This is a genomic window from Bacillus sp. FJAT-27231 (assembly GCF_001183975.1).
In the GTDB taxonomy this organism is placed as follows: domain Bacteria; phylum Bacillota; class Bacilli; order Bacillales; family Domibacillaceae; genus Pseudobacillus; species Pseudobacillus wudalianchiensis.
In genome coordinates, this window is the sequence record NZ_LFZU01000001.1 from 1,854,542 (window position 1) to 1,912,212 (window position 57,671).

Genomic DNA, 57,671 nt, shown 5'->3' on the forward strand with positions numbered 1-57,671 from the left:
CGTCTTTATACAGGAAGAGCAGGCTTATACTTGTTATCCTTCGTGCGGGCTTCAAATTCCATTTTTGCTTGTTCGATCTTTTTGTCATCGCTATATAGGTCATATAAACCCCCGGCGATTGTTTTTGCAGCAAAAATCATCCCCTTTAAGCCGATTCCTGAACCAGAGGCAGCCGTTGATTGCCATGTGTGTGGAGCAGTGCCTACTGGCCAGCAGCTTATTAAACATTGGGCAAGCGGAGTAATCCAGCTAACATCCCCAACATCGGTGGAACCTGGAGCAATTTTCCCCTGATCAAACGTGGCTTCAACTGAGTCATGAAGGACCATGTGACTGATATAGTCTGGTGCATGATAGGTTTGCATCACACTGCGTTTTTGGCTTTGCGTATATGATGCAGAAATTTCTTCGGCAAATTGGTAATCCTTTTCTGTGAAGCGGGGAGATTGGATCTCTGTCATATTATGATATAAAACATCTTCTAACACACGATTTGATAATGTGTCATAACAGCCGGCGAGAAGTTGCGATTCCACCTCTGTTTCGGTCATCATCGCGGCACCAGAAGCAATCTTTTCTAGTCTTCCTGTTATTTCTTCTACTTCTTCTCTATGAGGAGCACGAATATAATACCAGACCTCTGCCTCCGGATGGACGATATTTGGCTCATGTCCGCCGTTTGTGATAGAGTAATGAATCCGCGCCGCATCCACAATATGCTCTCTTAGATAATTCGCGCCAATGTTCATTAATTCCACACCGTCTAAAGCACTTCTGCCCATATGTGGTGCTGCAGCGGCATGGGAAGCAATACCGGTAAACTTAAACTTGATAGAGTTCATCGCTAATGTTGAGGAACCCCACACGGTTGTAACAGGGGCTGGATGCCAAGTGAAGCAAGCGTCTAAATCATTAAATACGCCTTCTTTTGCCAAGAGGACCTTTCCGGTTAATGTTTCTTCCGCTGGGCAGCCGTAATAACGAATGGTGCCAGAAATTTCTCCTTTTTCGAGAGCTTCTTTAATGGCTAAAGAGGCTCCAAGACCAGCTGTTCCTAATAAATTATGACCGCATCCGTGACCGGGGGCTCCTTGTTCAATAGGGCGGCGAGTGGCTGTAAGCTCTTGGGATAAACCTGGTAACGCATCAAATTCACCTAATACTCCCAAAATCGGCTTTCCGTTTCCATACTCAGCAATAAAAGCCGTTTGCATGCCTGCAATATTTCGTTTTACATGAAATCCAGCCTCTTCTAATATAGAAGCTTGCAGATTAGAGGCATATTCTTCCTTCATTGCTACTTCTGGTTTATGCCAAATATTGAGGGCAATATCGTTCAATTTTTGTTCATATTGATCGATCCATTCCCATAAATTGTGCTTCGTCATGGATAAAACTTCCTCCTTCTAGTTGTGAGTAGTAAGGTTTTGAGATTGAAAATAGTAGAATAAGGTGAGAAGAAGATCTCTATCTTAATGAAAATTTCACACCTTCAAAATCTGCAAGATAAAACGTTTTATTGTCCCGCCGCTTTTGAACTTTCAATGTTTAATTTCTTCTCATTATTGACAATAGTGAAAGCGGCAATGACCGATACGATCGCTCCTGCAATTAAAAACCAAAAAGCTGCGTTATATGTGCCGAATCCACTGATTAAAAAGCCCATCACGAGCGGTGCTAAAAATCCTGCGGCTTGCCCTCCCATATTGATAAAGCCCATGGCTGAGCCAATAATCTCTTTAGACAGCAATTTATGTGGCAATGAGTAGGTGGTGATAATGGCAGTCGATACAAACGTCATACTTAATATATAGAATGTGATAACGCCTGCTACAGAGGATGACGCAAAAATAAAGTATAAACAGATTGAAGTTAAGATCATGCCGACTCCTGTAAAGTATTTCTCCCGGCCGCTAAAAAACTTTTCAAGGAGTACACCGCCGAACATCACAGTAAGTCCTGAGGCAATAGCTGGCAAGGAGGCAAGAACACCAGTTGAAAGAATGCCCATTCCCCGCTCCTTAATTAAATAAGAAGGCATCCAGCCGGCCAATCCCCAAACAACAATATCTGCGCCGAACCACATAATCATAATCTTCCAGAGAGAAGATGACTTTAAAAGCGTTTTCATTGGAACTTTATTTTTGTTTGCGCCTTCATTGTCGTCCCATTCCGCTTTTTGGGGAGGATGAAGATGCTTCCAAAAAAGAACTCCCATAACAAGCCCTGCAGCGCCAATGGCAACAAACATCCAACGCCATCCCAGCCAAACCAACATCGGTGCTGCGATTAATGGAGCGAGGGCAATTCCAAAGCTATTAGAGGACATCATGAAGGAAGAGGCTTTGGCCCGTTCTTTTTTAGAGTAAAACTCAGCAATTGCTTTTTGGCTCGCGGAAGGGTAGCCACCTTCACCGAGACCAAACAAGAAACGAATGACAAGCAGTGAAGTGAGTGACCAAGCTAATCCGCTTAAAACAGTGAATATAGACCAGGCGATGATAGAGAATATGACGATTCTTCTAGAACCGTATTTATCACTTAACCATCCTCCTGGAATTTGCATCAGGGCATAGCCGGCAAAAAAGCTGCTTAGGACAACACCGATAGCGGCAGGATCCAATTGAAAGTCTTGACTGATGGCAACTACTGCAACTCCCATTACCATTCGATCAAGATAGCTGAGAAGCCAACCGGCAAACAGCAGACCAAGAATAAAATGTTTTTTGTTTTTCTGTTGTAAAAATGTTCCCATCCATATCCCTCCTAATAAATGGTTCTTGAAAAATCTTTTGTGGTTGAGCATTTCTTTGTCCCAAGCATGTCAGACATTAAAGCGCTTTCAATATCTTTCTAAAATTATAAAATTTTCTAAATATTAATTGCAATGTTCATTTGCAACCAATATAGTTAATTTGAGTGTGGGAATCCACACCATAGAAAGGAGTGTGAATATGAAATCTTATCCTTCTATTTCATCATTGATTCGGGAGCAGCTTGACTCCTTAACGGTTAAGGTTTGGATACGGAATAACCGAAATCATCAATTTCGACTTATATATGAAAACGGGAGGGAGGTACCCTCTTTCCTTCTTCCAGAAGCGGTAACGAAAAAAATAGAGAGGTATATAATCTATCAAAACAACGGAGAGCGGTTTGTCTCATTTTTTTATCCGGATGACTGCGAAGTGCTCATGTGGACTTCACAAGACGCTTATTCAACTATTAAAGAGAGACTCGAACAACTGTATACGTTTTTCTATTTGGTTTACCAGCAAGAGATCATTCGGACGAAAGATACTGAATTAGAGCATTTAATTGAAGGGATTAGTGCGATTTCTTCGCTTGATGAAAAGAATTGCTTAGAGGCGATCATCAGCAGCGCCATTAACGTTATCCCTAGTGCCGATGCTGGCTTTTTGCAGTTGTTTGATTACGACTCAGAGTGTTTGGCTGTAAAGGCTTCTATTGGTTTTAATCATTCAATAAAGGAATTTAAAATACGGGTTAAAGAGGCGATTACCGGGATTGTGTTTCACGACGGGAAGTCAAGGCTATTTCAGACAAAGGAAGAGATCTTTGATGAAATGGATAATTACCATATTAGTAAAGCAAATTTTGATATCCTTATGTCTGCCTCAGACGGGTATGCGATTAAAGCCATGTTGTGTACACCCGTGACAATCGGACAAAAACGAATTGGTGTACTAGCGGTCCATCAGTTTTACCAGAATGGAAAACTGACTGGCCGCGATCTCGAACTTCTTAAAGTGTTTGCAGATCAAGCGGCCATTGCCATTCAAAATGCACAGCTTTACGATGAATTAAAAATTCAATTAAATGAAGTTACTATGTTAAGCCAACAATTAAAAGAAAAAAATAAATTTCTTTTAGAACGTGATAACGTGCATAGATCACTAACGAGTCTTTCTTTGCAAAATAAAGGGCCTGATTCAATCATTTCAGCTTTAAGACGGATGCTTGAAACGTCTGTTTTTTATATCAACTTGATAAAAGATGAGTATATACCGAACGTAAAAAGCAGCTCGCGTCCGTTTAGTGTAGAAGAAATTTCCCTAATTTTTTCTGAAAGAAGGGCCCCTGTTTTAATCGATGTTTCTGATATTTATCAAGAGCGCTACTATTTATATCCGATTACGGATGGCACGGTTTTTCTTGGCTGTTTAATTGTAAAGGTGGAAGGGGAGCTTTCAAGAATCGCCCAAACAACGGTTGAGCAAGGAGGAACGATTCTTTCACTGGAGGCAGTTAAGGAGCAAACACTGACGGATGTCTATTATAAAAAAATACATGAATACTTTAATAAGTTGCTGCAACATGAAGACCCTGAATGGCTTCTGTCAAAAGGAAAAGAATTTGGATTGAACGTATCCTCTTATTTTTGTGTCGCATTAGCAGAAATCCCGGCTTGTTCAGATTTAAGAATGCTAGAGGCCATCGTCCATCAGTTTATTTCAACCATAAAAAAGAATATAAAGAATAAAGATTTATTAATATTTGGATTGAATAACAAGGTAACTATTTTGGCTTCATTTGAACGTCCAGCAGAATTAAAAGCTTTTACAGAAGAAATAAGCTCTATTATCAAGGAACGGAGACATCAAGATGTTATGGGAGTTAGCATAGGAATTGGAAATCCTTATACAGGCATAGAATTCATTAAAAAAAGCTATCATGAAGCAGTAAAAGCACTTTCCTATTTAACAACACGTAATGAGGCAGGTGTCATTCAATATAAGCAAATTGGAATCAATCGCTTGTTTCTCCACCAATCACCTGAAGAGGTCAAAGACTTTTCGGATGAAATATTGGGTGCATTAATGGACGAGGAAGAGACGAATAGTGAGTTAGAAAAGACACTGCTTAGCTATATCATCATGAACCGCTCGGCATCTAAAACAGCTAAAAAGCTTCATATACACCCCAACACTCTTTACAAGCGCCTAAAAAAAATCGAAGATATTCTGGATCTTGAATTAGACAATTACGAAGATTTTTTAAAAATTCAACTAGCTTTTCATTTGCGGGGGAGTTTTTGAGGGCCTTTAACATCCAAATGGCTATATCGTAATGAGGCATACAATAATGCATCAATGTGTCATCCTCATATATAATGATCAGCAATAGGTAAATAAAGCAAAAAATAGCATCATCAAAGAAGAGATTTTAAAGCTATGAGCCATTTTGTTTTTTTATGGTAGTTGGCTGAGACGGGTTTGCCATATAGTCTAAATAAGTGTTTTTGAAAGCAACTAACGGAAATACCCAATCGAAACAGGAAGGGATTATAAAAAGCAATGATCTATTTATTCCTATTAGTAGTTATATTATTTACTTTCGTCTTCTTGTTTATAAAGATACATCCAGTGTTCGGCGGGAACTCAAGCAAAGAGCAGAAAGAGGAATATAGCCGGTTCGATAATTATGTTAATGGTAAATTCATTAATCAAATCCCAACAAAGATGAACATGAGTATATCTGATTATTTATCTATGTTGAGGGATAATATGGCAGGTCGTATTGAACGAAATCCGGCGGGCCCAATTCCTGTCTCAGAGATTGATTGGAAAAAAGTGAATAGTGAAGAAAATAGTCTAACATGGTTTGGGCATTCTGCTTTTTTACTTAGTATCGACCAAAAGAAGATACTCGTAGACCCGATGCTAGGACCTATTGCTTCGCCTGTTTCTTTTGCAGGAAGCAAGCGTTATAGCCGAAATATATTGGATATTCTCGATGAATTACCCTCTATTGATGCAGTGTTTATTACACACGATCATTATGATCACTTAGATTATCCATCTATCGTAAAGCTAAAGAGCAAGGTTAAGCATTTCTTCGTCCCTCTCGGCGTCCACACTCACTTAATTCGATGGGGAGTAGAAGAAAAGAAGATTACAGAACTAAATTGGTGGGATGAAATCGAATTCCAGGGGTTAACCATTGTATTCACTCCCTCCAAGCATTTTTCAGGGAGAGGTCTTTCTAATCGAGATACGACCCTATGGGGCGGATGGGTCATTCTTGGAAAACAAACTCGTTTCTTTACGAGCGGAGATGGCGGCTATGATGCCCATTTTAAAGAAATAGGCGAAAAATACGGACCTTTTGATATCGCATTAATGGAAGGTGGCCAGTATGATAGACGCTGGTCCTGGGTTCATATGACACCGGAACAATCTGTACAAGCCAGCATAGATGTAAAAGCAAAGCAGATGATGTTAATTCATTGGGGAGCATTTACCCTTGCTTATCACAGCTGGACGGAACCTATAGAACGAGCCTTAGCAGAAACGAAAAAGGCAGGAGTTTACATCGTTACCCCTAAAATTGGTGAAACGATTCCTTTAAATAGAGGAGAGGCTATTCCTTATTCAGCCTGGTGGAAAGATATATTGTAAAAGGGCGGCTATAAATGAAGATGGCAATAGCATGAGAGCATAAATATTTTTAATAAAGCTATTTAATGTTTACAAGAGTATTGATAGTTTAATTTATTTTTAGTATTTGCAAAATATTGGCTTGGAATTCATGAGAAATTTAAAGGAGAAAGCTGCCAAAGGAGAGGACTCCGCGGGTTAGACTTTAAAGTAAAAGGACAGTCAAGGCTAGTTTACCCTTAACTGTTCTTTTTTGCGTATAAAAATACAATGATGAAAAACTGAAAAGTATAAAAAAATAGAAAGAAAACAATCGCATAAATATTAAAAAAAATGTCGAGTTGAGTCATTTGTTTTTTTCAGTTACACTAATTCAGAAAATTAGTGAAGGAGACTAAAGTATGACAAAAGAGATTTCGATCATCGGTGTTCCCATGGATTTAGGCCAAACGAGAAGAGGGGTAGACATGGGGCCAAGCGCTATACGATATGCTGGGTTAAGCGAAAGGCTGGAAAAGCTTGGTTATACTGTCTATGACGAAGGGGATATACGTGTCGAGCTTCGGGAAAGAGCAACCGCCGATACGGAGACTAATTTAAAAAATTTAAGTGCTGTGGCAGAAGGCAATGATAAACTAAGCCAAAAAATAAATGAGATTACGAGTTTAGGAAGGTTCCCATTAGTGCTGGGAGGAGATCATAGCATTGCCATCGGAACACTAGCCGGTGTTGCGAAGCACGCTGAGAATTTAGGAGTCATTTGGTATGACGCCCATGGAGATTTAAATACAGCCGAAACTTCACCATCAGGAAATATACATGGAATGCCTTTGGCGGTGAGTTTAGGAATGGGACACCCTGTCCTCACTAATATTGGGGGATATACTCCAAAAATAAAACCTGAAAACATTGTCATCATTGGAGCTCGTTCCTTGGATGATGGAGAAAGAGAATTAATCAAGGAAAAAGGTATTAAAGTATATACCATGCATGAAATCGACCGAATGGGCATGACAGCAGTAATGGAAGAGGCGATCACTTATTTGAAAGAACGCACGGATGGTGTGCACTTGTCTCTTGATTTGGATGGCCTTGACCCAGAAGATGCACCAGGAGTAGGCACACCGGTAGCCGGAGGAATTAGCTATCGAGAAAGCCACCTAGCGATGGAAATGTTATCAGAGGCCAATATCGTGACATCTGCGGAATTTGTAGAAATTAATCCTATTTTGGATGAACACAATAAGACAGCTAGAGTGGCTGTTGCACTAATAAGTTCGTTGTTAGGCGATACATTGCTTTAAACGCTATCAAGTACGTCTGGTTAGGGCGATGGGATTTAATTGCATCAAATTGATTTTGGACTTTCGATAATTTATATAGATTTTTAAATAAAAATGAAAGCGTTCTATACAAGGAGAAAGGCTGTCTTCCTAAGAGTTCTGTATCCTAAAGAGTTAAAAGAAGTCTATAGTAAGACTTAAAATAAATTCCTGTATAGATATTTAAAAATTCTAAAAATAATTACAGCTTCAATTTTTCTGTTAAAAGTGGTTTTTAAAATAAAGAAACTGCTTTTAAAGTAAAGAAGTTAAAGGAGAGTTTTAATGACATCAGGAAACAATCAAACACATGAATTAAAAAGAAGTATGAAGGCTAGACACTTATTTATGATTTCGTTAGGGGGATGTATTGGAACAGGATTTTTCCTTGGTTCGGGCTACACGATCCATGAAGCTGGTCCAACGGGTGCCATTCTTTCTTACTTAGTCGGCGGTTTCATCATGTATTTAACTATGCTTTGTCTTGGTGAGCTGTCCGTAGCCATGCCTGTTTCAGGTTCTTTTCAAACCTACACGACGAAATTTATCGGCCCTGCAACCGGTTTCTCTGTTGGCTGGCTTTATTGGCTTGGATGGGCTGTAACGGTTGCCTTAGAATTTTTAGCAGCAGGCCAGCTTATGCTAAGGTGGTTTCCAGATTCACCAGTTTGGATGTGGTGTGCTATCTTTGCTTTCCTTCTCTTTGTGTTAAACGCTTTATCAACAAGGGCATTTGCGGAAGCAGAATTTTTATTCTCAAGTATTAAAGTAGTAGCTATTATTATGTTTCTTATCGTTGGCGGAGCTGCCATGTTTGGCTTGATTGATATGAAGGGTGGACAAGAGGCGCCATTCTTTTCCCAGTTTTACGCGCAAGGGCTTTTCCCGAATGGCGTATCAGCCCTGCTTATTACGATGATTACAGTTAATTTTTCATTCCAGGGCACAGAGTTAATCGGTATTGCGGCAGGAGAGAGTGAAAATCCTGAAAAAACGATTCCAAAATCCATTCGACAAACGGTATGGAGAACGCTTTTCTTCTTCGTACTATCAGTCTTTGTTCTAGCCGCGATGATACCTATGGAGAAGGCGGGGGTAGTAGAGAGCCCGTTCGTCGTCGTATTAGACAGCATTGGGATTCCTTATGCTGCGGATATCATGAACTTTGTCATTCTTACGGCTCTTTTATCTGTTGCCAATTCCGGGCTATACGCCGCAACACGTATGCTCTACTCTCTTTCAGTGGAAAAAATGGCCAGTCCAATGGTAGGAAGAGTCAACAAAAGAGGCGTACCGATGAATGCATTGCTGATTACCCTTGCGATAGCTGGTTTGTCTCTGCTTTCAAGTGTAGTAGCGGCAAAGACCGTCTTTGTTTGGCTGCTTTCTCTTGCAGGGCTAGGTGCACAAATTGGCTGGATTGCTATTACCGCTTCCCAGCTTGCATTTAGAAAAAAATATATTCAGCAAGGTGGAAAAGTGGAGGATTTAAAATTTAAAATTCCTCTTTATCCGATATTGCCGATTATAGCCTTGATAGCAAACTGTATCGTTATGATTAGTTTAGCGTTTGATCCTGCTCAACGTATGGCCCTTTATTGCGGGGGGACTTTCTTTATTGGCTGTTACATTGTTTATCATTTGAAAATGAAAAAACATCAAATTCTAAATGCAACACAACAAGAAGTCCAGTTGAATCTGGATAAAAAAATAATCCTTAAATAATGAAAAAAGCAGAATCTGCTGTATCAGGGATTCTGCTTTTTTATTTTAAAAAAGACGCAATAAAGAATAATTAATACATATTGTGAAAAATTCAAATATATAATGAAAATAATCTTAATTAAAGAGAAATGCTTGATAGCAAACAAAGCAGACTTTGTTGGTATCCTTCCAAGTGGTCTTTTGCTTCTTTGGTGATGAGTTTCTTCCTTATTATATAAAATACAGCGCTTTTATTTTTCAAGCCATATTCAAGTAAATCTTTTGTGCTTTTATGGTCACTGAATAACACTTTTTTATTTTTGAAGATGTGATCTTTGTCACTTAAATTAAAATAATCTTATGATAGTCTTATACATTAATTATTGTAGTTATAAAATGATTGTTTTCAGAAACGATATTGTTATGCAAGGTTTATCACCGCCTAAAGAGAAAGGCTTGTATAGAGAGGTTCAAATCGAATGCGATATGATGAATATGTAGATGATTTTGGAAGGACAAAAGGGAAAAGCAGCCATACATTTGTTTTTACTATACATAATATATTTAACAGATAAAGAACAAACTAAGACAAGAAATGAATAATAAGAAAAGTTTTTTGGTGGTATTAATAGTTTAAAAATGAGAAATACTGTACACCTTATAAAAAAATGTTCCAATCTATTTATGGAGTATGGACGATGTTTTTCTGTTGGTTTGTCCCTTTAATGAGAAGTTTGATTTCCTTGCCAGCTGGCATGATGCGTATGAATTTTCGGGTGTTTTTAGTATTTACCACTTTAGGAACGCTAATTTGGAATGCAGTCCTCGTAAATGTAGGGACTGCCGTTGGGGGGTCGTGGGACAAGATTGTAGGGTATATGGATATATACTCAAATGTCATGTAAGGAGTGTTCGGTTTATTATTTATGGCGCTTGTTGTTTTGTTCATCAGAAAAAGAATGATTGTGAAATAAATAAGTCTCTCTTAGATAACTTTGTTAGACCCTCGTCCTAAATCTAGGAGGAGGGTATCTAGGTTGCAAGCACAAAGAGGGACAAAACAGAAAAAATAAATGCATAAAGCGTAAAGTCGGAAGGAGAGACTTTACGCTTTATTGTATAAGATATATTCCAGGCGGTTCCAACCGAGGAAGCCGCATAGAAAGAGTAGGGGAGGAAACGAAAATAATGGATCCTCAGGGAGTGATGTATCCCAAACTTACTGTTGTAATGATTGTTTCTTAGCAAACTGCATCATTACTAAGAATTTAAATCATATATTTGGCCTTTGATCAGGTAAGCAGCACTTTCAGCGATATTCGTAATATGATCGGCTGTACGTTCAAGGTAGCGGTTTATGAACAAGAGCTGCACTAACTGAGTTGTATCTTCTAAATTTTGTTTCAACTCTTCGGTGATCCGCTTATAGTTCTCAGCATAATGGTTGTCGACTTGATCATCCAGATCAGCAACCTCTCTAACAAGAGAGATGTTTCCATCTATAAACGAAGTCACTGCCATATGAAGCATGTTCATAGATATTTCTTTCATTTGCTCAAGATTCGTTAGGCTTATCAAAGAGTGAGCTGTTCCGATTTTAATAGTTGCTTTCGCGATATTCGATGCAAAATCGGCGATTCGCTCGATGTCCGATGTGATTTTTAAAGAAGCGATGATTCTTCTTAAGTCTGTTGCAAACGGCTGCTCTTTCGCTATGAGCCACACTGCGAATTGATTTATTTCAATATCAAGATTATCGATAACTGTATCGTCCTCGATTACCTTTAAAGCCAACTCCATGTTTTGAGTCTGAAACGCAGTAAAAGCTTTCTCAAATGCAGAAATGGCAAGTTCATTCATTTCTATCATCTTATTCTGCAACTCTTGTAAACTGTTATCAAAATTCTTACGTGCATTCATGGAAATCATCCCTTCATTAACCGAAACGTCCGGTTACGTAATCTTCTGTTCTTTGGTCTTTTGGATTAGAAAAGATTTTCTTCGTGACATCATATTCAATGATTTCACCATTCAAAAAGAAGGCGGTTTTGTCAGATACACGTGCTGCCTGCTGCATATTGTGGGTAACAATGACAATCGTGTAATCTTTTTTCAATTGAGCGATTAATTCCTCCACTTTGAGCGTGGAGATAGGATCTAATGCAGAAGTGGGCTCATCCATTAAGATGACCTCCGGCTTCATCGCGATGGCACGCGCGATACAAACACGCTGCTGCTGACCGCCTGATAGCCCGAGTGCCGATGTTTTTAAACGGCCTTTCACTTCATCCCAAATTGCCGCTCCACGCAAACTTTCCTCGACAATTCGATTTAATTCTCTTTTACTTTTTATACCCTGCATTCGAGGGCCATATGCTACATTGTCATAAATACTCATCGGAAAAAGATTTGGCTTTTGGAAGACCATCCCAACCTTTGTCCGAAGCTGAATGACATCGTGAGATTGGTAAATGTTTTCGTGATCAATAGTAATATCACCAGAAATCTTTACCCCATCAATTAGATCATTCATCCGGTTTAAGGTTCGTAAAAAAGTCGACTTACCGCAGCCGGAAGGACCGATTAAAGCTGTCACTTGCTTTTCCTGAATATCAATTGAGATATTATAGAGTGCTTGTTTATCACCATAAAATAAGTTCAGATCATTTACGCTAATCTTAGTTGCTTTCTCTATTTGCTGATTCATAGGCGATAATTCTTCCTCCTTGCTTTCTTTGTTCCGCTCCAGTAATGCTGTACTCATGTATCGCACCTCATTCAATTAATAGTCAGCCTTATTTAATTTCTTTGATATAAACGTCGCTAAGAGGTTCAAAACTAAAATAATGACAATTAACACGATTCCAATGGCAGCTGCAAGCTCAATGTCTCCAGCCTCCTGAGTCACCAAGTAGGAGTGAACAGTTAAAGTTCTTGCAGATGAGAAGATACTTTCAGGCATCGCTGCTACCGTTCCAGCTGTTAAAAAGATCGCGGCAGATTCACCAACAATTCTCCCGATTGAGAGGATGATTCCCGATAGAATGCCGGGCATAGCGCTTGGCAAAATCACTTTATATAAAGTTTGCAGCTTTGTTGCACCAAGGGCGAGGGATCCCTCCCTGTACTGGTGTGGTACTGTCTTTAAGGCTTCTTCTGTTGTTCGGATGATCACGGGCAATACGATAATAGTTAGAGTCAGAGAAGCTGCTATGATAGACATCCCTAATTTCAGCGTAGCGACAAAAAATACTGCCCCAAATAATCCATAAATGATAGAAGGGATTCCTGTTAAACTTTCTGTTGCAAATCGGATCATTTTTACTAATCGGCCTTGTTTAGCGTACTCTTGAAGGTACACAGCCGCCAAAATTCCGATTGGTGTCGCAATCAATAACGAAATGACGATTGTATAGATCGTTGTGATAATCATCGGCCAAATACCACCGCCACCTGTTGGTGAGTAATCGCCAAAGATGAAATCCAAGCTGATTAATCGGAACCCTTTGAAGAAGATGTACCCTACAATGACGACAAGAATGGCAACAGTCAGAAGGGCGGAGAACCAGAGAAGTCCGCGCAGCAAATTATCTTTAAACCTTCGCATTAATTACCACCCCTTGAACTGATTTTTGCTAATACGAAATTTAACAATAAAATAAAGGAGAATAAAACGATTCCAGTAGCAAACAGCATTTCTTGATGAGTACCGAATGCATAGCCCATTTCTAAAGCGATGTTGGTCGTCAGCGGACGCATACTGTCTGTCAGGCTTGTAGGAATGATGAGACTGTTTCCTGCAACTAGAATGACCGCCATTGTTTCTCCAATTGCTCTTCCTAAACCCAGTACAATAGCTGCCATAATGCCTGATTTGGCTGCTGGTACGACCACTTTAAAGATGGTTCCAATTTCAGAAGCACCAAGTGCCAAGGATCCTTCTCGATATGTTTTTGGAACGGCACGAATAGCTGTTTCAGCGACAGTCACAATCGTTGGAAGCATCATGATCGCTAAGACAAAGATGACCGCCAACAAGCTTTGTCCTTTCGCTAAACCTAAGTTGTTTTGCAAGAAAGGAACGATAATAGCAAGTCCAAATACACCATATAACACGGACGGGATACCCGCCAGCAGTTGTACCGCTGGTGAGATAATTTTGGCCATGCTTTTTGGGGCAAGCTCCGATAGAAAAATGGCGGTAAACAGTCCGACAGGTACTCCAATGATCAGAGCGCCAATAGTCGCGTAAACTGATGCGACAATCATCGGGAATATTCCAAATTGATCCTCACTTGGCACCCAATCCGTTCCGAAAATAAAATCTATAAAGCTATAGCCTTCTGCGATGAATGGATGTGAGCCCTTATAAAAGACGAATCCAATGATGAGCAGTAAACTAAATACCGATAAAAGGGCACAAAACAAGAAAACTTTTGATGAGACATTCTCCAGAAAATACTTCTTTTTATTAGATTTTCTGTTATTCGTAGTTTGCTTTTCAATAGGCAGGCTTGCCATGCTGCATTCCCCCAAGATTTCTTTTGCTTTCCAACAATCTATGAATTGTAATTAATGTAAGGATATAGCTCCTGTTTCAGAAACGATCGCTTGTCCCTCTGGGCTTAAGATGTAATCAATAAACTGTTGCCCGGCATCCGTTAAATGATCTTTCTTGTAGACGAATAAAAAGGGACGTGACAGACTATATTTTTGCCGTAGAACGTTTTCCGCCGTAGCTTCCACTCCATTGATTTTTACAGTAGAAATGGATTCATCAATGTATTCGAAAGAAATAAAGCCAATGGCATGCTCATTTGTCGCAACCGTTGTTTTAATATTGCCGTTGCCGCTTGCGATAATAGAGCTTTTCACTAATTCGCCTGACGTGTAACCGACAATTTCTTGAAAGGCATCACGTGAACCAGAGCCGTCCTCACGAGAAACGACTACTATTTCCTTGTCGTCTCCACCGAGTTGCTTCCAGTTTGTAATCTTGCCAGTAAAAATTTGTTTTACTTGCTCTGTCGTAAGGTTATCAACTTTGTTGCTTGGATGAACAACCACTACAATTCCATCATAAGCGATGACTGTCTCATCCAATCCACTTTCCTTTTCTTCTGGCTTTAAATCACGTGAAGACATGCCAATCTCTGATACGCCGCTTATGGCATTTGTTATACCGGCGGAAGAGCCGATTTGATTAATCTCTATATTAACATCCTGATTTTCTTCATAATTGAACGCTAATTTTTCGGCTAAGGGTCCTACGGATGTAGAACCAGAAATAGAGATGGTATTTTTTCCTTCATTTAACGAACTCGCTTCATTCTCGTTATTTCCTCCACATGCTGTTAAAACAGCAACTAGGGATAATAACCATAATCCATTCGCTGCTTTTTTTATAAGCCTCATGTCTTTACCTCCAGATGGTCTATTGGCAACTGAAATTGTTGAATTTTATCACAATGTTAAGAATAAAGGCTCTTTGTAAAGTGTCTATGTCTGTTTTGTAAAAGTTTTGTAAATGCGTCAAAATGATAGGTTTTGCCAAAATGGGTGGTTAAGCCTGATGAAGCTTCTTTATATAATTTTTATCTTTTAGTTTTGATAAAGAGGAAGAAAACTAAGTTTTGTTACAAAAGAGAGCAGATGCAGACCCGGAAAATCAGTAGAATATAACTGCACACTGCCCGCCAAAGCTCCAAATAATTAATAAGAATGTATTTCTTAGAAGCTTTTTCTCCGGCACTAATCATCGAATGTTAAAAGCTAATTTTACAAATTATATGGCAAAGTAAAAAAATCGATGGTACTGTGGCATTACAGTAGTTAGCCGAGTTGCTTGGAGTTCTCTTGAACAAGACAGACAGAAAATTAGGAGATTAAACAATCAATTTCGACAGTGGATTGCAAGTGTCCCCGATGATATCAAGGATTATTTGCCAATTTCACCTCGAAAAGTGGAGGTTATTAAGAATAGGGGTGGAAAGATGGATTTACTGGATATTCAGCCTGCGGTTCAACAGATTGCTGATGCAATTGCAGCTGTTTTGAAGATTGAAGTGGAGATTGCAAATCATAATTTTATAAGAGTGGCGGGTACGGGAGCACACAAAGAAAGCGTTTTGCGTAAAATGGAAGGAGATTTCGTTTACCAATCGGCTGTTAGGACTGGGCAACCCGTGGTAATTGAAAAGCCAGGTTATGTACAAGTTTGTGAAAGATGTAGATTTTATGGAAATTGTTCAGAGACCGGAGAGATTTGTGCCCCCATTACCTATGAAGGCCAGTCTATAGGGGTGATCGGCTTATTGGCATTTAACGAAGAGCAACGGAAGATACTCTTTGATAATACAGAAGGAATCCTAACGTTTTTAAGTAAAATAGCTGATCTTTTAGCTAGCAAATTACACGAACATGATATGATTCAACAGCTAACCATAAACACAGAGAAGATGGCTAAAATCATGAACCTCGTCAATCAAGGAATTATTGTGTTAGATGAGAAAGGCACCATTGAAGAAATGAATGTAAAAGCGGAAATGTTATTAGGTATCGAAAATAATCGTTCGCTTCCAATTGATGTAAAGAATTTTTTAAGTGAAATGATTCATCATACGGATGAAAAGAGTCAAACGATAAGCACGTTAATCAACAAAGAAGGAAAATCATTTTTTATAAACAAGCAAAAGCTATCCGCTTCAGAGCGTTATTCTGAGTATTTACTCACTCTTCAAGATGCAAATGAAATCCGGCATCTGGCAGAAAAAACTGCAGAGGAGCAAAAGAAACCGTTTGATCAAATCATAGGGGTTAGTCCTCAAATAAAAGAGGTTAAAGATTATGCTTATAAAGTATCTCAATCTCATTCCACTATTTTAATTCAAGGTGAGAGCGGGACTGGCAAAGAAGAGTTTGCTAGAGCCATACATAATGCTAGTATGCGTAAAGAAGGCCCTTTTATTACGGTTAATTGTGGCGCGATTCCAGAACATTTATTAGAAAGTGAATTGTTTGGGTATGAAAAAGGCGCGTTCACCGGAGCGAATCGTAACGGAAAACCTGGTAAGTTTGAATTGGCTCATAACGGCTCTATTTTTCTGGATGAAATTGGAGAAATGCCTTCTTTCCTGCAAGTTAAATTATTACGTGTTTTGCAGGAGAGAGAAATCGAGCATCTTGGGGGAACGGCACCTATCCCGGTTGATGTGCGTGTAATAGCGGCGACAAATAAAGATTTGCAGGAAATGGTGAGAATGGGTACTTTCAGAGAAGATCTGTATTTTCGGTTAAATGTTATTCCCATCATCATTCCGCCGCTAAGAAGCCGCAAGGAAGACATTTTGGCTTTAAGTGAGCATTTCACATCTATGTTTAATGAACTTTTTCATGCAAATGTTTTGGGGGTTGGAAATGATGTTAAGCAGTTGATGTTACATTATCCGTGGAAGGGAAACGTCAGGGAATTAAAGAACTTCATTGAATACTTGTTCAATTTCATTAAGAGCGGATGGATCACTATGGACGAGGCCGAAGAGCTAATTCATCGTAAATTAAAGGTTAAAAAGGAAAATATCGCAATCAAACCTACTTTTTCGCTCATTGAAATGGAAAAAGAAATGATAAAAAAAGCGATTGAGTATGTCCGTCATCAACATTTAAATATCGAGGAGGCAAGTGAATTGCTCGGAATTGGAAGAGCGACTTTATTTAGAAAAATAAAAAAGTATCAAATTGATACGTAATATCAAAGTGATACCTCTTGTCCTTATCATTATATATCATCGTTCTTAGATAGCCAGGCAGCCGTTCGGTATCATTTTGATACTGAACGGCTGTTTTTTTATCTCAAATTCTTCTAAAACAAGGGTTTATTGAGTTGGCATAATAATTGCAATGGTTATAGAGAAAAGATTAAAAGGAGGAAGTACATATGATTCAGCCCATTCAATTAAAAAAGCACCCGCAGCCGTTGGTTCATATTCACAAGCCGTTACAGCGGAGAAAGTGTCGGCCAAACCGTTGCTGAACAATCAGAACAAATCATGAAGAATATAATCGGTCTTTTATCAGAGTTAGGTCTTGGTTTGGAGGCCGTTGTAAAAACAACGATATTTCTAAATTCAATTGATTTCTTTCAAAGTGTAAATGAAGTATGGGGATCTTACTTTTCCACATATAAGCCGGCAAGAAGCTGTGTAGAAGTTTCAGCGATCCCAAAAGGAGCATTAGCTGAAATAGAAGTCATCGCAAAGCTGAAATAAGGGGGTTACGAAATGAAAATGTCGAAAAGTGAAATCCAATTTAAGAGTTTTAATCTGTCAATTAACGCGGAACGGTTGTTTAGCAGACTTACTAAACTCGGTCAGATTGGACGTGACGGAGACGGAAAGCTGACTAGATTAGCAGCCTCTGACACAGACAAAGCGGGGCGTGATGCGGTGGTATCCTGGATGAAGGAGGCTGGACTAGAGGTCGTAATCGACCGCATCGGCAATGTTTTCGGTATTTGGCGTAGTCCTGATGCCGAAAATCAAGCGCCAGTCCTAATGGGGTCACACATAGACACAGTGATCAATGCGGGTATTTATGACGGGTGCTATGGCGTACTTGCTGGCATTGAAGTCATCAAAACTTTACGGGAGGCTGAAGTTGTTCCTTCTCGCCCGATTGCGGTTGCAGCGTTCACCAATGAGGAAGGGGTACGCTATGCTCCTGACATGATGGGCTCTCTTGTATACGCAGGAGGTCTCTCTGTTGACAAGGCGCTTGCGACGGTTGGCACCGACGGGACATTGCTAGGTGAAGAGCTTGAGAGAATTGGTTATGCGGGGACAGAAGATCCAGGATTCTTACAACCGCATGCCTATGTAGAACTTCACATAGAGCAAGGTCCGGTACTTGAGCGTATGGGAATCCCGATTGGCGCAGTGGAAAATCTTCAGGGAATCTCATGGCAGCGCATTACAATAGAAGGAGTTGCGAATCATGCTGGGACTACGCCCATGGCTATGCGACGTGACGCAGGACATGCGGCCGCAAGAGTCGTGACATTCTTGCATGACCGTGCCATCAGCTCACCTACACCGACTGTGGCGACAGTTGGCTGCCTTGATTTCGAGCCAAGTGCTATCAATGTCATCCCTTCGCGTGCCACGTTTACCGTCGATTTACGCGACCCTGATGAACAGCGATTAAAGGACGAAGAAGCTGCACTAGCAGATTACCTCAAAAAATTGGCCGCTGCCGAGGAGGTTTCAATCACTGTAGAGCGACTGGCGCGCTTTGAACCGGTTATGTTCGCTGACAATATTGTTGAGCTAGTAGAACATACGGCCGATCGCCGTGGCCTATCGTCCATGCGAATGACGTCCGGTGCAGGACACGATGCACAGATGATCGCCCGTATTTGCCCAACGGCTATGATTTTCGTTCCGAGCGTCGGTGGGATTAGTCATAATCCTCGTGAGTACACTCCAGAATCGGACTTGGTTGCCGGAGCGAATGTATTACTCGATGTAGTCAGCCGTCTTGCAGGCGTACTATAAATTACGAGTGCAAGGCGATATAAAGTTAAATTTTTTTGACCTGAAAAGTAGTTTTGTGACAATCATAAATAGCAAAAAGCTGTGTTTTTGCTATATCAAAGGGAGCTTTAGTTGAGTTAGAAGTCACAGCAAGACCAAAATAGGAGGGGCTTTTCATGCAGAAAATCATACAAACCGATATAAAATGGGCTGAGAATAATTTCTGTTCACCTGAGTATAACGAAGAGGAGTTATCAATTTTTGAGGAAAGGCAGATTAAAAGCGTACACGAGTTTCAAAAAACGCATCGTTTGTACACCGAAACTCCTTTGCATCATTTAAAACATTTAGCTGAGCATTTAGATGTTGCAGATATTAGAGTCAAAGATGAATCGCACCGCTTTGGTCTGAATGCCTTCAAAGTAATGGGAGGCATATACGCCATCGCCAAGTACTTGGCAGATCTTTTGGGAGAAAATATTGAAACTCTCTCTTTTGCAGAGTTACAGTCTCCATCAGTGAAAGAAAAGCTTGGTGAATTGACTTTCATTACAGCAACAGATGGGAATCATGGAAGAGGGGTTGCTTGGGCAGCAAGGGAGCTTGGGCATAAATCAGTAGTCTACATGCCGAAAGGGTCAACACAGCAACGATTGCAAGCCATCCGCGATGAAGGCGCCGAGGCAGAAATCACCACCATTAATTACGATGATACGGTCAGAATGTGCGCCCATCTTGCAAATGAAAAGGGGTGGGTAATGGTTCAGGATACAGCATGGGAAGGCTATGATGACATCCCGCTGTGGATTATGCAGGGATATGCCTCCATCGCAAAAGAAATTGTGGAACAGTTAGATATAGATCGTGGGCAACAACCAACACATATTTTTCTTCAGGCCGGTGTAGGATCATTCGCAGCAGCCATTGCAGGATACATGCTTCAGCATTACCGTCATAATCCTCCAATTATTGCGGTAGTTGAACCCGAACAAGCAGATTGTTATTATCGCTCTTTTTTAAGTAAAGAAGGCATGAGGGAAATAGTTGATGGAGAGATGAACACAATCATGGCAGGATTGGCTTGTGGAGAACCGAATACTAGAGCATTTCGTATACTTCGTCAATATGCCAAGGGAACATTCTCCTGTAACGATAATATCGCCGCACTCGGTATGCGTGTGTATGGCAATCCGCTGAAAGATGATCCGCGTGTCATTTCAGGTGAATCAGGCGCCGTTACACTGGGTTTGTTATACCATTTGCGAAGTCTTGCCGATGACTCTGTAATGAGCAGTAAGCTCTCACTTGATTCCCATTCTCGAATTTTGCTCATCAGTACTGAAGGAGACACCGATCCATCCACTTATCAAAAGGTTGTATGGGAGGGACTTTGTCCAAATTAACGAAGTCTTATTTTAGGTGAACAGTTCTTATGTTGACATTGATCCGGATCATTATCGAAAAGTATTATGGGATGGGGCATATCCATCTATACAATAAATTTTTTGGAAAAATAGTTCATAATGGAGAGAATTTAATAGGACATGGTTTGTTATTCTGATTAGTCATATTCGATTCAGAAAAGTAAAAGGAGCTGAAATAGATAATCATCCATTCAAAATGCCTTTTGCACCTGTTACAAACTATTTGACGATTGCCTTCTTAATTATGGTATTAACCGGTATGTGGTTAAATGATGACACACGTATCTCGTTTATTGCAGGGGTCATTGTTCTGGGTATCGTTGTCTTTAGTTTTTATGCTTTTGGATTAGGCAAACGTACTCGAGTAGATACTCAAATAGAAGATGAAGATGAAGTAATAAATCAATAATTTAATTCGTTTAATTTAACGATAGGATAAGCAACATCAGTAAAAAACGATATAAGAAAAAAACTTGTGTCCCATCATCGTCGATATTTCTGTCCCTAATGACAGCCAAATCTGTTGATAAACCGCAAAAATACATTGAATAATGCTATTTGTTTTTATTAGACTACCCCGAGAAAGACAGTCAATAGATTAAATGGTGCAAAACCTACAGCTAGGGAAAGAATTTCTGCCATTTCATATTTATTTCTTGAAATAGATATGAGATGGCTTCATTAAGTAATCACTGCAGCAACGGGGATAGATGCATTAACACATGCGATTGAATCGTATACATCAGATAATGCTAGTCCTGTTAGTCAAGGATTGGCTATACAGGCAGTAAAAATGATAGTTGAAAATTTAACTAAAACTTATTTTGTTGAAACGGATATAGAAAGCAGAGGGAAAATGCTACTCGATGATAGCTCGAGTAGCATTTTCCCATTCTCTATTGGGGAATGAAGCAATCGATGAAGATCCCTCTAAATAAAGAGATTGGGATGGATCGTGAAGGTGGACATCAAGGACTGGGCAAATATTTAGAGGAAAAATATATTTCCATGGGTATTAAAACAAATAATTAAAAGAGCAACTGTTCATCGTAAAAAACAATGTGACATATAAACATAACTCTTAACATGTTTTTTTACGTTTTCTGCTGAAGCTGCCCAATATAGACTGAATCATAAGCACCCTTATGGTGAATGGATCCCTGTCAAGTAGTCAATAAAAAAAGCATAATTATGCAGCCTGGGCTCTATATTGATATAGACTCAGGTTGTTTAATTTTAGTATTGGGGATTGCCTTGCTTATTTATTTCACCGATGATGTTTGCTAATACATCAACAAGCTTTTTGATTGTCCACCCGATCATTTGTATTCCGTATGTTATTCCTTAGTACTAACAGGGTTAAGCGGAGGCAATGAAATCCACCGTCCCCGAGATCAAGATGCCGAAAAAGAAAGAGAATACAAAGTATTGCCTTCCATTGGGAAGAAGACTTATATGGTTGGATTTTTTGTTGGCTGTATTATGGATACGATGTTCTTAAAAACCAATGATGACAGTGTGAAACTGCTGCAGCTAACAGGCTGTGAAGCTCTTTTGCATCATAGTGGGAAAAAAGAAAGGCTATTTCACTAGCTCAAAAGAATATTGGATTATTTGAAAAATATGATTTTATTTTATTGGCAATAGTATCGGTGGCTGTAGTGCGATGTTAGTGGAGTATCCTGAATCGTTTGACGAACATTCAAAATGGCATGCTCATGCAGAAAAGTCTGCCGCGCGGTGTAAAGATATTAGCGTTTTATTAGCCGAGAGTTCATTGCCATTTACTAAAGAGATTCGAAAAGTTGTCGCATACCAACCTTCGTGTCATTTCCGGCATGTTCAAAAAGTCAGTAATAAGCCTGAGCCATTAATAAAGAAGATACGAGAGATTGATTATCGCTTTTTTGAAAAACAGGACATGTACTGCGGATTAGCAAGAATCTACAATGTTGTCCACTACAATGAAGCGATGGGAGTGTTGGGTCAAAAGATGAATCATATTCAAAAAGTGGAGTCAGATATCATCGTCACAAGTAATTCGGGCTGCCATTTACAGATGAAATTAGGTGCCAGGCGCGTAGGGAAGGCAGAAAAAATCAAAGTTGTTCATATTGTTGAACTCCTAGCTGAAGCCTGTGGGATACCCTAATTCTTAATCAACAAATAAATTCAGGTCAAATTTTCTGTTAATTATAAATTAACAAATAAAGTGAAGGTAGATTAATTTGAATTTATATACACCGTTTGCGTAATGGTTACGCTATAACGGTAAAAGGAGTGAGGAGTGGTGAGACAATTACAACTTCCGGCATTTAAATTTACGGAAGAACAAAAAGAGTTTCGGAAAGAAGTACGTTCTTTCTTACAAGCTGAGAAACAAAAAGGAACATTTGACACACATGCTGATTCTTGGCTGAGCGCTTATAGTAAGGAATTTTCGAAAAAGATTGGGGCACAAGGCTGGATTGGGATTACATTCCCGAAAAAATACGGAGGGCAAGCACGCTCCTCAATTGACCGTTACATCGTTACAGAAGAGCTTTTGGCTTTTGGAGCTCCCGTTGCATCACACTGGTTTGCAGATCGTCAATCTGGGCCGTTACTTTTAAAGTTTGGAACAGAAGAACAGAAGGAATTTTTCATTCCAAAAATCGTGAAAGGTGAATGTTATTTTTCCATCGGACTTTCTGAACCGAACTCAGGATCTGATTTAGCATCACTAAAAACAAATGCTGAAAGAGTGGATGGCGGCTGGATCGTTAATGGAATGAAGACATGGACCTCTGGTGCTCATCATTCGCACTACATGATCACCCTTTGCCGAACTTCTCCTCAGGATCCAAAAAATCGTCATGGGGGTATGAGTCAGCTAATTATTGATCTTAAATCTGATGGTGTAACCATTCGGCCAATTCAGTTCTTAACGGGTGAACATCATTTTAACGAAATCTTTCTTGAAAACGTTTTTGTTCCAGATAACAGAGTAGTTGGCGAAGTTGGAAATGGCTGGGCACAAGGGTTAACTGAACTGGCATTCGAACGAAGTGGTCCGGAACGAATTTTAAGCACATTTCCACTGCTTGAAGAGGCGATTCGTTTATTGAAAGAAAAAAAGGATCATAGAGGTTTGATGGATGCTTCGAAACTAGTAAGCCGAATGTGGTCACTGCGTAATATGTCGATAGGGATTGCATCTCTGCTTGAAGAGAAAAAAGATGTGAACTTAGCAGCTGCTCTAGTGAAAGATCTTGGCAACAGCTTTGAGCAACATGTAGCTGAAGTCATTCGGCTTCTTTTACCAGCGGTACCAAGCAAGAATGTGGAAGATGAGTATGTCAGGCTGTTAGCGGAATCCATTTTACACGGCCCAGGGTTTACTATTCGTGGGGGGACAACTGAAATCCTCAGAGGAATAGTAGGAAAAGGAGTGATATCTGCATGAGTGAGATGAAATCACTTATTGAAGATACTGCTGGAAAAATTTTAAAAGACTTATCGACTAAAGAACAACGTGAACGTTTTGAAGAAGGTGAGTGGGCGAGTTCACTTTGGAAAACGATTCAAGAATCCGGGCTAACATTACTTGGAATTGAAGAAGAGAAAGGTGGAGTCGGCGGGGATTATGAGGACATTTTTGCTATCTTGCGCGTCGTTGGAAAGTACGCTGCTCCAATCCCTTTAGCTGAAGTTATATACGCCAATCAATTTCTTGCCACACATGACGGTGAGGTGGAGGATAAATTAAGAGTCGTTCATTTCACAGAAGAAAGTTCGATGATTCAATCTCCGTATAAGTTGATGCATGTTCCATACGGAAGATATGTTGACGAAGTGATTGTGATCCGGCAGGAGGGTCAACAAGTTTCTTATTCAATTGTGGATGTATTAACAGGTGACATTGAGAAGAATGCCAATTTAGCTGCAGAGCCTCGTGATAACTTAACCTTTTTAAATTTAGGAGAAACAAAGAAATTAGATCTAAGTTTTAAAGAGGTTTTAGAAAATTACACAAAATTCTTAGCGCTTAGCCGTGTGGCAATGATGACGGGTGCGATGGAAAGTGTGCTCGCTTTATCTGCCTTTTATGCAAAAGAGCGCCATCAGTTTGGTCGTCCCCTGCACAGGTTCCAGGCCATCCAGCATCACCTGACTGCAATGGCTGGCGAGGTGGCTGCTGCTTATTCAACACTTTCTGTGGCGAGTTCATTTTATCCATCAGACTTAGGGAAAGAGCAAATTGCAATGGCTAAAATCGAGTTATCCGCTAACGCAAATGTAGTCGCAAAAGCTGCACACCAGCTTCATGCTGGAATTGGGATGACATATGAACATGAACTTCATCATTTTACTCGTCGTTTGTGGTCGTGGCGTGAAGAAGCAGGAAATGAGACATATTGGGCTGATCAGTTAGCTAGTTTGTATCAGGCTCGAGAAGAAACGATTTGGGAATCGATTACTCATGTAAAAGGAGAGGAAACACATGCCGGATCTACTGTTTGAAGTAAATAATGAAATTGCAACAATCACATTAAATCGTCCTGAAGCACTGAATGCGTTTAGTGGCGAAATGCTTGATTTATGGATTGATTCGCTTGAGAAAGTGAGGGATTCAGATGAGATTTCTGTTTTAATTGTCCAAGGAGCAGGAAATGGTTTCTGCTCTGGTGGAGATATTAAGGAGATGATCGCTGGTAATGGATTCTACAAGTCGGACCAAGATAATGTTTCAAAAGGAATCAATCGTAAGAACTCACTATGGAAAAAAGTACAGCGAATTCCTCTTTTGTTAGAAGAAATCGATAAACCAGTGATTGCGAAAGTACATGGAGCGGCCTTTGGAGCAGGACTTGATATGGCTCTAATGTGTGATATTCGTTTTGCTTCGGAATCAGCCCGGTTGTCTGAAAGCTATATCAAAGTAGGAATCGTACCTGGAGATGGTGGAGCGTACTTCTTGCCGCGGCTTGTCGGCCGGGATATGGCATTGCATATGTTGTGGACAGGGGAAGTGTTGACAGCAGAAGCAGCAAAAGAACGCGGACTTGTTACATTTGTTGTACCAGATGAGAAACTTGACCAAGCAGTTGCAGACTACGCAAAAGGTTTAGCCAATGGTCCTCAACTGGCAACGCAGCTCATCAAGCGTGCAGTCTATCAAAATAGCGAAATGTCATTACGCTCTTCACTTGATTATATTTCATCGAAAATGGCGCTTGTCATGGAAGAGGAAGATCACAAAGAAGGTGTGCAGGCTGTCATGGAAAAAAGAAAACCGAATTTCGGGAAAAATGAAACGTCAATAAAGTAAAAGAGGTGAGTTAAATTGTTACAACCCCTGCATGATATACGTGTGCTTGATTTATCTAGAGTTTATGCGGGCCCAGTTGGAGCGATGACACTTGGAGACATGGGGGCAGACGTCATACGCGTGGAGCCGCCAGGCGGATCGGATAGTTTGAGGGAGTGGGGACCTTTTAAAAATGGAGAGAGTACTTACTATTTAAGTGCTAATCGTAATAAAAGGTCTATTACTCTTAATTTAAAAACTGAAGAAGGAAAGAAACTATTCCTAGATTTAGTAGAAAAGTCAGACGTCGTCATTGAAAATTTTAAGTCTGGAACGTTGGAAAAACTCGGGCTAAATTATGAAGTTTTAAAGGAAAGAAATAAGGGTCTCATTGTTTGTTCGGTTACAGGATTTGGACAGAATGGCCCTCTAGGTTTATTGCCCGGATTTGATCCAGTCATACAAGCGATGAGTGGGTTGATGGATGTCACGGGTGCCCCAAATGGTGAAGCGACAAAAGTAGGGATTCCGATTGCGGATATTATTACTTCGGTTTATGTGGCATTAGGGATAGTAGCTGCAATAAGGCAAAGAGATCTAACAGGAGAAGGCCAATATATCGACATGTCTTTGCTGGATGTACAAGTATCGAGTATGGCCAATGTGGCGACTGCTTATTTAAATACTGGAATGATCTCTGTGCGGAAAGGCAATCAGCATAATAATGTAGCACCCTATCAATTATTCCAAACAGCTGACTTTCCCATCATGATATGTGCAGGGAACGATCACTTATTTCGAAAGTTATCTCGCGCCTTGGATCATCCAGAGTGGGGCAGTGATGAACGCTTTTTAACAAATAATGATCGAAAACAACATGAAGAAGAATTAGTTCAGCTTATTGAGGAAGTATTAGTGACTAGGATGTCAAGTGAATGGGTTGAAATTATTTCAAAAGCTAAAGTTCCTGTGGGACGTGTTAATAATATTCAACAGGCATTGGAGCAAGATCAAGTAATCGCTAGGGGAGGAATCGAAATAGTTCCTCATACTACGGGTGAGGTAAAGCTGCTGGCCAGTCCGCTTCGGCATAGCGGGTTAAATATCCAAACTAAATTTGGCCCGCCGACGCTAGGTCAGCACAATCAGGAGGTATTTGAAGAACTTCTTCGAATAGGGAAAGAAGAACTTTCAGTTTTGTCAAAAAACAATGTAATATGAAGAGAGTTAGTCTGAAAAGAGGTGCTCTCAATGGAGAATGGAAGTTTTAAAAGTAATTATTCGATGTCTTTGGTTCACTATTGATTTTTGAGTGCAAACGCATTTAAACCGATATAAAATAAACAACTTTAAAGAGCCTTTCTATAATAAAATGTAGGAAGGCTCTCATATTTTTATATCATAATTAAATAACTTTATTAGCTCTTTATACAATGGCTAGCTAGAAGAATAAAATATAAAAATTCAAATTGTGCAAAATTCAAATTACATTTAAATAAAAATAGCTTCTTTTACAATCTTATAAAGGACAGCATATCTTAATTATTTCTTTTTATGACAAGTTTCTTCATATTATATATACTCTCCTAAAATTTCATCTTTCCAGTAGTGAACAGCATTCTGCTCCCACTCGAATATTTTCTCCAGATAAATCATGGTCGTTTCGATTTTTTCATGCCTCAGGCTTCGCATAGTTTTATAAATATCTGCACCGGAATGAATGGGCGGTGACTCGGCAGGTCCGTCCACTCAATCGCCTTTCCAAAATATTGAGCGAGATAAGAGGAAGAGAAAGCCTTGCCAGTACTAGTGGGGAATCGTTATTCTCTGAAAAACGGGTATCTGGAAGTCTTGCTTCCCTATAATGGCGAATGTTTTCCGTCACTTTTGGCGTCAGAGGAATAGAGCGGTGCTTGTTGTCTTTTCTCCACACGGACAGCTAGTATCCTCCAACCAAGCTGTCATACTTCAGGGCAGAAACCTTTATTTTACATAACTCTACATTTCGTAAACCTGTTGCGTCTAGTATTTGCATAAGGCCGAAAAGAACAGGGCGGTTCTCACGTTTAAAATAATCCAGCAGCTGGACGACCTCGTTTGGCCCTGAGTCTCGATTAGGCCGGCCTTCTTTTCGGACCGTGGCACTGAGCAATCCCTCATGGCCGGCTTCCTTAATATAGTCCGACCGGTGAAGGAAAGAGAAGAAGCTTTTCCAAATCATTGTTTTCCTGGCGATCGTTGCTGGGGAGTAAGGCCCTTTTTTTAAAAACACGAGGACCCCGTTCCCCTACCCACGCTTGATATCTTCTTAAATGTTGCTTGCTTAAACTCTTAAACAGGGACCCTTCAATGAGGGAAAAAGAGAAAAAGAGGGAATCAACATGCAAGGAGGTTGTTTTGCGAATTTTTGTAGAAAGAAATTGGGAATAGTAAATTTTGATGGAGAGGAAAGCCTGGAGCAATTTGAGAGCTTGGCCTTGTCATTTTGCTTCCAACCAAATCATAAAGGGAGTGCCAGCAAAGCACTCCCTTTTAAGACAACAATAATAAATATTATGTAAAGTAAAGAGAATACCTGCCTGTCTTTACCGATATTTTATCCTGTAAATAGATAGTAAACCTAGTTGCAGTTAGGTCTCCTTTGAATAAAAAATATTATAAGATAAGGCCTATTATACAGTTAAATTTAAAAGAGAAATCTCTGTTCATTTTTTTTATTAAAAAGAACTTTTCAAAAGTAAAAGAATACCTATCAGTAACTTTCACTGAATGGATGAATGTAAACTCTTTTGCCCATTTATAAATCGGAACTTTTGATACACCACATTTGCGGCTTAATTGTTTACTGAGCTGCATGAATGAGACAAAACAATAATCGTCTTCTTTAAGTCATCAGTATATTTTTCTTCTGCGGATTTATGTTCTAATTCGGTCACATCCTCTCAAAATAATTACAACGTCTTAATTAAACTCTGTCCACAAAACCACGCTAACTCTACGTTTTTGTATACTTTGAATAATTGGTCTATAAACCTATTTTTTGAAAATTAACTTCATATTAACAATCTGCTTACAGTAAAAGTACAATCTTTATTTAAAATGTAAACGAAGCATTTTTAATAAGGAGGAAGTTATGAAAAAAAGGTCCGTCTACATGTTAGCACTTGCCGCTTGTTTATCTGTTCCAACATTTGCATCAGAAATATCTGCCGAAGGGATGACGGAGTCTGTACAAACACCCATATTAGATGTTCAAAAAAACCCCTCATTATTTATTACTGAGTTGGTTCCGAATACAACTAATGTACCTGGCAGTTCGACCGATGCCTACGAGTTTATTGAGATATATAACAATAGCGATCAGCCTGTGTCATTGAAAAATTATCAATTAATTTATCGCTATCCAGATGGAAGTAAAGGAGATGCAACATGGACATTTAAAGAAGATAAAACGATTCCTGCACAAGGCACGATCGTTGTTTGGGTGAAAAATGAAGCCAACAAAGATTTGACATTAGCTGACTTTAACAAGCAGTTCAATAGTCAGTTAACAGAAGATCAATTGGCGACGGTAGAATCAGCGGGAATGTCGAATACGGCTGCACGGACATTAGCGATTGCTGATACATATAATAACGAATTATCGGAAGCGAGCTATTCAAAAGATCAAGTACAAGAAAATAATGGTATTCAATATCAATTATCGGCTGATCAAAAGAAGATGGAAGTAATCCATTTTAATGAGCCGGCCACTCCAGGAGCAGTCTTGCCAGAGCAAGTGCCGGAAGAACCTGTGCATGTTGTTAAGGATACAACAGCACCTGTGATTGAACATACTCCTGTGGCTTCTATTCAAGCAGGTGAAGATGTCCAATTGAATGCTCAAGTGACAGATGATATAACGGTGAAAAATGTCAAAGTCACGTATCGCTTGAATCAAGATAGCCCTTGGACAGAAATAAATATGTCAGCTGATGAACAGAAGCCTAATACATATGCAGTAATGATTCCTAAAGAAGAGATTGCAGGACAGGAAATCTTTTATCAAATCCATGCATTTGATGGAGTGAACATATCAAAAACAGAGGAATATAAAGTAACTGTAGAAGGACATACATACGATTCGCAAAAAGTGCCTGAGCTGTTAATGACGGAAATCGTACCTGATTCCACTAATGTTGGCGGGCTTGATGGGTATGAATTTATCGAGGTGTATAACAATACGACAGAAACGGTGAACTTGAAAGACTATAAAATTCGTTATCGTTATCCAGCAGAAGGCCCAGGTGCCGATTTGATTTGGGGACCAGCGAAAGAAGACATCCTTTTGCCATCAGGTGAAACGATGGTATTTTGGATTATTAATGGGCCGAATCAAGACAAAACAGTGGCTGACTTTAACAGTCACTATAATGTTGATTTAATAGAGGACAAAAATATAGTGAGAATATTTTCTGGAGGGATGGCAAATAGTGGAGCCCGCGGTATTTCGATTGCAACAAATACAGGGAAAGACGTTTCAGTAGGCTATTATAATGATGAAGGAACAAAAGATGATACGATAGCCGACAAAGGCATTTTCTATACATTCCCGACAACACCAGGCGACACGGTAATGAAGAAGTATAGCAGTGGCACGAATGCAGCAACACCGGGAACACTAGCCGATCGTCAAAAGCCGGATCAAAAGGTGAAATTACCGATTGATAATGAAAAGCCAGTCGTATCGGATGTCACGGATCAAACACCTGTCTCTGAAATGAATGATATCCAATTAACTTTTGATTTAAAAGACAATCGTGCTGTGAAAACAGCTCGTTTATTTTACAAAACAAATAAGGATTCTCAGTATCAAGCTGTTGATTTAACAGAAAACTATGATGATAAACTGTATCATCATACCATTTACTCTCCTAGTTTAATAGGCAAACAATTGGTTGAATATTATTTGGTTGTGTCGGACGGAGTGAATGAAATAAAGACAGAGCCGAAGAAAATGCCTATTTTGCAAGACCAGCAGCAAACCGGGATTGGTTTGAATGTAGAAGATGATTCTTTATTAAATAAAACAGCTTTAATTAAAGCTTCCCATCCAAAAGAATATGCGAATACGAAGCTTTCCGTTGATGGCACGGACGTGACATCGGAAACAACACCAGCTTTAACAGAACCAGCCTATTTTGCTTTCGATGTAAAGAAGGTAAACCTTTATTTTAAAAATGGTGTCACAATTGGCGATGAAGCGTTGCATATTTTCGATGATACGATCGATACATATGTAACAAAAACTGTTCCGGTCGATCCAAAATATTTTGAGCAAGGAAAGAATGCTATTATTTCCATCCGCTCTGGAACAAAGGTGTCTCCTTTTGATCAAGAATCCGAGGAAAACCGAGATGATTTTTATATAAAAAACATTCGGCTCGTATTAAAAGATGGAACGATCATTTATGATCCTGCTTACAGCAATCCAGATAAAGAAATTTCAGTAGGAGACGGAGCGTCAGCCAAACCTGTCATTGATTTCTCTTTTAAAGTGCCAGAGGAGAAATTTATTGCGAAAGCTTATAAGTGGGACACTACGAAAGTAAAGGAAGGTATTCACGTTGTGGAGGCTGCCAACGGAGAGGAAAAAGCCAAAGCGAGCGTCATTGTTGATAATAGCGGGCCAGTCTTGACATCAACTCTAGAAGAGGGGAAAGAATATAAAGGTCCGATCTCTATTAATGTTGAGGCAAAGGATGATTTGTCAGGGGTTGATAAAGTAACAGCAGAGCTTGATGGCAAAGAAATCAGCCTTCCACTTGAAACATCTTCAGCCAAATTAAAACCGGGTGCACATACGCTAAAAATAACAGCTGTCGATCAGGTAGGAAATGAAGCAACTAAAACTGTTGCATTTCATGTTGCTGAAGAACAGCCGTATAAGCCAGAAGCAGTGAATCCAAAAGATGGTGCAAAGAACGTTTCTGCTTCTACAAAATTAAAAGTGAAAGTGTCTGACCCAACAAAAGATGAGCTTGATGTGGCATTTATGAAAGGTTATCAGTACAAAGCGAATGAAGCGGACCATGTGTCTGTATACGAAAACAATGTGGATCGTGAACCGCCAAAGGAAATGATCCCTGCTGGAGAACAGCCTGTGACAGATGTTGATAAGTTAGCAGCGGCTGATCAACAATATGTGACGACGAAGTCAACAAATCAATTTCCGTACCAACGCTTTGAAGTAGAAGTAGACGAAGAAGTTAGTGAAAATGATGAAATTGAGCTGAACTGGGAAGGGAAATCACTAATTGGCCGTAAAGTGTCCATGTATGTATGGAATTACAAAGCGAACAAATGGGAACTAACAGAGTGGAAAGTGGCGGAAGATGATAAGAACTTTAAGTTACGCGGTAGTGTGAAAGGCTCCGATTATGTGAAGGATAAGAAAGTACAGGTAATGGTTCAAGATGAGATTGCCTCGACAACTCAATTTGATTATTCCTTTATTTGGATGTCTGACACACAATATTACTCTGAAAGCTATCCGCATATTTTTAAAAAAATGACAGAGTGGACCGTTGCTCAAAAAGAAGAGATGAATATTAAATATGCCTTCCATACGGGAGATCTTGTAGATGAGTCTGACCAGGAGTATCAATGGAAACATGCTGACGAGTATATGGGATATTTAGATAAAGGAAATGTTCCGTATGGTGTGTTGGCTGGTAATCATGATGTTGGTCATAAAACAGGTGATTATAATGAGTATGGAAAATACTTTGGAGAAGCTCGTTTTAAAGACAAAGATTACTATGGAGAATCTTATAAAAATAACCGTGGGCATTATGATTTGATTAGCTCAAATGGCAATGATTTTATCATGCTGTACATGGGATGGGGAGTCAATGATGAGGATATTGCTTGGATGAATAAAGTGCTGGCTAAATATCCTGATAGAAAAGCGATTCTAAATTTCCATGAATACTTACTGGTGTCAGGAAATCGCAGTCCAATCGGTGATAAAGTGTATAACGAGGTTGTGCTTCCGAATCAAAATATTATTGCTGTTTTATCTGGTCATTATCATGATAGTGAGACGTTAGTGGATGAGATTGACGACGACAAAGATGGCATGCCTGATAGAAAAGTATATCAAATGCTAGCTGATTACCAAGGTGGCCCAGAAGGTGGACAGGGATTCCTTCGTATTATGCAAGTGAATCCCGTTGAAAATAAAATTTACATGAAAACGTACTCCCCCTACCTTGATAAATTTAATTATTACAATACGAGTGAGTATCCAGGAAAAGATGAATTTGTTATTGAAACGGATTTGACACCAAAGGAAAAAGTAGTAGCTACCGACTCCTTTGAAGCAAATGTATTCACAGATAAGAAAATCGGTGAACAAAAAGGAGTGAAAGACCAACAAACCCCAGAGATTTCTTGGAATAACCTTCAAGCAAATACAGAGCATGGCTGGTATGTCACCGTCAAAGATCAATTTGAAGGAGAAGTGCGTTCAGACGTATGGACGTTTACAACAAAAGCAAAGGAAACAGGCGGAGGCGGTGGTGGAACAACAGAGCCACCTAGCAAACCAGAAGGTCAAGAGAAAGTGATCGAAATCAACGAAGAACAAATCCAAGCAGGTTCACAAGAATGGCTGCTTGATATGAATAAAGAGAAAGTTGAACGGATGAGTCTGGCTCTATCAAAAGAGTTAGTGAAGAAATTAGCTACTAGTCAGCAGCCGATGAAAGTTGTTCTTGATGGAGGGCATGATATTATACTTTCACCAGAAAATCTCGCTTATTTACAAGAGCAAGACGGCGAAATGATTCATATCAAAGTGTCCAAACAAGCGCAAGTGGCCAAAGCTTCAGTTGCTCCTCAATTCAAATCCGAGATTGTAAAGATATCTATTTTAGCTGGAGAGAAAACAGTTATTTCTAATTTGCCGACACCTCTTTTATTAAGTATGAAGTTAAACGGTCCCGTTGAAAAAGATAAAATAACAGGTGCTTCTTATAATGAGAAAACACAGAAGTGGGAGTATGCCGGGGGCTATTTGCAAGGGGAACACTGGGTCATTCCGATGAGACAAGATTCTATGCTCACCGTACTTTCCAGTGATAAAGTCTTTAAAGATACAAATCAGCACTGGGCAAAGAAGGAAATTCATTCTCTTGCTTCAAAACTCATCACAAGTGGAAAAACGGAGGATCTATTCGCTCCGGAGCAAAAGTTAACAAGAGCTGAATTTGCTGTTTTACTAGTTCGTGCGATGCAAGTGCCAATGAAAGAATATGAGGGAATTTTTATGGATGTCCCAGAAAGCAAGACCTGGGCAGCTGCTCAAATTGAAGCAGCCAATCGAGCAGGTATCGTGTCAGGAAAAAAAGGAGGAGTATTTGATCCGGACGCCAATATTACCCGTGAACAAATGGCTGCAATGATTATACGTGCGATCGGGTATCAGCAACCGCAATTACTAGATTCGTTGAAGTTAAATCAGGTATTTAAAGATGACAAGCGCATAAATGATTATGCCAAGGTTCCTGTCAAACAAGCTGTAGAGCTGGGCATTATTAATGGCTATAAAAATGGGAAGTTTGAACCGAAGAAGGAGACAACGAGAGCAGAAACAGCTGTTATGCTTTATCGAATGCTGAACAAATTGAATGTAAATTAATAAAGAAAAGCCAGCAAAAAAGATTTCTGCTGCTGGCTTTTTGTTTGATTTTTCTCAAGCATCTAACTTCTACTATACCAACGATAAGGAGTGATAATCATGAAAGAAGAGAAGGACCAAATTAAACAAGAAAATATTGTAGATAAGGAAAAGGAAGTTCAGTTTGTCAAATATTGTAGATAAGGAAAAGGAAGTTCAGTTTGTCAAAGAAATGGATTCGGAAGCACTAAATGTCATCAAACGATTGTATGACAGGACATTCATGGGCTTGGTAGACCGGTGAACTATTTAACTTATGACATTGCTGCTAAAATTAACTGTGATATAGTCAGGATCTATAGCCTTATGAAATGGTAGAAGTCAAAGATTCTACTACACTATTAGATAACGCAATCCATCATCTTTGATATTTTCCATATGAAAAAACATAAACCCTAACCTGCTTCCTAGTAGACTTTTATTTCTTCAGCATTTTTAACAGCTCTTTTAAGGCGAAAGAGTGGTAGGCATTTTTCTTTGTAATAATGCCAAGTTTCCAGAGAAGAGGAGAGTGTTTGATCGGGACAATTTTGATTTCTGGGTTATTTTGTTTGTAATAAATGGACTTTGGCAAAAGAGTGATACCAAGTTGGGACGAGACAAGTTCAATGATGAGATCCCATTGTGAGCTTTGATAGGCTATGGACGGAGTGAACCCCGCGTCTTCGCATGCCCGCTTGATATAGTCATGAAGTGTAAAGCTCTCGGAAAACAAAATAAATTTTTCACTTTTTAATTCATTAAGGGAAACGTTCTCTTTCCCTGCAAGCCTATGATTTTCATGAATATATAAAACAAATTCATCCTGGATAAATGGATAAGTATTAAATTTCTCTTCATCAGCTGGTAAAACGATGATGCCAAGGTCAATCTGTCCCTCTTCAACAAGCTGAGCGATGAGCTTGGCCCCAAGTTCAACCAGTTCAAGTGAAACTTTTGGGTATTTCTTATGGAAGCGTCGGGCAATATCCGGAAAAAATAACGTGCCAATCAAGGGCGGGATACCGATTTTAATTTCGCCGGCGGCTATGTCCATTAATTCATCTAACAGTACGCCTAGTTCGGTTAGGGCACTAAATGCTTTTTGACCTTGCTGATACACAATTTTTCCCGCATCCGTCAGCTGCAAATGGCGTGTGGAGCGATCAAACAGTTCCACATGTAATTCTTCTTCTAGCTTTCTAACCGCTTTACTCAAGGAAGGTTGAGATAGATAAGAGTGAGTGGCGGCTTTTGTAAAGCTTCGATGCTCTGCTACTTCCATAAATGACTTCAAATCTCTTAATTCCATGGATGCCTCCTATTTATTCCTTAAAAGCATAGAATGTATTCAATTTATGTATTTTACTTATAAAAATTGAAAATGTAAACTTATAGATAGGAAAAATTCTAAATTTTTAAACAAAAGGGAGGCGTTTCGGTGAAAGAGGGAAAAGTGATTCATTCATTTAAAGAAGCTGTCAGAGACATACAGGATGGTTCGACCATTATCGTTGGCGGCTTTGGACTTTGTGGCATTCCAGAATTATCGATTCAGGCGATTAAAGAACAGGGAACGAAAGACTTAACCGTCGTTAGCAATAACTGTGGAGTCGATGACTGGGGTCTTGGCCTTTTACTTGCGAACCGCCAGATCAAAAAAATGGTGTCTTCTTATGTGGGAGAAAATAAAATATTTGAACAGCAGTATCTGAGCGGTGAGCTAGAAGTCGAATTAACACCGCAAGGCACGTTAGCAGAACGTATTCGAGCAGGTGGAGCAGGTATTCCAGGGTTTTATACTCCAACCGGTGTTGGAACGCCGATTGCAGAAGGAAAAGAAACGAAGGTATTTGACGGCAAAACATTCTTGTTGGAAAGAGGGATTGTCGGGGACTTTGCACTTGTGAAAGCATGGAAAGCAGATACACTCGGGAATCTGGTTTACCGGAAAACATCTCGTAACTTTAATCCCCTTGCTGCTATGGCGGGGAAAATTACCATTGCAGAAGTGGAAGAGATTGTGGAACCAGGAGAACTAGATCCAGATGAAATCCATACACCAGGCATTTATGTTCAGCGTTTATTGCTCGGAACGAATTATCAAAAGCGGATTGAGCGGTTGACCGTTGCGCAAGCATAATAAAAAAGGAACGGAGTGATGTTGAATGAAAGATGCACGCCTTGCAATTGTAAAAAGGGCCGTTCAGGAAATTAAGAATGGCATGAATGTAAATCTGGGCATCGGCATGCCCACACTTGTTGCAAACGAAATTCCAGCTGATTTTAATGTACTGCTCCAATCAGAAAACGGCCTGCTTGGCATTGGTCCATATCCAGTTGCAGGAGAAGAAGACCCGGATTTAATTAACGCCGGCAAAGAAACCATTACCGCTGTACCAGGCGCTTCTTTCTTTGACAGTGCAGAGTCGTTTGCCATGATACGCGGTGGACATATTGATCTTGCAATCCTAGGTGGAATGGAAGTGTCTGAACAAGGAGACTTAGCTAACTGGATGATCCCTGGAAAAATGGTAAAGGGAATGGGCGGGGCAATGGATCTTGTTAACGGTGCAAAGCGGGTTGTTGTGATTATGGAACATGTAAACAAACATGGGGAATCAAAGATTAAGAAAGAATGTACACTGCCGCTTACTGGACGGCGAGTTGTAAATCGATTAATCACAGATATGGCCGTTTTTGATTTTACGGCAGAGGGCATGGTTCTTATTGAAACACAAGGAAATATAACGATAGAAGAAGTGAGAGAAAAAACAGAAGCGTATTTCACGATAGTACCTGAGCTTGTGGCAGCAAACTAAGAAAGGGGGGTTATTATGACAAGAACAGTCATCTTGGACGGTGCACGGACGCCGTTTGGCAAATTTGGTGGGGCACTTTCAGCGTTGAAGGCATCAGAACTTGGCGGCATTGCGATGAAGGAGGCGCTCCATCGGGCAAATGTGAAGCCAGAAGAGCTTGATGAAATCATTTTTGGGAATGTGTTACAAGCAGGACAAGGGCAAATTCCTTCCCGCCAGGCAGCACGCGAAGCTAATATTCCATGGAATATAAAAACAGAAACAATTAATAAAGTATGCGCCTCTGGTCTTCGAAGTGTAACACTTGCAGACCAGATCATCCGCGCGGGAGATGAAGAAGTGATCCTTGCTGGAGGGATGGAATCTATGTCGAATACGCCACATGCTGTATTTAAAGCACGGTGGGGTGCTCGTATGGGAGATATACAGATGGTTGATTTGATGATCCATGATGGCTTATCGTGCAGCTTCACAGGAGTGCACATGGGCACATATGGAAATACAACAGCCAAGCAGCTGGGGTTGACTCGCCATGAGCAGGACGATTGGGCAGTGCGCAGTCACGAGCGGGCGCTAGCAGCCATTGAAAATGGCACATTGTCAGAGGAAATTGCAGCTGTTGTAGTCCCGCAGCGAAAAGGGGACCCGGTGATCGTTGATACGGATGAAGCCCCTCGTAAAGACACAAACATAGAAGTACTGGCAAAATTACGCCCGGCGTTCGGCCAGGATGGAACCATTACAGCAGGAAATGCACCCGGAGTGAATGATGGGGCGGCAGCACTAGTCTTAATGAGTCAGGAGCGGGCCGAAAAAGAAAGGAGATCGATCCTAGCTACCATTATTAGCCATGCTGAAGTGGCAGTTGAAGCAGAGAGATTTCCCCAGACTCCGGGACTTGTTATTAATGAGCTATTAAAGAAGACAGGTAAAAGCGTAAAAGATATTGATTTATTTGAAATTAATGAAGCGTTTGCTGCTGTTGCGCTTGCAAGCACTAAAATTGCAGATATTGATCCGGAAAAAGTAAATGTAAATGGAGGCGCAATTGCTTTAGGACATCCAATTGGGGCAAGTGGCGCCCGCATTATTTTAACATTAGCTTACGAATTAAATCGCCGTGGCGGCGGCCTTGGAATTGCAGCTATTTGTTCAGGAAGCGGGCAAGGAGATGCCATTATGATTGAGGTGTTAAAGCAAGAATAGGTACTGTTCATATACATCTAGTTAAAACAAAAGATCAGAAGGCTGTAAAGCGATTTGAACTGCACCCCAATTGTTAGATTGTGTCTAACAATTGGGGTGCAGTTCAGTTTCGTGGCTTTTTTAATGTTTCCATCCCTATCATTTGAGAATCTTTTCCCGTTTAGCACATACATAAGAAATTAGCATGTTATTATTCGATTTCTTCCATTATCCTGATTTTCAGGGAACAGATTGCTTACAGCCTTTGTATATCGACATTGCATATTTGCGTAAATATATTAGCAAAACGCTGAATGAACTGAAGGTTGATATTTACTAGTTAATCAATTTGAAATTTTATTCAACAGATGCTTAATTATCATTTTCTTCCAAAAATGATCTGAAATTATCTCCCCAATCACAAATAGAAGTTACCACGGGTTCCAGAAGTAAACCAATTTCACTCAGTTCATATTCTACTTTAGGAGGTACAACCGGGTATACACATCTAGTAATTATTTTATCATCTTCTAATTCCCTTAATTGTCTGATTAACATACGTTGATTGACATCTGGAAGGTATTTTTGTATTTCGCTTAACCTTAATGGGGAGTGTTGGAGCAGACACCATATGATCGCTATTTTCCATCGTCCACCTATAACTGATAAAGCCAAATCTTTGCTGGTAAAAAAAGTTTTTTCTTTATATTCGATTTCCATCTATTATGTTCCCTTCTTTGCTGTTGTTTTTGTTTATACTGACAAAAATGTCAGTATTGTTCGTCTGATTATAATATGTAATTATGGTAAATGCAAATTAGAAAATAAAAAGGAAGAAGGTATTCATTTGAAAAGTAAAGCTGCTGTTGCATTCAAACCAGGAGAACCACTTGAAATTGTAGAAATCGATGTGGAAGAACCAAAAGCAAAAGAGGTATTAGTAAAAATTCTTTATACTTCAGTCTGTCATACAGATGCTTTTACCTTATCAGGTGACGATCCCGAAGGCGTATTTCCTGCTGTATTAGGTCATGAAGGTGCTGGTGTTGTCGTGGCTGTAGGGGATGAAGTGACTTCAGTAAAACCAGGGGACCATGTTATTCCACTATATACGGCTGAATGCGGAGAATGTAAATTCTGTCGTTCGGGTAAAACAAACTTATGTAGTGCTGTGCGAGAAACTCAAGGTAAAGGTTTAATGCCTGATGGAACCACACGTTTCTCTTATAATGGAGAGCCTATTTATCATTACATGGGAACAAGTACATTTAGTGAATATACAGTCGTTCCTGAAATCTCCTTAGCAAAAATTGATCCAGAAGCGCCGCTTGATAAAGTTTGTCTATTTGGATGCGGGGTTACTACAGGGATTGGCGCTGTACATAACACAGCAAAAGTGGAAGAAGGAGCTGTGACAGCCGTATTTGGTCTTGGAGCTATTGGGTTAGCTGTTATTCAAGGATTGGTTCAAGCAAAAGCAAGCCGAATTATTGCGATAGACTTAAATGAGGATAAATTTGAATTGGCTAAAAAGATGGGCGCAACTGACTTTGTAAACCCTGCTAAATTTGATAGACCAATTCAAGAAGTCATCGTTGAAATGACGGATGGAGGAGTCGATTACAGCTTCGAATGTATTGGAAATGTTGAAGTTATGAGATCTGCCCTTGAATGTTGTCACAAAGGCTGGGGTGAAAGTACGATTATCGGTGTAGCAGGCGCGGGCAAAGAGATTCATACTCGTCCATTCCAATTAGTTACAGGCCGGGTATGGCGCGGATCAGCCTTTGGTGGAGTGAAAGGAAGAACTCAACTGCCAGGCATGGTTGAAGAGTTTATGAATGGTGAAATTGATTTAGATTCATTTATCACACACCACTTAGACTTTAAAGATATCAATGAGGCATTTGATTTGCTTCACAAAGGTGAATCCATTCGTACGATTTTAACTTATAGGGACTAAACCAATGACAATTTAAAATGGTATCAGCCAACAGCTTACTAGAGTAGAGTATTAAATTTGTTTTAAAACCTTAAGAGAACTCTCGTTCATTTCTGATGCATAATTTCCATATGCATCAGAAATGAGTATTTTATTTTAGGACTCTATTCTTTAAGGACTGGAAAGTACTTTTTGAGAAAATGGACGGTTATTATCTGAGTCAATTATGTACCTAATATAATATTCTATATTAAACTCTGTATTTTGGGCAGCATATATCTACTTTAGCTATCCTTGATATAATCAAGATTAGAAAAACGAATGACTCTTTAGAGAAGTTCTCAGTGAAACGATTGGTATGAATAAGTCATTAAGATAAAGCACATTTAGCACATACTTATGATATCTTATTATAACTGTGTTGTGATAAATGAAACTTAAACTAAAGAAGGTGACATGAGTAAGGTAAGATGAATGCACACACAAATTATTTTTTGTTTTATTTACCGTCAGCACTCACCACATGCTGAGGCTGTGGTAATGATGGAACGAAAATGAACAGTTAAATCAAGGATTCAAGCCGATTATAAATAGGGCAGTTTCATGTGTTTTAGGCCTATGATTTTTATCAGATAATAGGGTATAACGGAAGATTGACAAAAATACTTTAATGCACAGAAAGGATAGAAAAATGTCGGAAAGAAAAGATGAAATAATCTTAAGAGGGCTTAAAGAAAATAATCTGAAAAGTATAGATTTAAACATACCTAAAGAAAAAATTATTGTATTTACTGGTCTTTCAGGATCAGGTAAAAGCTCAGTTGTTTTTGATACGTTAGCAACAGAAAGCAGAAGGCAAATGACTTTGAATTATCCTCTCTATGTCAGAAATCAAATGCCAAGGTACGAAAGACCTTCCGCCGATCTTATGCAAAACTTAAGTCCGGTGATAGTTGTAGAGCAAAGACCTATAGGAGGCAATTCCCGTTCAACAGTAGGCACCTATATGGATATAGATCCACTCATTAGACTTTTGTTCTCGAGAATAGGACAACCACCGATAGGTTCTGCTCACGATTTTTCGAGTCAAAGTTCCTTTGGTAGATGTCCAGAATGTGGTGGATTTGGGGAAGTGATTGCACCAGATGTAAATAAGTTGGTTGATTTCGATAAGTCGCTTCGGGAATACGCTGTTAAATTTAAGCCTTTATCTCCTTCAGGTTGGCAAGGTAATTGGATGATGACCTGCGGATTATTTGATCCGGACAAACCCTTAAAGGACTACTCAGAAGAAGACCTCCACCTGCTATTATATGGTCCCCGGGAAGGTGAAAGAGCTTATGCGCCGTTTCACACAAAAAATGGACCGCACAATGCAGAGTGGGATGGGTTATTGCCCAGATTTACGCGCGTCTACATAAATAGGGATATCTCAAAACTAAAACAAGTATCCCAAGATGATGTATTAGCAGTGTCAACACATTCATTATGTCCAACATGCCAAGGTTCAGGCCTAAACCCAGAGGTATTAGAATGCAAAATAAATGGTTTAAATATCGCAGAATACGATCAATTAGAGCTTCCGGAAATACTTGAAGAACTAAAGAAAATAAAAGACCCTATGGGAGAATCGATAGCCAAACAAGCAATCCTCTATATAAAACAATTAGTCGACATGGGATTAGGGTATTTGAGTCTGACAAGAAAAATGGGCACCCTTTCCGGAGGTGAAGCTCAACGCGTAAAAATTGCCCGTCATTTAGGGAGCAGTTTAAATAATATTACCTACATTTTCGACGAACCAAGTGCGGGGCTCCATCCAGAAGAAGTGAATATGTTAATTCAAATGCTAAAAAGAATAAAAGAGCAACATAATACCGTAATCGTAATCGAACACAATCTATCTGTAATAAAAGTAGCTGATGAAATAATAGAGATGGGTCCAGGTGCAGGGGTGAATGGAGGAAAAGTTGTCTACCAAGGACAATTAGAAGGATTAAAAAACTCTCCAACTGCAAACGCCTTAAAGCACAAACTAAAAATAAACAAAAGCACAAGAGATAGTAAAAGTTATTTTACAATAAGAGAAGCAAAGAACAACAATTTGAAAGATGTGAATGTAAATATTCCTAAAGAAGTCTTAGTCTCTGTTTGCGGGGTATCTGGTTCAGGCAAAAGCTCCTTAATATTGGAAGCATTCAAGGAAAGATATCCAGAATCCATAACAGTAGGACAAGGTGGCATTGGAATTTCCAACCGTTCCACCATGGCTACATATATGGGAATAATGGATGACATTCGCGCAGCATTTGCAAAAGCAACGAGACAACCGGCAGGATTGTTCAGTTTTAACTCCTTAGGAGCATGTCCTGTCTGTAAAGGAAAAGGAGTTCTTACCCCCGAGGTAGCATTTGCAGATCCAGTGACAATTCCATGTGAAGCATGCGGTGGTACGAGATACTCAGACGAAGCACTGTCATATCGATATCAGGATAAAAATATAATTGAGATATTACAATTAACAATAGATGAAGCTGCCGATTATTTTATACAGCAAAAAATCCTCAACAGAGTGAATACGCTAAAGAACGTAGGGTTAGGGTACTTGACCTTAGGACAGACGACAAGTTCTTTGAGCGGAGGAGAAATCCAACGTCTAAAACTAGCAAGCCAATTACAAAAGGAAGGTCAAATCTACCTGTTAGACGAACCATCCTTAGGATTACACGCAGAAGATAATGAAAAACTTTTGGATGTATTTCAAAAGCTTGTGAACAGAGGCAACTCTGTCATAGTAATCGAACACAATTTAGACTTTATAGCGGCGAGCGACTGGATAATAGAAATGGGTCCGGGAGGAGGAAAACAAGACGGTGGGCAAATTATATTCGAAGGCACACCAGAAGAAATGCTAAACGCAGAGACAGTGACTGCGAAATGGTTAAAGGATGGAGTTAGAAAAGATCTCGCTTAAAGTGCGAATTTATTATTTGAACCTTTCCCTGTTTTTATTGGGTATCTAAAAAATGAACTAGAAAATGGATTGCAATTACAATAAAGTTAGACAACTATTTGGAATTGCTGCTTAAGACCAGATTACATTAGGAAACTTTTCTCCTCTTTATACCTTCCTCAATTATTTGCACTAGAATCTTGAAGAATCTATTAAGTAAGTTTAATTTAATATTGATACTTATGGGTGAAAGCTTAACTGAGCGTTTCACCCCAAAATCAGTTATTAGCCTTCAGATTCAGATAATCGCATTGTCATTTCAACAAAGTTCTTGAACCTCACAACTGCAGGTGACATATATCCATTTATTTTCCAAACCATTCGAATTACTCTTACACTTTGTGGTTTCTTGATACGAATTATTGAAATTTTTTTCTTATCCAGACCAGGAATAAATGGAATGAGAGCAACTCCAAAATTTTCTCCAACAAGTCCTGCGACAGTTCGCTCTTCTAATCCCTCAAAAGACACTTTTGGATGAAACCCAGCTTTGTGGCAAATTTTCTCAATCACATCACGCATAGCAGTTTCAGGCTTAAAAAGCACAAATGGATCATTGGCTACCTCCCTTAAATCGACTTCCTTCCTACCTGCAAGTCTATGGTTATTGGGGACTATTAAAAATAATTCATCCCTCACAATGGGAATAGAGCTAACATTTTCAATGGGTTCTTGTGGAGAACAGAAGCCAATGTCAATTTCAGTAGATGCTAATTGACTCAAAATCTTACTTGTTGTGTGCTGATACAATTGAAATTTTAATCCTGGCACTTCTTTTCGAAAGGCGCTAATTAACTCAGGGACAAAGCTAGATCCAAGAGTTTCAATGAATGCCAATGAAATCGTCCCATTTAGAGGATTGGTTAAATCATTAATTTCTTGTTTTGCTGCATTTATTTCTGCTAAAGCTTGATTTGCATGGCGAAGAAAAATTTTACCATATCTATTTAATTCGACCCCATGACTTTTCCGTTCAAAAAGGGGAACGCCGATTTCTTCTTCAAGTCGGCAGATGGAACGACTTAATGCTGGCTGAGAAAGGTCTAATTTAACTGATGCCCTTGTAAAGTTTTCAATATCAGCCAATGTTTGAAAATACTTTAATTGTTGAAAATCCATCAATAAAATCCTCCCAAAATATCTGATATTACAATCATGCATGGAATTCATAAAAAAGACAATTAGTTATGCATAGTGTTTCAGAAGTATAATGAAAATATTGATTCATTATAATAAGTTGGATAGGTGGTTACTATGTTTAGTAGCAGTCAAAAATAAGGTGTCTTTTAAGTAGTGATTAAGATTTAAAAATAGTACAACCTGTTCATATGTTTCCATACATATTTTTTATGCTTATAGAAAAGGAGCTGTCGTATGAGAGAAACAAATAAATTAGTCTCTGCTAAATCTCCATCTTTTTTGAAACAGGCAATGAGTGTAAATAGAAAGCCATTTCCCTGGGTAAAAGCATTTTGTGCAGGGGTAGCTGCAGCTTTGCCAGTCATTATTGGATTATTGTTTGGCAATTTCGAATATGGATTGATAGCTGGGATGGGGGGATTCACCTACCTTTACGTTTTCAATATTCCATATGCTCAAAATGCTAAAAAGCTATTTTTTGTTGTACTTGGTATGACTTTGGTTTCGGTACTAGGGACACTTGCTGCACCTTACCCGCTTGCAACAGCTATTTTGATGGGGATTATAGGAGCTACAGCTATTTTTATTTTTGGAGCATTACGAATTACTGGCCCATCTGCTATTTTTTTTGTTTTAGTCTTTGCAATGACAACAGGTATGCCTGTTAATCCAGAACTTGCCCCAGTACGGGCTGGACTCGTTTTTTTAGGTGGGGCATTATCGTGGATCATTGCAATGATTGGTTGGTTATTTAATCCTCATGGTCCTGAAACAGATGTAGTAAAAAGAGTTTATTTAGAACTTGCCGCATTCATTGATTCAGTTGGTACAGAGAATTTTAATGAGTCGAGGAACCGAGTTATGTCAGTTTTAAAAGAAGCAGAAGAAACACTTGCAGCAGGGTATATTCCTTGGAGACAAACGGATTTATTTAAACGACTGTATGTATTGAATGATCATGCAAACAAGATATTTTTGTATATACTGGAAAATATTTCAGAAAATTATTCAAAGTTACCACCGGAACTAGGGCAAACAATCCGGGAAATGACGATTTCACTAGATAATAAGGATAAGAGTAATCGGGTTCATAAAAAAATCCTCCAGCCAGAAATAATGGATGAAAAGGTTGCTGCATTATTCATAAAAGTATATGATGCAGGCGCTATCATGAATGAACCAACATCGAAAATTAATAAAGAGATACGAATTTCTAAACCATCACTTAAGAGGATTTTTGGTGGAGCATTTGACAAAAACTCAATTGTATTTATATCTGCATTACGATTCTGTATAATAACGATCATCGCAGCGATCATCGCCTATCAATTAAATTTAGCGCGCTCCTATTGGGTGCCATTATCTTGTGTTGCGGTTATGTCAGGCTCAACGATTGTTGCTACATCTCATCGTGCGATTCAAAGAGGACTGGGTACAATTATAGGTATTCTAATTGCTAGTTTCATTCTTGCTACACAGCCATCTGGATACATCATTGCTCTTTTTATTCTACTACTGACGTTTATTACAGAGCTTTTTATTGTGAAAAATTACGGGTTAGCTGCCCTGTTCTTCACACCAAGTGCGTTACTTATGGCTGAGAGCACAAGTCAAGGAGGCTTCAGTTTTTTTTATTTTGCTTCAGCTAGATTAATCGATGTAGTAATCGGGAGTGCCATTGGCTTAATTGGAATATGGTTGGTAGGGAGAAGATCTGCATCTAGCCGTCTGCCTCATTTAGTATCCAAAACCATCCGAAGTCAAGCACAATGTTTATTACTCCTTTTCTCTGACCACGGAGTAGGATTTAAGGTCGAAGAAAGCAGTGAAATTAAAAAGATGCAAACAAATATCATTACTTTAAAAACGCTCTATACTACCGCTGCAGGTGAGATTCCGGTCAATCAAAAGGCGGTGGATTATTATTGGGCAATTATATTTTCCGTCGAGCGATTAGGGTATTTATTAGAAAAATACGCAAAAGTAGAAAAGCGTCCAATTCTTTCAGAGGAAAAGCTGTCTCAAATGCTTTATGTTTGTGAAACGATGGCAAATGCTGCCGGACGAAAACAGTCGCCGTCTATTAAAAACATTCCTGAAATAGAATCGTTCCCAGGTATACAGAATGAGATTATCCACTTGCAAAAATCTCTTCAAACGAATGATAGAAAAGTGTAAACATTATATAGAAGATACCAGTGATTCCAACAATGAACATAACTATAAAGAATGCATAGGTGCACAGATGAAAAGAAGCAGATCGATGGTGTATATTCCGCTGTTTGTTACGCTAAATACGTAAAATCATATACATGTAAAGTTTACTTTAGCCATTTTTAATTAGTAAGCACTACAGGAAATAACGGGTGCATTCCTTTAATAACGATCTTCAGCGATGATTATTTCAACGATTGGCTATTTGTTTTATTAAGTAAAATTAACCTAATCCCATATTAAAGAAAATTAAATTTCCTTTCCTGCTTAGTCAGAGCCAACCTTGAATAGGCTTCGGAAGGGAGTGTGAAGAAGACAGCTTTTTATAAGTGAGTCAAAGACCATGAAAGGGACTTGAAAAGTAAGATTATATAATTATAGAAGGAAATGGACAAAACAAGACAAATGCTTTGATGAAATTAGATATCTCGTTTAGGTATTAGTCAACGTTTATGATGTTCTATCCAGCTGGAATAACGTATTGGTGTATTGTTGCTAACAAATCTCTGAAATTGTTCTTGTTAGCAGTTACCGTTTCTATATGAGTAGGTCTACTTAAGGTTATATAAGCTGTTGAAGCAATTGTAGTTTTATAAAAAGGATTGATTATTTAAAATAAAGTTTGATCATTAATAATAAAGGTTGATAAAAATCCTGCTGTCATTTGCAGCAGGATTTTTTCCTATTCAACTAAAGGGCCAGATTGTTGAATAAGAACTCTACGGTTACATTTCATAGGTTGTGTGCAAAAAGTGTAAATGTGGCTCCTTAGTTGTTTCCATGTCATTTCTAGGGATACCGCCAGCAAAACGCGAATTTACAACCTTAAGGAAATACTAAAAATAATAAGCCTGATTTCTCGGCATTAAAATTGAGAAATTAGGCTTTTTCGTTACTCCTTTACCCAGTATAGAGTCCATACAACTAGGGTAGAGTAAATAATTTTTTGCTAATACATATAATTAGGGATTAGTGACAGGGTTCTTGCTCTACACAAAGTAAACTTAAAGAAATAATTAAAATGTGCACCTATTTTTTTATTTCCCAACTTTTTATTATTGACCGCCTAAATAGTCACTTAGTATGTAAAGGAGTTGTGTGACAAGGTGTCATTTTTGTTGTTGACTTATGACACGGTGTCACATATAATCGGTTTATTGTTAGATATGACACGGTGTCATCTGTTAGACAGGAGGAATATTGATATGCCAAAACAAACATTTTTTCACTTGCCTAAAGATAAGCGAGACACTTTAATTCAAGCTGCTAAAAAGGAATTTTCTCGAGTTCCCTTACACGAAGCATCCATTGCCAATATTATCAAAGAAGCGGAAATCCCTAGAGGGAGTTTTTACCAATATTTTGAAGGGAAAGAGGATCTATATTATTATCTGTTGAATCAGATTTCGGAGAAAAATAATGAACGGTTTATTACGACCTTAAAGGAGAAAAACGGGGATATATTTGAAGCTTTTATTGCTTCATTCCAGTTTATGATTCAGAATCACAGAAATCAAGAATACAAAAACTTTTTTAAAAATACTTTTTTAAATATGAATTATAAAATGGAAAATACATTAGCAAATAATATTTATGAAGAAAATCGGAAAAATCAGTATTTATCTATGATTCGCTTAATAAACACAAAAAACTTAAACATAAGAGATGAACGGGAAATTCAGCATGTTTTAAAAATTATTGTATCCGTGACGTTTCATAATCTTGTTCAAGTGTTCGGAAAGGATTTAACAGATGAAGAAGCTTTAAAATATTATGTTGAGCAAATGGAACTGCTTAAAAGAGGATTATATAGAGGAGAGCATGAATGAGTGCCCTTAGAGCAACGAAAGAAAGTATCCTCTTGGAGAACTCAAAAGGTTTATGATGATATATAAACTTGCAATCGATGAAGTTAATACAAAATTAAATATTTTGAAAGAAGAATTTCAATATATTCATGACTATAATCCGAATGAACATATTAGCTCGAGGCAAAGTCACCGGAGAGCATACTTAAAAAGGTGAACAGAAAAAAGGTGAGCTATCATTAGCATCTATAAAAGAAAACATTAAAGATATAGCAGGGATACGTATGACATGTTCTGTTATTTCGGATCAATTGAAAAATATCTAGATTAATGGAAAAATTACAGAGCTTATTAGTTCGATGAATTAGGAGAGACCTTGTTGTAATAAGACAGAATATGTGTAAATTTATGATTTACTTTTTTTAAATAAAACACATGGATCGTAAAACGATAGAGAAAAACGGAAAAGGGGACGATTGACTTTGCGAAAGTTAGCCAAGCATTTAAAGCCTTTTATAGGGGGCATTGTTTTAGCAATCGTGCTCTTGTTTGTGCAAGCGATTAGTGATTTGAATTTGCCGAACTACATGTCGGAAATCATCAACGTTGGAATACAGCAAGAGGGCATTGAGCACGCCGCACCAGATGCGATGAGTCAGGACGGTATGAAGCTAATCACTACTTTCATGACAGAGCAAGAAAAACAGATAATCGAAGAGAACTATTTATTGGTTTCTCCTTCAGATCAAAATGCGAAGGGGAAGACTTACAGGGAAATATACTCTAAAGTCAATCAGCCGCTTTATGTAAAAAAGGAACTGGATAAAACCGAAGCCGAAAATGTGGATACGGCATTTGGCACAGCTTCTTCGACATTTATTAATGTTTTACGTGAGCTGTCACCACCATCCGATGAGAAAACAACGGAAAGTTCCTCTGCCTCAATTAATATTAATAAGATTTACAGAATGCAAGCGGCTCTGGATACGTTGCCAAATGAAACGATTCAATCCGCGCATGACGAAGCCGTACAAAATGATGTCATGCAAAAACAAAGCGGTATTATGCTTTCAAGAAGTTTTTATAATGAACTTGGTGTCGATTTAGTTGCAAAACAAACGGGTTATATTATAAAAATTGGGGCCTATATGTTAGTCATTGCGCTCGTTGGAGGGGGCGCAACCGTTTTGGTTGGATTGCTTTCTTCTAGAATTGCGACTGGTGTAGCGCGAAATCTACGGAAGCAAGTGTTTACGAAAGTAGAAAGTTTTTCAAAAAAAGAGTTGGATACATTTTCAACTGCTTCTTTAATTACACGTTGTACGAATGATGTTCAACAAGTCCAGCAGTTAATCATGATGGGTGTCCGAATGATTTGCTATGCGCCCATTCTTGGGATTGGTGGAATCATTATGGCTGTCAACAAGTCGGCTCATATGAGTTGGATCATTGCGCTTGCTGTTGTCGTCCTTCTTGGATTGATTTTAATTGTGATGACGATTGCCCTACCAAAGTTCAAATTGATTCAAAAGCTAATCGATAAATTGAATTTAATTTCAAGAGAAAACTTAAGCGGTTTAATGGTTGTACGTTCTTTTGGTACGCAAGAATATGAAAAAGCACGGTTTGACGATGTGAATAGCGATTTAACGAAGATGAATCTTTTTGTGAATCGCGTGATGGTCTTTATGATGCCAATGATGATGCTGATTATGAACGGGGTCACTTTACTAATCGTTTGGGTTGGTGCCCATCAAATAGCGGTTTCTTCGATGCAAGTCGGGGATATGATGGCGTTTATGCAGTATGTGATGCAAATTTTAATGTCCTTTATGATGCTATCGATGATGTTTATTATGATTCCTCGTGCAGCAGTGTCGGCAAGTCGTATTGCAGAAGTGCTAGAAACCGAAGTGTCGATTACCGATGCGGAACAGCCACAATCATTTAATGAAAAGAGCAAAGGGGTTCTCGAATTTAAAAATGTAAGTTTCCGTTATGACGGAGCCAATGAAGATGCCTTACATGAGATTTCATTTAAAGCAGATCCAGGGCAAACAACGGCAATCATTGGTCCGACTGGTTCCGGTAAAACGACGATTGCAAGCCTTGCCCTCCGTTTTTATGACGTTAGTGAGGGGGAAATTTTAGTTGATGGTGTTAACATAAGAGATGTGAAACAAGCGGAATTGCGGTCGAAAATTGGATATGTCCCACAAAAGGGCGTATTGTTATCCGGCACGATTGAGTCAAACTTGAAATACGGAAAAAAAGATGCAACAGACGAAGAGATGAAGGAAATAGCTGAAGTTGCTCAGGCGAAGGATTTCATTTTAGAAAAACCAGAGCAATTTGAGGCAAATATTTCTCAAGGCGGTGCCAATGTTTCTGGCGGTCAAAAACAGCGCCTCACCATTGCACGTGCTTTGATGAAAAAACCGGAAATCTTAATTTTTGACGAAAGTTTCTCTGCATTAGACTTTAAAACAGATGCCCTTTTGCGTAAAGCGTTAAAGGAACACACGTCAAATGCGACTGTCGTTCTAGTTGCCCAACGAGTGAGCACCATTATGACTGCGGAACAAATTCTCGTTGTAGATAAGGGGCGCATCGTCGGTTGTGGTACACATCGCGAGCTGCTAGAGTCTTGCCCTGAATACTATGAAATTGCCTCATCCCAGCTATCGAAGGAGGAATTAGCATGAGCGAAAAGAAAAATGAACAACATGCTCAACGGTTCCCCGGTATGCGTGGTGGGCCAAATATGATGCAGGGCCAAAAAGCCAAAGATTTTAAAGGGACGATGAAACAGCTTATTGCCTATTTGGGAGCTTACAAATGGACGATTATCTTCGTATGGATTCTAGCCATTTTGTCGACGGTATTTACGATTTTATCGCCAAAGATTTTAGGGAAAGCAACGGATGAACTTTTTTCTGGTGTGATGAGTCAAATCGCCGGAAGTGGGTCGATTAATTTCAGCAAAATAGGTGGAATTCTCTTATTGCTCGTTGGCTTATATTTGATTAGCGCTTTATTTACCTATTTACAAGGCTTTGTCATGGCCGGTGTTAGTATGAAAGTGACAAAGCGACTTCGAACGGATATTAATGAAAAAATTCATAAATTACCATTTAATTATTTCGATAAAACAACGCATGGAGAAGTGCTTTCTAGAATTACAAATGACGTTGATACAATCAACCAAACATTGAATCAAAGTTTAACGCAGATTATTACGTCGATCACTTCACTTATTGGCATTACGATTATGATGCTCACAATCAGCTGGCAAATGACGTTGGCCGCTATTTGCATTCTCCCACTGACGATGTTTTCGGTTATAGGGATTATTAAAAAATCGCAAGTTCATTTTAAAAATCAGCAAAAATATTTGGGGCATGTGAACGGTCATGTGGAAGAAATGTTTAGTAGCCACGAAATAGTAAAAGCTTTTAACGGCGAAAAAGAGGCGGAAAAAATATTTGATGAGTATAATGACACATTGTATAAATCTGCATGGAAAGCGAACTTTCTATCAGGACTCATGATGCCGATTGCGATGTTCATCGGGAATGTTGTCTATGTGGCCATCTGCTTTCTTGGAGGATATTTGACTGTTAATGGCAAAATGACGGTTGGTGGCATCCAAGCTTTCATTCAATACGTACGAAGCTTTACGCAGCCAGTTTCGCAAATCGCAAATATCTCAAATGTACTTCAACAAACTGCCGCTGCAGCGGAACGTGTATTTGAATTTCTTGCGGAAAATGAGGAAAAACCAGAGCAGGAAAATGCTTTGTTGGTAAGTAATCGAGAGGTGACGATTGAAGGAAATGTTGAGTTTGACCATGTTTCCTTTAGTTATGAGCCGGAAAAACCGGTTATTCGCAACTTTACAGCAACTATCAAGCCAGGTCAAAAAGTGGCGATTGTTGGCCCAACCGGTGCAGGTAAATCGACCATTATGAAACTGCTCATGCGTTTTTACGATGTAAATAGCGGTTCAATTAAGATCGATGGCCATAATATTCAATCATTCAATCGAAATGAGCTTCGTTCTCTGTTTGGTATCGTGCTACAAGATACTTGGCTGTTTAACGGTACTATAGCGGACAATATTCGGTACGGTAAGCTCGATGCAACGGATGACGAGGTTAGGAAAGCGGCCATCGCTGCACAGGTTGACCATTTTGTAAGCACATTACCGGATGGCTATGATATGGTGCTTAATGAAGAAGCGGATAATATCTCACAAGGTCAAAAGCAACTGTTAACGATTGCAAGGGCGATATTAGCAGATCCGAAAATACTTATTCTTGATGAGGCGACAAGCAAAGTTGATACACGAACCGAAATCCTCATTCAAAGAGCGATGGATAACCTTATGAAAGATCGAACAAGCTTCGTCATCGCCCATAGACTGTCGACCATTCGAAATGCGGATTTAATAGTAGTCATGCATGAAGGGGATATTGTCGAACAAGGTACCCATGACGAGTTGCTTTCTCAAAATGGATTCTATGCAAACTTGTACAAAAGTCAGTTCGAAACAGCAGTTTAACGGTTTGAAGACTGTTAAGGAATTCGATGAAAATTGGATTTCTTCACAGTCTTTTTCTTAACATAATTGAGGGCTCGCCAGCAACGCGAATTTACATTGATATGTAGCTTTAACAAAAACAGGTTGTGAATTCCGTCAAAAAGCATACTAATAAATCCATCAGTGTTTAGAATGCCGTTTATCTATCCAAAGCTGCTGACTTATTTCGAAGCAAAGGAACCTTACGGGAGGAGCTATTAAAACATGTGTCCCCATTAGGATAGTTAATGTAGACTTTAGACCATTGATCAAGGAGCAGTATGATTTAGTCATTTTAAAGATAATAGAAAACTTGGAATTACTCAAAATCATTAAAGAAGCTGTCTGTTCTGAGGAATATCACTCTCAATTAGAGCAAAGATATGGACATGATCTCAATCTTACAGGAAGACTATATATGAATCCTAATGTGGGAGATATCTCAATTGTTCATATTCCGTAATGGGACGCAATCCTGAAATAAGGATAAGGGCTATTTTTTCACTCTTCTATTTGACTGTTTATAGCACAATTCATCTATACAAGAACAAGTAACATATTGGAGGCAGTAATTTGGATTCAATTACTCATACCTTATTCGGACTAACATTGTACGGAGCAGTGGATAAAAGAAATTTGGATAAAAATCATAAACGTGCTTACTTAGTGACAACGGTAGGGGCAAGCTTAATTCCCGATATAGATGTTATGTCTCGTTTGTGGGATACTTCAGGGCAATATCAGATGTGGCATAGAGGTATCACGCATTCTATTTTCCTAACCCCGCTATGGGCAGCTTTATTCTTTTTAATTTGCGCTGTCATTTTCAAAATAAAAGATAAAAAGCTATTTTTACTTGGATGGTTGGCTGTGTTTATTCATGACACTAGTGATCTGTTTAATGCTTGGGGGACAGGTTATTTGGAACCTTTTTCAAATAATCGAATTACCTTCGGAACCATTCCCATTATTGATTTTGTATTCTGGATCATCATGGGGATTGCTTTTATTGTATCGAAAAAGAACAAACAAAAGTCGCCTTACTACTTCAAAATGGCTTGGGCATTTATGAGTCTTCATCTTATTATTCAAAGTACTCAAGGGTTCCTCATTTATAACCAATATGATGAAAAATACGACCAGGTCGCTCTTTCTGCTAATTTTATCCCTTGGACATATTCAGTCATTGTTAAACAAAATGATACCGTAACTATTTTTCAGGATAATCTGTTTCAGGAAGAAAAAGAACAATATGTTTTATTTTCTAATAAAGATGCGGATCTTGACTATTTATTCTCTCAACGTCCTGAAGCAAAAACACTCTATGAATGGTCACCTTTTGTTGTTTTAGTGGATGATGGGAAGGTGTTGGGGTTATACGATCCACGTTTTTACCGTGATGGACAGTCGTTTCTATTTGAATATATTGAGAAATAAAACGAAGTAGGATCACCTAATGATGATTCTATTTCTCAAGTCATTCATAAACAGCACTATATATAAAAAAATTAGACTATATCGTGAATATGTAAAATAGTAATCTTCAACAATAGAAAATGATGAAACTTTTTTATAAAAATTGTATAGTGATTCACGTAAAAAGAACCCGTTTTGAACAAAGGTTGTTCAAAACGGGTTCTTTTAATTTAACATAAAATGCGTGTTTACATGATGTCTTTATTATTCATTTTTTAAGTATTACATAAGCAGATGGATATAATTTGAAACAACTTTAAGGAGCCTTGCTGCGCATAGAATGTAGTAAGGCTCTTATCTTTTTAATCAAAATTCAATAACTTTATTATCACTATACAAAAGCTACAATAATTTTAAGAATTTGTATGTATAAGATATTGGAAGATTGGAAAGGATGAAGATAAATAAAATTTAATAAAGGGGATGGAGAATCATAATGGAAGCAAATAATTAACGTTGATCAACTTTATTAATAGAGAGCAGTTTAACTTGGATGCTTATCTTACCTATTTGTTACGCTATAGAGCTTCGCAAACAGCGGGCGTTAAATCATGAAACCAGTGAAATTTGAACGGTGAATCCTCTTTGAATAGAGGATTTTTTGTTTTTTATTTATGTGCAACTATCTGCCATTGCTGTAGAACTTAATTACTTTCTATTTTTCTAGAAAACTTATTGACTTATTTATTGAGCGCATGGTATATTAGTTTTCTGCCATTAAAAGCAGTTGTTTTTTTAAAACATCTTTTAAAAACTTATTGACTAATATTTTATAAAATGTTATTATAGAATTCCTGTCGCTGATAACGACAACGAATTGATCTTTGAAAACTGAACAAAATACATGCCAGTAAGTTAATTCTTATTTTTAATTATGAGCAAGTCAAACAATCTTTTTGGAGAGTTTGATCCTGGCTCAGGACGAACGCTGGCGGCGTGCCTAATACATGCAAGTCGAGCGGACTTGACGGAGCTTGCTCTGTTCAAGTTAGCGGCGGACGGGTGAGTAACACGTGGGTAACCTGCCTGTAAGACTGGGATAACTCCGGGAAACCGGGGCTAATACCGGATATTCTTTCTTCTCCGCATGGAGAAGGATGGAAAGGCGGCTTCGGCTGTCACTTACAGATGGACCCGCGGCGCATTAGCTAGTTGGTGGGGTAATGGCCCACCAAGGCGACGATGCGTAGCCGACCTGAGAGGGTGATCGGCCACACTGGGACTGAGACACGGCCCAGACTCCTACGGGAGGCAGCAGTAGGGAATCTTCCGCAATGGACGAAAGTCTGACGGAGCAACGCCGCGTGAGTGAAGAAGGTTTTCGGATCGTAAAGCTCTGTTGTTAGGGAAGAACAAGTACGGGAGTAACTGTCCGTACCTTGACGGTACCTAACCAGAAAGCCACGGCTAACTACGTGCCAGCAGCCGCGGTAATACGTAGGTGGCAAGCGTTGTCCGGAATTATTGGGCGTAAAGCGCGCGCAGGCGGCTTCTTAAGTCTGATGTGAAAGCCCACGGCTCAACCGTGGAGGGTCATTGGAAACTGGGAGGCTTGAGTGCAGAAGAGGAGAGCGGAATTCCACGTGTAGCGGTGAAATGCGTAGAGATGTGGAGGAACACCAGTGGCGAAGGCGGCTCTCTGGTCTGTAACTGACGCTGAGGCGCGAAAGCGTGGGGAGCGAACAGGATTAGATACCCTGGTAGTCCACGCCGTAAACGATGAGTGCTAAGTGTTGGAGGGTTTCCGCCCTTCAGTGCTGCAGCTAACGCATTAAGCACTCCGCCTGGGGAGTACGGTCGCAAGACTGAAACTCAAAGGAATTGACGGGGGCCCGCACAAGCGGTGGAGCATGTGGTTTAATTCGAAGCAACGCGAAGAACCTTACCAGGTCTTGACATCCCGCTGACCGGTCTGGAGACAGATCTTTCCCTTCGGGGACAGCGGTGACAGGTGGTGCATGGTTGTCGTCAGCTCGTGTCGTGAGATGTTGGGTTAAGTCCCGCAACGAGCGCAACCCTTGATCTTAGTTGCCAGCATTCAGTTGGGCACTCTAAGGTGACTGCCGGTGACAAACCGGAGGAAGGTGGGGATGACGTCAAATCATCATGCCCCTTATGACCTGGGCTACACACGTGCTACAATGGATGGTACAAAGGGCTGCAAGACCGCAAGGTTTAGCCAATCCCATAAAACCATTCTCAGTTCGGATTGCAGGCTGCAACTCGCCTGCATGAAGCCGGAATCGCTAGTAATCGCGGATCAGCATGCCGCGGTGAATACGTTCCCGGGCCTTGTACACACCGCCCGTCACACCACGAGAGTTTGCAACACCCGAAGTCGGTGGGGTAACCCTTACGGGAGCCAGCCGCCTAAGGTGGGGCAGATGATTGGGGTGAAGTCGTAACAAGGTAGCCGTATCGGAAGGTGCGGCTGGATCACCTCCTTTCTAAGGAAATTGTGAAATGTGACAGGCTCGTCCCCACAGAGTAGCAACAGAGAACATCGTTCTCACAAACGAATTAACGGCACTGTTTTTTGTTCAGTTTTGAAGGATGAATTCCTTCTATATAGGTAAGCAAACTTGTTCTTTGAAAACTGGATAATATCGTATAAAAGTAACCAAGCAATAACCGAGTAATCGCCATTTTAGGTATTTTTCAAAGAAAGAAGAGAAGCAAGCAGTTCTAGGAAGCAACTGAGTGACTGACCGAGCGTATTTGCATACGCGAGGGAAGGAATGAAGGAAGCTGACGACGAAATGCCAAGCTTTATTTTTCTTAGGTTAAGTTAGAAAGGGCGCACGGTGGATGCCTTGGCACTAGGAGCCGAAGAAGGACGGGACTAACTCCGATATGCTCCGGGGAGCTGTAAGTAAGCATGGATCCGGAGATTTCCGAATGGGGAAACCCACTGTTCGTAATGGAACAGTATCCCTGCCTGAATACATAGGGCAGGAGAAGGCATACCCGGGGAACTGAAACATCTAAGTACCTGGAGGAAGAGAAAGCAAACGCGATTCCCTGAGTAGCGGCGAGCGAAACGGGAACAGCCCAAACCAGAAGGCTTGCCTTCTGGGGTTGTAGGACACTCTATACGGAGTTACAAAAGAACGGTGT

Annotated in this window: 39 protein-coding genes, 1 rRNA gene and 2 pseudogenes; 31 read left to right on the top strand and 11 right to left on the bottom strand. The window is 39.4% G+C overall.

The genetic code is table 11. The annotated features are described in order from the left end of the window. Positions 1–5 precede the first annotated feature (5 nt). Positions 6–1,388: an amidohydrolase gene (locus tag AC623_RS08685; protein ID WP_049662087.1), complete on the bottom strand. Its 1,383-nt coding sequence runs from the start codon at positions 1,386–1,388 to the stop codon at positions 6–8. A 128-nt stretch (positions 1,389–1,516) separates the two neighbouring features. Beyond that, positions 1,517–2,755, bottom strand: coding sequence for an MFS transporter (locus AC623_RS08690; protein ID WP_049662088.1), 1,239 nt, complete (start codon positions 2,753–2,755; stop codon positions 1,517–1,519). A gap of 199 nt (positions 2,756–2,954) precedes the next feature. Here AC623_RS08690 and AC623_RS08695 point away from each other — a divergent pair, with 199 nt between their 5' ends. The 5 genes from AC623_RS08695 (at position 2,955) to AC623_RS08715 (ending at position 10,332) form a co-directional block, all read left to right on the top strand. After that, the gene (locus AC623_RS08695; protein WP_049662089.1) at positions 2,955–5,060 is read left to right on the top strand and encodes a helix-turn-helix domain-containing protein; all 2,106 of its coding nucleotides are present in this window, start codon (positions 2,955–2,957) and stop codon (positions 5,058–5,060) included. Between the two features lie 258 nt (positions 5,061–5,318). Continuing rightward, positions 5,319–6,422, top strand: coding sequence for an MBL fold metallo-hydrolase (locus AC623_RS08700; protein ID WP_049662090.1), 1,104 nt, complete (start codon positions 5,319–5,321; stop codon positions 6,420–6,422). Between the two features lie 380 nt (positions 6,423–6,802). Beyond that, positions 6,803–7,705 carry an arginase gene (gene rocF, locus AC623_RS08705; protein WP_049662091.1) on the top strand — a complete coding sequence of 301 codons (903 nt, stop codon included), beginning with the start codon at positions 6,803–6,805 and terminating at the stop codon, positions 7,703–7,705. Positions 7,706–8,008: 303 nt separating this feature from the next. Then, positions 8,009–9,448, top strand: coding sequence for an amino acid permease (locus AC623_RS08710; RefSeq protein ID WP_049662092.1), 1,440 nt, complete (start codon positions 8,009–8,011; stop codon positions 9,446–9,448). 647 nt (positions 9,449–10,095) lie between these two features. Beyond that, a complete protein-coding gene (locus AC623_RS08715; RefSeq protein WP_082174368.1) occupies positions 10,096–10,332 on the top strand; it encodes a DedA family protein in 237 nt (78 codons plus the stop codon). A 355-nt stretch (positions 10,333–10,687) separates the two neighbouring features. Here the strand turns inward: AC623_RS08715 and phoU are convergent, their stop codons facing one another. From phoU to AC623_RS08740, 5 genes are all read right to left on the bottom strand, one after another. Continuing rightward, positions 10,688–11,347, bottom strand: coding sequence for a phosphate signaling complex protein PhoU (gene phoU / locus AC623_RS08720; RefSeq protein ID WP_049662093.1), 660 nt, complete (start codon positions 11,345–11,347; stop codon positions 10,688–10,690). A gap of 16 nt (positions 11,348–11,363) precedes the next feature. Next, on the bottom strand, positions 11,364–12,134 hold the full coding sequence (pstB, locus tag AC623_RS08725; protein WP_049666421.1) for a phosphate ABC transporter ATP-binding protein PstB: 771 nt from the start codon (positions 12,132–12,134) through the stop codon (positions 11,364–11,366). A gap of 75 nt (positions 12,135–12,209) precedes the next feature. Beyond that, positions 12,210–13,034 (bottom strand): phosphate ABC transporter permease PstA, encoded by an 825-nt coding sequence (pstA, locus tag AC623_RS08730; protein ID WP_049662094.1) that lies wholly within the window; start codon positions 13,032–13,034, stop codon positions 12,210–12,212. Continuing rightward, positions 13,034–13,948: a phosphate ABC transporter permease subunit PstC gene (gene pstC, locus AC623_RS08735; protein ID WP_049662095.1), complete on the bottom strand. Its 915-nt coding sequence runs from the start codon at positions 13,946–13,948 to the stop codon at positions 13,034–13,036. The genes pstA and pstC overlap by 1 nt, the downstream gene beginning before the upstream one ends. 51 nt (positions 13,949–13,999) lie before the next feature. Continuing rightward, positions 14,000–14,842 carry a phosphate ABC transporter substrate-binding protein gene (locus AC623_RS08740; RefSeq protein ID WP_049662096.1) on the bottom strand — a complete coding sequence of 281 codons (843 nt, stop codon included), beginning with the start codon at positions 14,840–14,842 and terminating at the stop codon, positions 14,000–14,002. A 578-nt stretch (positions 14,843–15,420) separates the two neighbouring features. On the opposite strand from AC623_RS08740, the gene AC623_RS08745 reads away from it, so the two are divergent. The 13 genes and pseudogenes from AC623_RS08745 to AC623_RS08790 all read left to right on the top strand — a co-directional run bounded on the left by AC623_RS08745 (position 15,421) and on the right by AC623_RS08790 (position 26,892). Next, the gene (locus AC623_RS08745; protein ID WP_049662097.1) at positions 15,421–17,175 is read left to right on the top strand and encodes a sigma-54-dependent Fis family transcriptional regulator; all 1,755 of its coding nucleotides are present in this window, start codon (positions 15,421–15,423) and stop codon (positions 17,173–17,175) included. A gap of 300 nt (positions 17,176–17,475) precedes the next feature. Continuing rightward, complete coding sequence (locus AC623_RS21900) at positions 17,476–17,694, top strand: Rid family hydrolase (protein WP_231603419.1); 219 nt, start codon at positions 17,476–17,478, stop codon at positions 17,692–17,694. Between the two features lie 12 nt (positions 17,695–17,706). Further along, on the top strand, positions 17,707–18,978 hold the full coding sequence (locus AC623_RS08755) for a Zn-dependent hydrolase (protein WP_231603422.1): 1,272 nt from the start codon (positions 17,707–17,709) through the stop codon (positions 18,976–18,978). 155 nt (positions 18,979–19,133) lie between these two features. After that, positions 19,134–20,360 (top strand): diaminopropionate ammonia-lyase, encoded by a 1,227-nt coding sequence (gene dpaL / locus AC623_RS08760; RefSeq protein WP_049662099.1) that lies wholly within the window; start codon positions 19,134–19,136, stop codon positions 20,358–20,360. Positions 20,361–20,389: 29 nt separating this feature from the next. Next, positions 20,390–20,518: a hypothetical protein gene (locus tag AC623_RS22095; RefSeq protein WP_269429908.1), complete on the top strand. Its 129-nt coding sequence runs from the start codon at positions 20,390–20,392 to the stop codon at positions 20,516–20,518. Then, positions 20,503–20,790, top strand: a pseudogene (locus tag AC623_RS08765) (amino acid permease); the annotation flags it as partial. The gene AC623_RS22095 and the pseudogene AC623_RS08765, both read left to right, overlap by 16 nt. A gap of 318 nt (positions 20,791–21,108) precedes the next feature. Beyond that, positions 21,109–21,291: an iron-containing alcohol dehydrogenase gene (locus AC623_RS21010; RefSeq protein WP_231603604.1), complete on the top strand. Its 183-nt coding sequence runs from the start codon at positions 21,109–21,111 to the stop codon at positions 21,289–21,291. Between the two features lie 545 nt (positions 21,292–21,836). Continuing rightward, on the top strand, positions 21,837–21,974 hold the full coding sequence (locus tag AC623_RS21425) for a hypothetical protein (RefSeq protein ID WP_156187013.1): 138 nt from the start codon (positions 21,837–21,839) through the stop codon (positions 21,972–21,974). 73 nt (positions 21,975–22,047) lie between these two features. Further along, positions 22,048–22,533, top strand: coding sequence for a (Fe-S)-binding protein (locus AC623_RS08770; protein WP_049662101.1), 486 nt, complete (start codon positions 22,048–22,050; stop codon positions 22,531–22,533). A 138-nt stretch (positions 22,534–22,671) separates the two neighbouring features. Beyond that, positions 22,672–23,826 (top strand): acyl-CoA dehydrogenase family protein, encoded by a 1,155-nt coding sequence (locus AC623_RS08775; protein ID WP_049662102.1) that lies wholly within the window; start codon positions 22,672–22,674, stop codon positions 23,824–23,826. After that, the gene (locus tag AC623_RS08780; RefSeq protein WP_049662103.1) at positions 23,823–24,884 is read left to right on the top strand and encodes an acyl-CoA dehydrogenase family protein; all 1,062 of its coding nucleotides are present in this window, start codon (positions 23,823–23,825) and stop codon (positions 24,882–24,884) included. The genes AC623_RS08775 and AC623_RS08780 overlap by 4 nt, the downstream gene beginning before the upstream one ends. Next, positions 24,865–25,692 (top strand): enoyl-CoA hydratase/isomerase family protein, encoded by an 828-nt coding sequence (locus AC623_RS08785; protein WP_049662104.1) that lies wholly within the window; start codon positions 24,865–24,867, stop codon positions 25,690–25,692. Before AC623_RS08780 ends, AC623_RS08785 begins: the two co-directional genes overlap by 20 nt. A gap of 15 nt (positions 25,693–25,707) precedes the next feature. Further along, positions 25,708–26,892 (top strand): CaiB/BaiF CoA transferase family protein, encoded by a 1,185-nt coding sequence (locus AC623_RS08790; RefSeq protein WP_049662105.1) that lies wholly within the window; start codon positions 25,708–25,710, stop codon positions 26,890–26,892. Between the two features lie 718 nt (positions 26,893–27,610). On the opposite strand, the gene AC623_RS08795 is transcribed toward AC623_RS08790, so the two are convergent. Then, positions 27,611–27,943, bottom strand: a complete 333-nt coding sequence (locus AC623_RS08795; protein WP_049662106.1) for a hypothetical protein — start codon at positions 27,941–27,943, stop codon at positions 27,611–27,613. Positions 27,944–28,804: 861 nt separating this feature from the next. Between AC623_RS08795 and AC623_RS08805 the strand changes: the two genes are divergently transcribed. Continuing rightward, complete coding sequence (locus AC623_RS08805; RefSeq protein ID WP_049662108.1) at positions 28,805–34,354, top strand: S-layer homology domain-containing protein; 5,550 nt, start codon at positions 28,805–28,807, stop codon at positions 34,352–34,354. A 457-nt stretch (positions 34,355–34,811) separates the two neighbouring features. Here AC623_RS08805 and AC623_RS08810 read toward each other — a convergent pair whose 3' ends face one another. Then, entirely contained in the window at positions 34,812–35,684 is an 873-nt protein-coding gene (locus tag AC623_RS08810; protein WP_049662109.1) for a LysR family transcriptional regulator, read from the bottom strand. A 129-nt stretch (positions 35,685–35,813) separates the two neighbouring features. On the opposite strand from AC623_RS08810, the gene AC623_RS08815 reads away from it, so the two are divergent. From AC623_RS08815 to AC623_RS08825, 3 genes are read left to right on the top strand one after another with little or no spacing between them, the layout of a single operon-like run. Further along, entirely contained in the window at positions 35,814–36,515 is a 702-nt protein-coding gene (locus AC623_RS08815; protein ID WP_049662110.1) for a CoA transferase subunit A, read from the top strand. 25 nt (positions 36,516–36,540) lie between these two features. Continuing rightward, a complete protein-coding gene (locus AC623_RS08820; RefSeq protein WP_049662111.1) occupies positions 36,541–37,194 on the top strand; it encodes a 3-oxoacid CoA-transferase subunit B in 654 nt (217 codons plus the stop codon). 15 nt (positions 37,195–37,209) lie between these two features. Continuing rightward, entirely contained in the window at positions 37,210–38,400 is a 1,191-nt protein-coding gene (locus AC623_RS08825) for an acetyl-CoA C-acetyltransferase (protein WP_049662112.1), read from the top strand. A gap of 351 nt (positions 38,401–38,751) precedes the next feature. Here the strand turns inward: AC623_RS08825 and AC623_RS21015 are convergent, their stop codons facing one another. Next, positions 38,752–39,099 carry a winged helix-turn-helix transcriptional regulator gene (locus tag AC623_RS21015; RefSeq protein WP_082174369.1) on the bottom strand — a complete coding sequence of 116 codons (348 nt, stop codon included), beginning with the start codon at positions 39,097–39,099 and terminating at the stop codon, positions 38,752–38,754. 127 nt (positions 39,100–39,226) lie between these two features. Between AC623_RS21015 and AC623_RS08830 the strand changes: the two genes are divergently transcribed. Both AC623_RS08830 and AC623_RS08835 read left to right on the top strand, forming a co-directional pair. Beyond that, on the top strand, positions 39,227–40,342 hold the full coding sequence (locus tag AC623_RS08830) for an S-(hydroxymethyl)glutathione dehydrogenase/class III alcohol dehydrogenase (protein WP_049666425.1): 1,116 nt from the start codon (positions 39,227–39,229) through the stop codon (positions 40,340–40,342). Positions 40,343–41,012: 670 nt separating this feature from the next. Next, positions 41,013–43,295 carry an ATP-binding cassette domain-containing protein gene (locus AC623_RS08835; RefSeq protein ID WP_049662113.1) on the top strand — a complete coding sequence of 761 codons (2,283 nt, stop codon included), beginning with the start codon at positions 41,013–41,015 and terminating at the stop codon, positions 43,293–43,295. Positions 43,296–43,559: 264 nt separating this feature from the next. Here AC623_RS08835 and AC623_RS08840 read toward each other — a convergent pair whose 3' ends face one another. Continuing rightward, positions 43,560–44,453 carry a LysR family transcriptional regulator gene (locus AC623_RS08840; protein ID WP_049662114.1) on the bottom strand — a complete coding sequence of 298 codons (894 nt, stop codon included), beginning with the start codon at positions 44,451–44,453 and terminating at the stop codon, positions 43,560–43,562. A 255-nt stretch (positions 44,454–44,708) separates the two neighbouring features. Here AC623_RS08840 and AC623_RS08845 point away from each other — a divergent pair, with 255 nt between their 5' ends. From AC623_RS08845 to AC623_RS08870, 7 genes and pseudogenes are all read left to right on the top strand, one after another. After that, positions 44,709–46,652: an FUSC family protein gene (locus tag AC623_RS08845; protein WP_049662115.1), complete on the top strand. Its 1,944-nt coding sequence runs from the start codon at positions 44,709–44,711 to the stop codon at positions 46,650–46,652. Between the two features lie 1,241 nt (positions 46,653–47,893). Next, a complete protein-coding gene (locus AC623_RS08850) occupies positions 47,894–48,517 on the top strand; it encodes a TetR/AcrR family transcriptional regulator (protein WP_049662116.1) in 624 nt (207 codons plus the stop codon). A gap of 52 nt (positions 48,518–48,569) precedes the next feature. Further along, positions 48,570–48,804: pseudogene (locus AC623_RS21905) on the top strand (GTP pyrophosphokinase family protein); the annotation flags it as partial. A 174-nt stretch (positions 48,805–48,978) separates the two neighbouring features. Beyond that, complete coding sequence (locus AC623_RS08855) at positions 48,979–51,201, top strand: ABC transporter ATP-binding protein (RefSeq protein WP_049662117.1); 2,223 nt, start codon at positions 48,979–48,981, stop codon at positions 51,199–51,201. Continuing rightward, positions 51,198–53,060 (top strand): ABC transporter ATP-binding protein, encoded by a 1,863-nt coding sequence (locus AC623_RS08860; protein WP_049662118.1) that lies wholly within the window; start codon positions 51,198–51,200, stop codon positions 53,058–53,060. Before AC623_RS08855 ends, AC623_RS08860 begins: the two co-directional genes overlap by 4 nt. A gap of 591 nt (positions 53,061–53,651) precedes the next feature. After that, positions 53,652–54,515, top strand: coding sequence for a metal-dependent hydrolase (locus tag AC623_RS08865; RefSeq protein WP_049662119.1), 864 nt, complete (start codon positions 53,652–53,654; stop codon positions 54,513–54,515). A gap of 932 nt (positions 54,516–55,447) precedes the next feature. Continuing rightward, a 16S ribosomal RNA gene (locus tag AC623_RS08870) occupies positions 55,448–57,001 on the top strand. The last annotated feature ends 670 nt before the right edge of the window (positions 57,002–57,671 follow it).

What these genes read in the sequence shown, in the direction of transcription:
- AC623_RS08685 (WP_049662087.1), bottom strand. Translation starts at nt 1,388, where the DNA reads ATGACGAAGCACAATTTATGGGAATGGATCGATCAATATGAACAAAAA.
- AC623_RS08690 (WP_049662088.1), bottom strand. Translation starts at nt 2,755, where the DNA reads ATGGGAACATTTTTACAACAGAAAAACAAAAAACATTTTATTCTTGGT.
- AC623_RS08695 (WP_049662089.1), top strand. Translation starts at nt 2,955, where the DNA reads ATGAAATCTTATCCTTCTATTTCATCATTGATTCGGGAGCAGCTTGAC.
- AC623_RS08700 (WP_049662090.1), top strand. Translation starts at nt 5,319, where the DNA reads ATGATCTATTTATTCCTATTAGTAGTTATATTATTTACTTTCGTCTTC.
- rocF (WP_049662091.1), top strand. Translation starts at nt 6,803, where the DNA reads ATGACAAAAGAGATTTCGATCATCGGTGTTCCCATGGATTTAGGCCAA.
- AC623_RS08710 (WP_049662092.1), top strand. Translation starts at nt 8,009, where the DNA reads ATGACATCAGGAAACAATCAAACACATGAATTAAAAAGAAGTATGAAG.
- AC623_RS08715 (WP_082174368.1), top strand. Translation starts at nt 10,096, where the DNA reads ATGTTCCAATCTATTTATGGAGTATGGACGATGTTTTTCTGTTGGTTT.
- phoU (WP_049662093.1), bottom strand. Translation starts at nt 11,347, where the DNA reads ATGAATGCACGTAAGAATTTTGATAACAGTTTACAAGAGTTGCAGAAT.
- pstB (WP_049666421.1), bottom strand. Translation starts at nt 12,134, where the DNA reads ATGAATCAGCAAATAGAGAAAGCAACTAAGATTAGCGTAAATGATCTG.
- pstA (WP_049662094.1), bottom strand. Translation starts at nt 13,034, where the DNA reads ATGCGAAGGTTTAAAGATAATTTGCTGCGCGGACTTCTCTGGTTCTCC.
- pstC (WP_049662095.1), bottom strand. Translation starts at nt 13,948, where the DNA reads ATGGCAAGCCTGCCTATTGAAAAGCAAACTACGAATAACAGAAAATCT.
- AC623_RS08740 (WP_049662096.1), bottom strand. Translation starts at nt 14,842, where the DNA reads ATGAGGCTTATAAAAAAAGCAGCGAATGGATTATGGTTATTATCCCTA.
- AC623_RS08745 (WP_049662097.1), top strand. Translation starts at nt 15,421, where the DNA reads ATGGATTTACTGGATATTCAGCCTGCGGTTCAACAGATTGCTGATGCA.
- AC623_RS21900 (WP_231603419.1), top strand. Translation starts at nt 17,476, where the DNA reads ATGAAGAATATAATCGGTCTTTTATCAGAGTTAGGTCTTGGTTTGGAG.
- AC623_RS08755 (WP_231603422.1), top strand. Translation starts at nt 17,707, where the DNA reads ATGAAAATGTCGAAAAGTGAAATCCAATTTAAGAGTTTTAATCTGTCA.
- dpaL (WP_049662099.1), top strand. Translation starts at nt 19,134, where the DNA reads ATGCAGAAAATCATACAAACCGATATAAAATGGGCTGAGAATAATTTC.
- AC623_RS22095 (WP_269429908.1), top strand. Translation starts at nt 20,390, where the DNA reads ATGTTGACATTGATCCGGATCATTATCGAAAAGTATTATGGGATGGGG.
- AC623_RS21425 (WP_156187013.1), top strand. Translation starts at nt 21,837, where the DNA reads ATGGTTGGATTTTTTGTTGGCTGTATTATGGATACGATGTTCTTAAAA.
- AC623_RS08770 (WP_049662101.1), top strand. Translation starts at nt 22,048, where the DNA reads ATGTTAGTGGAGTATCCTGAATCGTTTGACGAACATTCAAAATGGCAT.
- AC623_RS08780 (WP_049662103.1), top strand. Translation starts at nt 23,823, where the DNA reads ATGAGTGAGATGAAATCACTTATTGAAGATACTGCTGGAAAAATTTTA.
- AC623_RS08785 (WP_049662104.1), top strand. Translation starts at nt 24,865, where the DNA reads ATGCCGGATCTACTGTTTGAAGTAAATAATGAAATTGCAACAATCACA.
- AC623_RS08805 (WP_049662108.1), top strand. Translation starts at nt 28,805, where the DNA reads ATGAAAAAAAGGTCCGTCTACATGTTAGCACTTGCCGCTTGTTTATCT.
- AC623_RS08810 (WP_049662109.1), bottom strand. Translation starts at nt 35,684, where the DNA reads ATGGAATTAAGAGATTTGAAGTCATTTATGGAAGTAGCAGAGCATCGA.
- AC623_RS08820 (WP_049662111.1), top strand. Translation starts at nt 36,541, where the DNA reads ATGAAAGATGCACGCCTTGCAATTGTAAAAAGGGCCGTTCAGGAAATT.
- AC623_RS08825 (WP_049662112.1), top strand. Translation starts at nt 37,210, where the DNA reads ATGACAAGAACAGTCATCTTGGACGGTGCACGGACGCCGTTTGGCAAA.
- AC623_RS21015 (WP_082174369.1), bottom strand. Translation starts at nt 39,099, where the DNA reads ATGGAAATCGAATATAAAGAAAAAACTTTTTTTACCAGCAAAGATTTG.
- AC623_RS08835 (WP_049662113.1), top strand. Translation starts at nt 41,013, where the DNA reads ATGTCGGAAAGAAAAGATGAAATAATCTTAAGAGGGCTTAAAGAAAAT.
- AC623_RS08840 (WP_049662114.1), bottom strand. Translation starts at nt 44,453, where the DNA reads ATGGATTTTCAACAATTAAAGTATTTTCAAACATTGGCTGATATTGAA.
- AC623_RS08845 (WP_049662115.1), top strand. Translation starts at nt 44,709, where the DNA reads ATGAGAGAAACAAATAAATTAGTCTCTGCTAAATCTCCATCTTTTTTG.
- AC623_RS08850 (WP_049662116.1), top strand. Translation starts at nt 47,894, where the DNA reads ATGCCAAAACAAACATTTTTTCACTTGCCTAAAGATAAGCGAGACACT.
- AC623_RS08860 (WP_049662118.1), top strand. Translation starts at nt 51,198, where the DNA reads ATGAGCGAAAAGAAAAATGAACAACATGCTCAACGGTTCCCCGGTATG.